43 protein-coding genes and 1 tRNA gene (1 of these 44 only partly in view) are annotated in these 45,321 nt (G+C 63.7%); 19 read left to right on the forward strand and 25 right to left on the reverse strand.

What is annotated here, in order from left to right:
* Positions 1-104, forward strand: partial view of a DUF3194 domain-containing protein gene (locus C441_RS14475; protein WP_007275750.1) — the 3' portion only. It extends 169 nt beyond the left edge of the window; the window shows 104 of its 273 coding nt (coding positions 170-273); its start codon lies off the left edge, out of view; the stop codon is at positions 102-104.
* 184 nt (positions 105-288) lie between these two features.
* Positions 289-495 (forward strand): HVO_0649 family zinc finger protein, encoded by a 207-nt coding sequence (locus C441_RS20010; protein ID WP_049920613.1) that lies wholly within the window; start codon positions 289-291, stop codon positions 493-495.
* 116 nt (positions 496-611) lie between these two features.
* Here the strand turns inward: C441_RS20010 and C441_RS14485 are convergent, their stop codons facing one another.
* The 3 genes from C441_RS14485 to C441_RS14495 form a co-directional block, all read right to left on the reverse strand.
* The gene (locus C441_RS14485) at positions 612-2,525 is read right to left on the reverse strand and encodes a DUF2070 family protein (RefSeq protein ID WP_007275751.1); all 1,914 of its coding nucleotides are present in this window, start codon (positions 2,523-2,525) and stop codon (positions 612-614) included.
* A 226-nt stretch (positions 2,526-2,751) separates the two neighbouring features.
* Positions 2,752-3,303: a GMP synthase subunit A gene (locus C441_RS14490; RefSeq protein ID WP_004970223.1), complete on the reverse strand. Its 552-nt coding sequence runs from the start codon at positions 3,301-3,303 to the stop codon at positions 2,752-2,754.
* A gap of 115 nt (positions 3,304-3,418) precedes the next feature.
* Complete coding sequence (locus tag C441_RS14495; protein ID WP_049920614.1) at positions 3,419-3,967, reverse strand: DUF7097 family protein; 549 nt, start codon at positions 3,965-3,967, stop codon at positions 3,419-3,421.
* A gap of 102 nt (positions 3,968-4,069) precedes the next feature.
* Here C441_RS14495 and C441_RS14500 point away from each other — a divergent pair, with 102 nt between their 5' ends.
* Together C441_RS14500 and C441_RS14505 are read left to right on the forward strand one after the other, a co-directional pair.
* Positions 4,070-4,417, forward strand: a complete 348-nt coding sequence (locus tag C441_RS14500) for a DUF192 domain-containing protein (protein ID WP_007275753.1) — start codon at positions 4,070-4,072, stop codon at positions 4,415-4,417.
* Between the two features lie 207 nt (positions 4,418-4,624).
* Positions 4,625-6,163: a (R)-citramalate synthase gene (locus tag C441_RS14505; RefSeq protein ID WP_007275754.1), complete on the forward strand. Its 1,539-nt coding sequence runs from the start codon at positions 4,625-4,627 to the stop codon at positions 6,161-6,163.
* A gap of 70 nt (positions 6,164-6,233) precedes the next feature.
* On the opposite strand, the gene C441_RS14510 is transcribed toward C441_RS14505, so the two are convergent.
* Both C441_RS14510 and C441_RS20015 read right to left on the reverse strand, forming a co-directional pair.
* The gene (locus tag C441_RS14510; RefSeq protein WP_004970228.1) at positions 6,234-6,413 is read right to left on the reverse strand and encodes a hypothetical protein; all 180 of its coding nucleotides are present in this window, start codon (positions 6,411-6,413) and stop codon (positions 6,234-6,236) included.
* Positions 6,414-6,517: 104 nt separating this feature from the next.
* On the reverse strand, positions 6,518-6,679 hold the full coding sequence (locus C441_RS20015) for a hypothetical protein (RefSeq protein ID WP_007275755.1): 162 nt from the start codon (positions 6,677-6,679) through the stop codon (positions 6,518-6,520).
* Between the two features lie 104 nt (positions 6,680-6,783).
* On the opposite strand from C441_RS20015, the gene bluB reads away from it, so the two are divergent.
* The gene (gene bluB / locus C441_RS14515) at positions 6,784-7,449 is read left to right on the forward strand and encodes a 5,6-dimethylbenzimidazole synthase (RefSeq protein WP_007275756.1); all 666 of its coding nucleotides are present in this window, start codon (positions 6,784-6,786) and stop codon (positions 7,447-7,449) included.
* A gap of 184 nt (positions 7,450-7,633) precedes the next feature.
* On the opposite strand, the gene C441_RS14520 is transcribed toward bluB, so the two are convergent.
* A tRNA-Ser gene (locus C441_RS14520) sits at positions 7,634-7,718 on the reverse strand.
* Between the two features lie 203 nt (positions 7,719-7,921).
* Here C441_RS14520 and C441_RS14525 point away from each other — a divergent pair.
* Entirely contained in the window at positions 7,922-8,872 is a 951-nt protein-coding gene (locus C441_RS14525; RefSeq protein ID WP_007275757.1) for an AAA family ATPase, read from the forward strand.
* Between the two features lie 24 nt (positions 8,873-8,896).
* Here the strand turns inward: C441_RS14525 and C441_RS14530 are convergent, their stop codons facing one another.
* The 4 genes from C441_RS14530 to C441_RS14545 are packed head-to-tail and all read right to left on the reverse strand — an operon-like array spanning position 8,897 to position 12,184.
* Positions 8,897-9,403, reverse strand: coding sequence for a DUF7519 family protein (locus C441_RS14530; protein WP_007275758.1), 507 nt, complete (start codon positions 9,401-9,403; stop codon positions 8,897-8,899).
* Positions 9,391-10,659: a DUF58 domain-containing protein gene (locus C441_RS14535; RefSeq protein ID WP_007275759.1), complete on the reverse strand. Its 1,269-nt coding sequence runs from the start codon at positions 10,657-10,659 to the stop codon at positions 9,391-9,393. The genes C441_RS14530 and C441_RS14535 overlap by 13 nt, the downstream gene beginning before the upstream one ends.
* Entirely contained in the window at positions 10,656-11,228 is a 573-nt protein-coding gene (locus tag C441_RS14540) for a DUF7269 family protein (RefSeq protein ID WP_007275760.1), read from the reverse strand. The genes C441_RS14535 and C441_RS14540 overlap by 4 nt, the downstream gene beginning before the upstream one ends.
* Positions 11,225-12,184, reverse strand: coding sequence for a DUF4129 domain-containing protein (locus C441_RS14545; protein ID WP_007275761.1), 960 nt, complete (start codon positions 12,182-12,184; stop codon positions 11,225-11,227). Before C441_RS14545 ends, C441_RS14540 begins: the two co-directional genes overlap by 4 nt.
* A 214-nt stretch (positions 12,185-12,398) precedes the next feature.
* On the opposite strand from C441_RS14545, the gene C441_RS14550 reads away from it, so the two are divergent.
* The 4 genes from C441_RS14550 to C441_RS14565 all read left to right on the forward strand — a co-directional run bounded on the left by C441_RS14550 (position 12,399) and on the right by C441_RS14565 (position 18,689).
* The gene (locus C441_RS14550; RefSeq protein WP_049920615.1) at positions 12,399-12,674 is read left to right on the forward strand and encodes a hypothetical protein; all 276 of its coding nucleotides are present in this window, start codon (positions 12,399-12,401) and stop codon (positions 12,672-12,674) included.
* A 610-nt stretch (positions 12,675-13,284) separates the two neighbouring features.
* The gene (locus tag C441_RS14555; protein WP_004065096.1) at positions 13,285-14,511 is read left to right on the forward strand and encodes an orc1/cdc6 family replication initiation protein; all 1,227 of its coding nucleotides are present in this window, start codon (positions 13,285-13,287) and stop codon (positions 14,509-14,511) included.
* Between the two features lie 150 nt (positions 14,512-14,661).
* Positions 14,662-16,116, forward strand: a complete 1,455-nt coding sequence (locus C441_RS14560; RefSeq protein ID WP_007275763.1) for an ATPase domain-containing protein — start codon at positions 14,662-14,664, stop codon at positions 16,114-16,116.
* The gene (locus tag C441_RS14565; RefSeq protein WP_007275764.1) at positions 16,113-18,689 is read left to right on the forward strand and encodes a PAS domain S-box protein; all 2,577 of its coding nucleotides are present in this window, start codon (positions 16,113-16,115) and stop codon (positions 18,687-18,689) included. The genes C441_RS14560 and C441_RS14565 overlap by 4 nt, the downstream gene beginning before the upstream one ends.
* Positions 18,690-18,712: 23 nt before the next feature.
* Here the strand turns inward: C441_RS14565 and C441_RS14570 are convergent, their stop codons facing one another.
* The 5 genes from C441_RS14570 to C441_RS14590 form a co-directional block, all read right to left on the reverse strand.
* Positions 18,713-19,111 (reverse strand): DUF7268 family protein, encoded by a 399-nt coding sequence (locus C441_RS14570; protein ID WP_007275765.1) that lies wholly within the window; start codon positions 19,109-19,111, stop codon positions 18,713-18,715.
* Positions 19,112-19,117: 6 nt separating this feature from the next.
* A complete protein-coding gene (locus tag C441_RS14575; RefSeq protein WP_007275766.1) occupies positions 19,118-20,053 on the reverse strand; it encodes an ABC transporter permease in 936 nt (311 codons plus the stop codon).
* On the reverse strand, positions 20,050-21,069 hold the full coding sequence (locus tag C441_RS14580; protein WP_007275767.1) for an ABC transporter permease: 1,020 nt from the start codon (positions 21,067-21,069) through the stop codon (positions 20,050-20,052). The genes C441_RS14575 and C441_RS14580 overlap by 4 nt, the downstream gene beginning before the upstream one ends.
* Positions 21,070-21,093: 24 nt before the next feature.
* The gene (locus tag C441_RS14585; protein ID WP_007275768.1) at positions 21,094-22,815 is read right to left on the reverse strand and encodes an ABC transporter substrate-binding protein; all 1,722 of its coding nucleotides are present in this window, start codon (positions 22,813-22,815) and stop codon (positions 21,094-21,096) included.
* Positions 22,816-22,963: 148 nt separating this feature from the next.
* Positions 22,964-25,666, reverse strand: a complete 2,703-nt coding sequence (locus tag C441_RS14590) for an ABC transporter ATP-binding protein (RefSeq protein WP_007275769.1) — start codon at positions 25,664-25,666, stop codon at positions 22,964-22,966.
* A gap of 169 nt (positions 25,667-25,835) precedes the next feature.
* Here C441_RS14590 and C441_RS14595 point away from each other — a divergent pair, with 169 nt between their 5' ends.
* Both C441_RS14595 and C441_RS14600 read left to right on the forward strand, forming a co-directional pair.
* The gene (locus tag C441_RS14595; protein WP_004970264.1) at positions 25,836-26,345 is read left to right on the forward strand and encodes a DUF7529 family protein; all 510 of its coding nucleotides are present in this window, start codon (positions 25,836-25,838) and stop codon (positions 26,343-26,345) included.
* Positions 26,346-26,448: 103 nt separating this feature from the next.
* On the forward strand, positions 26,449-26,874 hold the full coding sequence (locus C441_RS14600) for an EamA family transporter (RefSeq protein ID WP_007275770.1): 426 nt from the start codon (positions 26,449-26,451) through the stop codon (positions 26,872-26,874).
* A 106-nt stretch (positions 26,875-26,980) separates the two neighbouring features.
* Here C441_RS14600 and C441_RS14605 read toward each other — a convergent pair whose 3' ends face one another.
* A complete protein-coding gene (locus C441_RS14605) occupies positions 26,981-27,448 on the reverse strand; it encodes a hypothetical protein (protein WP_007275771.1) in 468 nt (155 codons plus the stop codon).
* 97 nt (positions 27,449-27,545) lie between these two features.
* A complete protein-coding gene (locus C441_RS14610) occupies positions 27,546-27,974 on the reverse strand; it encodes a MoaD/ThiS family protein (RefSeq protein WP_007275772.1) in 429 nt (142 codons plus the stop codon).
* Between the two features lie 150 nt (positions 27,975-28,124).
* Between C441_RS14610 and C441_RS14615 the strand changes: the two genes are divergently transcribed.
* Positions 28,125-29,018 (forward strand): UbiA family prenyltransferase, encoded by an 894-nt coding sequence (locus C441_RS14615; RefSeq protein WP_007275773.1) that lies wholly within the window; start codon positions 28,125-28,127, stop codon positions 29,016-29,018.
* A gap of 110 nt (positions 29,019-29,128) precedes the next feature.
* Positions 29,129-30,910, forward strand: a complete 1,782-nt coding sequence (locus C441_RS14620) for a histidine kinase N-terminal 7TM domain-containing protein (RefSeq protein ID WP_049920616.1) — start codon at positions 29,129-29,131, stop codon at positions 30,908-30,910.
* A 63-nt stretch (positions 30,911-30,973) separates the two neighbouring features.
* Here the strand turns inward: C441_RS14620 and C441_RS19110 are convergent, their stop codons facing one another.
* A complete protein-coding gene (locus C441_RS19110; protein ID WP_007275775.1) occupies positions 30,974-32,095 on the reverse strand; it encodes a tyrosine-type recombinase/integrase in 1,122 nt (373 codons plus the stop codon).
* Positions 32,096-32,723: 628 nt separating this feature from the next.
* Here C441_RS19110 and C441_RS19115 point away from each other — a divergent pair.
* A complete protein-coding gene (locus C441_RS19115) occupies positions 32,724-33,149 on the forward strand; it encodes an MBL fold metallo-hydrolase (protein WP_007275776.1) in 426 nt (141 codons plus the stop codon).
* A 141-nt stretch (positions 33,150-33,290) separates the two neighbouring features.
* Positions 33,291-33,575, forward strand: a complete 285-nt coding sequence (locus tag C441_RS19575) for a hypothetical protein (protein ID WP_152420735.1) — start codon at positions 33,291-33,293, stop codon at positions 33,573-33,575.
* 56 nt (positions 33,576-33,631) lie between these two features.
* On the opposite strand, the gene C441_RS14625 is transcribed toward C441_RS19575, so the two are convergent.
* Positions 33,632-34,453, reverse strand: coding sequence for an IS5 family transposase (locus tag C441_RS14625; protein ID WP_007275777.1), 822 nt, complete (start codon positions 34,451-34,453; stop codon positions 33,632-33,634).
* 88 nt (positions 34,454-34,541) lie between these two features.
* On the opposite strand from C441_RS14625, the gene C441_RS14630 reads away from it, so the two are divergent.
* The gene (locus tag C441_RS14630; protein WP_007275778.1) at positions 34,542-35,567 is read left to right on the forward strand and encodes a lamin tail domain-containing protein; all 1,026 of its coding nucleotides are present in this window, start codon (positions 34,542-34,544) and stop codon (positions 35,565-35,567) included.
* Positions 35,567-35,866: a DUF3006 domain-containing protein gene (locus C441_RS14635; RefSeq protein ID WP_007275779.1), complete on the forward strand. Its 300-nt coding sequence runs from the start codon at positions 35,567-35,569 to the stop codon at positions 35,864-35,866. Before C441_RS14630 ends, C441_RS14635 begins: the two co-directional genes overlap by 1 nt.
* Before the next feature lie 23 nt (positions 35,867-35,889).
* On the opposite strand, the gene C441_RS19120 is transcribed toward C441_RS14635, so the two are convergent.
* From C441_RS19120 to C441_RS14650, 4 genes are all read right to left on the reverse strand, one after another.
* Positions 35,890-36,819: a transcription initiation factor IIB gene (locus tag C441_RS19120; RefSeq protein ID WP_083874926.1), complete on the reverse strand. Its 930-nt coding sequence runs from the start codon at positions 36,817-36,819 to the stop codon at positions 35,890-35,892.
* A 386-nt stretch (positions 36,820-37,205) separates the two neighbouring features.
* Positions 37,206-37,754 carry an SWIM zinc finger family protein gene (locus C441_RS20600; protein WP_338041846.1) on the reverse strand — a complete coding sequence of 183 codons (549 nt, stop codon included), beginning with the start codon at positions 37,752-37,754 and terminating at the stop codon, positions 37,206-37,208.
* A 239-nt stretch (positions 37,755-37,993) separates the two neighbouring features.
* On the reverse strand, positions 37,994-38,260 hold the full coding sequence (locus C441_RS14645; RefSeq protein WP_007275782.1) for an AAA family ATPase: 267 nt from the start codon (positions 38,258-38,260) through the stop codon (positions 37,994-37,996).
* Between the two features lie 190 nt (positions 38,261-38,450).
* A complete protein-coding gene (locus C441_RS14650) occupies positions 38,451-39,335 on the reverse strand; it encodes a hypothetical protein (RefSeq protein WP_007275783.1) in 885 nt (294 codons plus the stop codon).
* A 169-nt stretch (positions 39,336-39,504) separates the two neighbouring features.
* Between C441_RS14650 and C441_RS20325 the strand changes: the two genes are divergently transcribed.
* Positions 39,505-40,119 (forward strand): winged helix-turn-helix domain-containing protein, encoded by a 615-nt coding sequence (locus C441_RS20325; RefSeq protein WP_007275784.1) that lies wholly within the window; start codon positions 39,505-39,507, stop codon positions 40,117-40,119.
* A gap of 323 nt (positions 40,120-40,442) precedes the next feature.
* On the opposite strand, the gene C441_RS19730 is transcribed toward C441_RS20325, so the two are convergent.
* Entirely contained in the window at positions 40,443-43,958 is a 3,516-nt protein-coding gene (locus tag C441_RS19730) for a tetratricopeptide repeat protein (protein WP_161618824.1), read from the reverse strand.
* 199 nt (positions 43,959-44,157) lie between these two features.
* Positions 44,158-45,009 carry a hypothetical protein gene (locus C441_RS14665; protein WP_007275786.1) on the reverse strand — a complete coding sequence of 284 codons (852 nt, stop codon included), beginning with the start codon at positions 45,007-45,009 and terminating at the stop codon, positions 44,158-44,160.
* Positions 45,010-45,321 lie beyond the last annotated feature (312 nt).

The raw sequence follows: 45,321 nt of genomic DNA on the forward strand, positions 1-45,321 counted from the left end.
ACGACGCGGAGGCGGTCGCCGAAGAGGCGGCGTTGACGGCGCAGGAGGCCGTGGACGAGCTGTTCGCGGCCGCCGACGCCGACGCCGACGCCGACGAGGAGTAAGGGACGTTCTCGCGGGCACCCCCCGCACTCGGTTTCTCCCGGCGAGCGGCCGCGCTGTCGCGGCCGTCGCGCGGAACGAACGCGAAGCGATTCGCTCACAGAAGTTTGGATTCCGCAAGAATCACCACTGGCCGGTGTGAAACCACCCGACACAATTAAACATGATAGTGATGTATGTTACCTCATGTCAATACGGAGAACCCCGAGAGGGACGACCGCGTTGGACCGGTTACGAGAGCGATACAGCGAGGCCGACCTCACCTGTTCGAAGTGCGGCTTCACCGACGACGACGGCGAGTGGTCGGCCAAGACGACCGGGTCGAGCGTGTTCTACCGGCGCGTCTGTCCGAGTTGCGGCGCTATCGAGACGCGAACGCTCTCGCTGAAGTAGTACGGCGGGCGGTCGCTCGTCGCTCGAATCGACCCGCGAGTGGCGACGCCGGAACCGCAGAGAACGAGAGGTGGGGGAGCGCCGGACGAAGACGAGCCGCCGGCCGCCGGCGTCATCTACGCGAGGAAGAACACGAGCAGGCTGACCGCCATCGCCGCGAGGATGAGCGCGATTGCGAGCGCCCCGCCCATCGAGACGACGACGTTGGCGTGGCTGGCGAGCGTCTCGGTGCGGTCGTTGCCGAAAATCGTCACCTCCGCGCGTTCGGTCGCCATGCCGGCGACGACCGGCTCGGCGTCCGCGAGCGCGTCGTCGACGAGGCGCTCGATGGTCTCGCGGAGTTCGTCGGGGTCGATGGCCGCGCCGACCTGATTTTCCGCCTCGACGGTGTTGACGATGTGGGTGTCCGTCGTCATCACCTCGGCCACGTCGGCTCTCGCGTCCGGGCCGGTCGTCAGCCCCTCGACGATGCGGTCGCGCAGGCCCGGTTCCATGTTGTTGCCGTCGATGAGGACGTACGCGGTCGTCTGGTCGCCGACGGTCGTCGCGGCCACGCGGATGCCCAGCGGGCCGATTCCCTCCCGCGTCGTCCAGTCGGTCGGGTCGAACGCCGTTCCCAGCGAGAGCGACCCGGACGGCGACGCCGAGAGCTCCTCGCCCGCGAGTCCGGCGGCGGTAATCATGTCGAACGACCGCTTGCTCCCCGGCGTGACGTGGCCGAGGTCGGGACCCTGAAGCCCGTTGTTGCAGTTGTGGGCGTCGACGAGAAGCACGTCGCGCAGTCCCGACGTTCGGGCCTCTGCGGACGCCGAGAGGCCGACCGCGTACTCGACGTCGTCCGCGAACTGCGGGGCGTACGTCGAGACGAGGAGCGCGTCGTCGCCGAAGCGCTGACCGAGCATCTTCGCGTCGCCGGACTGCACGCGGACGCTTTCTGTCACGTCGGAGCTGTACTCGATGCGCTCGTAGGCGTCGTCGGCCGCGTCGAGGACCACGTCCACCTCGCGTTCGGTCACGAGGTTGAAGTCGTGCCCCGCGGTCGCGTGGGGCGGGAACACGAGTCCCTCGCCCCGGCGGGCGACGCGCTCGGGGAAGTTGCCGCCGCCGATTTCGCCCATCGGCCCGGGGTGAATCATCGGCAGGACGAACCGCGCCTTCTCGGTGCCGTCCTCGCGCTCGAACGAGAGCACGGTGACGGGGACGATGGCCTCCTGTCCGAGCTGTTCGAAGAAGTCCTCCAGTTCGCGGGTGCCCTCGGCGATGTGGCCGATAAACCCGCGGATGAAGTCGAGGACCGACACGCCGAGCCCGCGACGCCACGGGCGGTCGACGATGCGGAGGAAGACGTAGACGCCGATGGCGTACATCACGCAGGTGATAGCGAGGAGTTGGAAGTGACTCAGCGCGATGGCCGACAGCTCCGGCGGGGCCCGGTCGGGGCGGGCGAGGTAGGGCATCAGATAGGCGTCGAGGATGGGGCCGCCGACCTCGAAGAAGCGGAGCGTCCCGCTGTAGACGAACAGGAGGGCGGCGGACGTGAGCGTCTGGATGCTCGCCGGGACCGCCGCGATGAGCAACGACGACCGCGAGACGGCCATCACGATGAGCAGGCGGAAGGCGAACACCGACGCGAGGGCGACCACGAGCGCGTCGAAGATGAACGTCTGGCCGAGGCCCGTAAAGACGGAGACGATGGCGGCTCCGGTGAGGAACGTGACGATGATTACCTCGCCGGCGAGCGCGAGGAGCGACGAGCGGTTGTGCGTCAGCTTCCCGCCGACGAACCGGTCGACGCCGGTGGTGCCGAACGCCGCGACGACGGTCGGAATCCCGATGAAGAAGATGCCTTCCCAAGCGTCTCTCCCGAGGAAGAAGATGCCCCGCCACGACCCGGCGAGGTCCCCGGAGTCGAACGCGCCGATACCCGCCATCGCGGCGACGAGCAGGGCGAACCCGAGACTCGTGTACCAGCTGGGCGCGCGGAAGATGAACCGCGAGAGCCCAGCGAGGTCGCTCTGGGTGGAGGTCATTTCCCGAACAGACAGAACGGAGGCCGGTAAATGTCTCGGCTTGCGTCCGAGAAACGACCGTGAGAGATTGCGTCGCGTCGCCGGGATGCGGTTTTCCGCGGCGGCGACAGGAGAAGTGAGTCGCGGCGACAGGAGAGAACGCGACGAGTCACCGCGGAGAACGCGGTCGCGGTCGCGTCGAAGACGGCCGACCGCTCAGCTCTCGATTACTGCTCGCAGACGCCGGCTATCGCTCGCAGATGTCGATGAAGTTCTCGAACACTTCCTCGCCCTCGTCGGTGTGGGCGACCTCGGGGTGCCACTGGACGCCGTAGAGGTCGCGGTCGGTGTCGCTCATGGCCTCGATGGTACACACGTCGCTCGTGGCGGTGTGCGTGAAGCCCTCGGGGACCTCCTTGACTTCGTCGGCGTGGCTGGCCCAGACGCGGGTCTCGGGGGCGAGCGAGCCGATAAGGGGGTCGTCCTCGTCGAGGATTTCCACGTCCACGTCGGCGTAGCCGCCGTAGTCGCCGGAGCCGACGCGACCGTCGAGTTCTTCCGCGAGAATCTGCATGCCGAGACAGATGCCCAAGACGGGCACGTCGAGGTCGAGGTAGTCGGGACAGCGGCCGATGCGGTCCATGTCGGGGCCGCCGGAGAGGACGATGCCGTCCGCGTCGATGTCCGCGGGGTCGGTGTCGTTGTCGACGAGTTCGGTGTCGACGCCGAGGTCGCGGAGCGCGCGCCGTTCGAGGTGGGTGAACTGCCCGTGGTTGTCGATGACGACGATGCGGGTCATGTCCCGGATTGGACCACCGTGCCTAAAAGTCAATCGAAGAGTGGTCGAGATACGCGTATCCGTGCATCAGATTGGCACGTCGAGGGCGGTTGGAGACGGGAGTCGCCACGGCGACTCACTCGTCGCCGGCGCGGTCCCGGGCCGTCTGGAACCCGAGTTCGTCGAGTTCCTTCGTCCGGCGGCCCTCCCGCTCGGCGAGCGCCTCGACGTCGGGTGAGGCGTCGTCGTCGATGCGGGCGAACGACTTGTGGACCTTCGTGTGGCACCACCGACACAGCGCGACCGTAATCTCGTGGGAGGGTTCGTCGCTATCGCCGTCACCAGCGCCGTCACCCCCGCGGCCGCCGTACGAGAGATGGTGTTCTTCGAGTAAGGGGCGAGCGGTCGAATCGTGGGCCATGCGGACCTCTTCGAGGCCGCACCGAACGCACTCGCGGCCGCTCGTCGTCGAGGCGTAGTGCGGGCAGTCGCGGAAGTCACAGCCCTCGGCGGCCGCGACGCAGTCGTAGTCCGCTCGGGCGCGCTCGCGGGCGAACGCCGGGTCGCGGTCGGCGTACTCGCGGGCGAGCCGGCACGCGCCGTCGCTCGTGAGGTGGTCGCAACGGCCGGCGTGGTCGTAGGGGTCGTCGACTCCCACGGGCGTCCCTGTCGGCGTCCGCTCCATGGCGCGCGTTCGGGGCGGGGCAAGCCTAAACGTTGCTCTCGGCGGCGGACGGCCCGCCGTCTCGGCGGTGGTTTCATCACGTCCGCCGTCGAAGCCGGCCCCGTGAGACTCGTTCACCGACAGAACGGAGACCAATCGACCCTCGCGTCGAACGTCGAGACGGCCGACTCGTTTCTCTCGCAGGCGCGCGGGCTGATGTTCCGCGGCTCCGTGCCGGACGACTACGCGCTCGTCTTCCGGTTCGACGACGCCGACCGCCACAGCCTCCACATGGTGTTCGTCCCCTTCGACATCGACGCGCTCTGGCTCGTCGGCGACGAGGTGACGAAGAAAAAGCGGCTGTCGGCGTGGACGGGCATCGGCTTCGGGATGGCCGACACCATCGTCGAACTCCCCGCGGGGGCGGCCGACAGCGTCGAACCGGGCGACTTGGTCGAGGTTTCGGAGTGACTCGCCGGTCTCGAATCAACGCCCGTCCAGCGCGGTCCCCGGAGAGACACCAATTTCTGTCGGAACCATCTCTTTTATCCCTTCATCGACAAATGTGTTCAACTACTATGTCGGAACCTACCACACCGACGGAGGATAGAGTAAGTCGTCGCGAGACGGCTGGCTGTGAAATTCGACGGTTCTAACCCACAAGGACACGATTCTACCGTGAACGAACGATTCGGGAAGACCCCCGAGCTACGCACTTCTGATTCAGTACAGCTCTTAGACACCACGCTCCGCGACGGCGAGCAGGCCCCCGGCGTCTCGCTGACGCCGGCCCAGAAGGCCGACATCGCCCAGGCGCTCGACCGCGCCGAAGTCGATTACATCGAGGCCGGAAGCGCCTGCACCGGCCCCGGCGAGCGCGAGACCATAAAGCGCGTCACGTCGCTCGGCCTCGACGCGACGGTGACGAGTTTCGCCCGCGGCGTCAAGAACGACGTCGACCTCGCGCTCGACTGCGACGTCGACGGCATCACGCTCGTCGTCCCGGCGAGCGACCGCCACGTCGAGTCGAAGGTCGGGACGACCCGCGAGGACGTCGTCGAGACGACCGACGAACTCGTCGCCTACGCCAAGGACCACGGCCTCTGGGTCGAGGTCATCGGCGAGGACGGCTCGCGGGCCGCCCCGGAGTTCCTCGAATCGCTCGCGCGCGCCAGCCACGACGCCGGCGCCGACCGCTTCTGTTTCGCCGACACGGTCGGCCACACGAGCCCCGAACACACCTACGAGGTCGTCTCCCGACTCGCCGAGTTGGGTCCGACCTCGACGCACACCCACGACGACCTCGGCCTCGCGATGGCGAACGTCCACGCCAGCCTCGCCGCGGGTGCCGACCTCGTCCACACCACGGTCAACGGCATCGGCGAGCGCGCCGGCAACGTCGCGCTCGAAGAGGTCGCCATCGCGCTCGACCACTGCTACGACGTCGAGACGGTGAAACTCGACGAACTGTACGCGCTCGCCCAGAAGGTCGCACAGGCCACGGGCGTCGCGCTCCCGCCGAACAAGGCGGTCGTCGGCCAGAACGCGTTCACGCACGAGAGCGGCATCCACACCGACGGGACGCTCAAGGACGACGCGATGTACGAGCCGTACCCGCCGGAGACGGTCGGCCGCGAGCGCCGCCTCGTCCTCGGGAAGCACGCCGGTCGCGCCGGCGTCAAGGCCGCGCTGGAGGAACACGGCGTCGACGCCACCGACGAGGAGGTCGCGGCCGTCGTCGAGCGCGTGAAGGAACTCGGCGACCGCGGCAAGCGCGTCACCGACGCCGACCTCCTCGCGTTCGCAGAGGACGTCCAGGGCCGCGAGCGCGCCCGACAGGTCGAACTGCTCGACCTCACGGCCGCCTCGGGCGGCGGCACCCCGACCGCGAGCGTCCGCCTCCGCGTCGAGGACGAGGAACGCGTCGCCTCGGGCACCGGGTCCGGCCCGGTCGACGCCGCGGTGAAGGCCGTCCGCGAGGCGCTCGGCCCCGACGCCGACGCCCAACTCGACGAGTACCACGTCGACGCCATCACCGGCGGCACCGACGCCGTCGTGACCGTCGAGGTGACGATGTCGCTCGGCGACCGGAGCGTCACCGTCGCCGCCTCGCACGCCGACATCACGCGAGCGAGCGTTCAGGCGATGGTAGACGCGCTCGACCGACTGCTCGCGCCGAACCACACGTCGCCGACGCCCGCGTCGGCAGACGACTGAGAAAACTAAACCGTCGCGTCCGCTCCCGCGTTTTTCTCCCTACTCCGGGACGACCGAGTCCGAACCCGGACTACTGCGTCTCTTTGGCGACGAGGTAGGTCCAGCCGCCGCGGCGCTCGAACCCGATAGCGTCGTCGCCGAGTTCGGTCTCCGCGAAGTCGGCGACGCGGCCGGTCCGGACCGTCGTCACGTCGATGCGTCGCGTCCCGCCCCGTTCGCTCGTGTCCGCGCTTGCTACGTTCGCACTCATACGTTGGCCGACGCGGGCAGGGGATATGTATCGCATCCTAGTAGAGTGAAAGTGAAATCGAGGGACTGCGCGGGGGGAGGCGCTCACGCGGGGGAGAGCGTGACTCAGGTCGAACTCGGCTTCGAGCCCAGTCCGAAGGTGATGAGAGTGGCCACGATGACGAACGCGACGCCGAAGTAGCCGGCAAGTCGGTAGACCTCGATGGTGAGCAACAGGAACAGGAGGGCGATGATGACTTCGAGTCTGTGTTCGAGTGTGGCGTCCATACGGTCCACCATTCGTGTCTGATTAGTAACTATTTCGGCAGGCGAAGCGTGAGCCGTCTGGCGTATCAGAACCGATTTGCAATCCAGTCTGGACTACCGAAACGATGGTTGGGTTCACGGAGCGCGAACGGTCGGGAGTGTACAAGTCGATTTACGCGCGGCGGGACATCCGGCGGTTCGGCGACGACCCGGTGTCCGAGGAGACGCTGGCGCGACTGCTCGACGCCGCCCATCACGCCCCGAGCGTCGGCTTCTCGCAACCGTGGGACTTCGTCGTCGTCGAGGACGACGAGACGAAAGCGGAAATCGCGTCCATCGCGGAGCGGGCGATTGCGGCGGCCCGCGAGGGCTATCGAGAGCCTCGAAAATCGGAGTTCGGCCGGCTGAAGTTGGAGGGCATCACCGACGCCCCGGTGAACATCTGCGTCACGTGCGACCCGACGCGGGACGCGCCGCACGTCCTCGGGCGCAACACGATGCAGGCGATGGACGCCTACTCGACGTGCCTCGCGGTGCAGAACCTCTGGCTGGCCGCGCGGGCCGAGGGCGTCGGCGTCGGCTGGGTGTCGTTTCTCTACCCGCACGAAGTCCGCGAGGTGCTGGGTATTCCGCACCACGTCGAGCCGATTGCGTATCTCTGCGTCGGCTACCCCGAAGACGGATTTCCCGAGGAGCCGGTGCTTCAGCGGGAGGGTTGGCGCGAGCGCATCGACACGAGCGAACTCGTCCATCGGGAGCGGTGGGAGTCGAGAGAAGATATCGAGGACTGAGACACGGTGGCGCGACGAGACGCGCCACTCAGAACGTTGTGGCCGCGAGAAGCGCCGAGGGAGAGATTTGAGCCTCACTCGCTCACTGCGTTCGCTCGCTGGTTCAAATTTCGGGTCGTCGCACATCCTCGTCACGCGGGGCGAGAGACATGAACGTCTCTCGCAGGGTGACGTTCGGAAGAAGCGCCGAGGGTGAGATTTGAACTCACGTGTCCGAATGGACAGTAGATTTCGAATCTACCGCCTTGGCCGGGCTAGGCTACCTCGGCTTCCATCGTTGTCTCTCTCGCGGATAGTTTAATCCGTTTCGATTTCCGAGGGCCGCGGCGGAGAGTCACACGGATGCGGTCGGCGGGTCTGCGCCGGCAGGAACCGGGAGCGGGCGAGGTCGGCGACGGACGACGGGCGACCGACCGGCCGACCCGACCCCACCGACCAACGGGAATAAGTCGCGCGCAGACCCGAGAGGTGTATGGACATCGACACGGCCAGCGAGACGTGCGACGAGGTGCTCGACGCCGTCTCGGAGGCCGTCATCGCCGACCGATCCTTCCTCGAAACCGTCCTGACGGGCGTCCTCGCCCGCGGCCACGTCCTCCTCGAAGACGTTCCGGGAACCGGGAAGACGCTCACCGCGCGGAGCGTCGCCACCGCGCTCGGGCTGTCGTTTTCCCGCGTGCAGTTCACCCCGGACCTGCTTCCCGCCGACGTGACCGGGACGAACATCTACGACGAGCGCGAGCGGACCTTCGAGTTCTCGCCGGGACCAATCTTCGCCAACGTCGTCCTCGCCGACGAGATCAACCGCGCGCCGCCGAAGACGCAGGCGGCCCTCCTCGAAGCGATGGAGGAAGGGCAGGTGACCGTCGACGGCGAGACGCACAAGCTTCCGAAACCGTTCTTCGTCATCGCCACGCAGAACCCCGTCGAACAGGAGGGGACGTTCACCCTGCCCGAGGCGCAGGTCGACCGGTTCGTCGTGAAATCGGCCATCGGCTATCCCGACCTCGACGGCGAGGTCGAACTTCTCCACCGGCGCGCGGGTCGGAGCGAACAGAGTCCGAGCGTCGAACGCGTCCTCGACCGCGACGCCGTCGCCGCCGTCCGCCGCGCGCCCGAGTCGGTCCGCGTCGAGGACGACCTGCTCGACTACATGGCGAAGCTGGCGCGGGAGACCCGCACCGACCGCCGGGTCCGCATCGGCGTCTCGCCCCGCGGGACCCAGCGGCTGTTCGAGGCCACCCGCGCCCGCGCCGTCATCGAGGGCCGCGAGTTCGTCACGCCCGACGACGTAAAGCGCGTCGCGCAGTCGGTCCTCGCCCATCGCCTCGTTCTGACGCCGGACGCGCGGGTCGAAGACGTGCGGAAATCGGACGTCGTCGACGACGTGCTCGGCCGGGTGACCGTGCCGACGCTGGAATAGCTGGAAACCAACGCGGACGGCCGCTCAGCGCGTGACGACCGCCACGAGCGCGACGACGCCGACCAGCAGTAAGACGACGGCCGTGATTGGCTGGCCGCCGGCGGCCGCCCGGTCAGCGCCGTAGACGACGGCCGCGCCGACCGCGAGCACGACGAGCGTCGCCGCCGCGTGGACGAGTTCGAGCCGGAGCGTGTCGGTCTCGCGGCCGAGGTGGTCGCCGACGGAGCGCGCGTTGTCGGCGAGGTCCCACGCGAGTATCGACCCGACCGCGGCGAGCAACAGCGCCTCCGTCCCGGCCCCGCTCGCGCCCGCAAAGAGGAGCGAGAGGAAGAACAGCCCGCCCGCGGCGTCGACGATGCGCCGCGAACCCCGGACCAGTCCGGCGGCGAGCGCGACCGTCGCGGCGAGGCCGCCGACCGCCGCCGTCGACGTGGTAAAGCCGAGCGCGAGGATGGCGAATCCGGCGGCCGACAGCGCCATCGCGGTCCCCGTCCGGGTCGGTTTGCGGGTGATTTCGCTCACCGCGACCACCCCGCTTCGGCCCGCGCGAGCGCGACGCCGAGCGGTTCGTCACTCCAGTCCACCACGCGGACGCCGCTCCGCCGGAGTTCGCGGAGCCGCAGGTCGCGCTCGATGCGCGCGAGTCGCGCGCCGACGGTCGCGGTCGTCGTCGGGTTCGGCGAGACGACCGTCACGGCGTGGCCGTAGGCCTCCAACCGACGGGCGACCGAGACCGCGTAGTCGTCCACGAGCGGCGAGCAGAAGACGACCTGCGCGTCGCTGGCGAGTCGACGACGGAGCCGTCTGAGAGCGACGGAGGCGAAGAACGCCCCGTCCGGCGGCGTCGGCGCGAACGCCGGATGCGTGGCGAACAACCGGCGGGCGCGGGCGCGGTGGTCGACGCCCGACGAGGGGGCGAGCCAGCACTCGTCGGGACCGAACGCCGCGACGCCGACGCTGTCGCCGCCGTCGAGGAGCGCCGAGAAGGCGACGCTCGCGGCGTCCACGGAGCGCTCGACCGCGGTCTCGGCCCCGTCGTCGGGGGCGACGTGCGCCTCCGCGCGGGTGTCGACGACGAGCACGACGGCCGCGGCGCGCTCCTCTCTGAACTCCACCGTGGCGAGTTCGCCAGTGCGGGCGCGGCGGTTCCAGTCGATGCGCCGAATCGGGTCGCCGTGGCGGTACTCGCGGATGGAGGCGAACTCCAGTCCCGACCCCGGCACGTCGGTCTCGACGCGCCCGGCGTACTTCGAGGTGAGGCCGCGGAGCGGCAGGTCGGCGGTCGCGGCGAGTTCCGGCTCACACCGGAGCGTCGTCTCGGCGTCGACCGTCTCGCGGGACTCGACGGCCCCGCTCGGGTCGCGGACGACGACGACCGTCTCGCCCCACGCGTGCTCGCCGCGGACGGCCGTGACGGTGTAGGTCGCGGTGGCGGTCGCCCCCGGCCGGAGCGCCGTCCCCAGTCGGGCGGAACCGTCGGCGACGCCGAGCGCCGGCGGCACGCCGTCGACGACGCGGAGGTCGAACAGCGTCCGTGGCCCCTCGTTGGTGACGCGGAGCGTGACTTCGACCTCGTCGTCGGGGTCGGGCGTCGCGTCCGAGAGGTCGCGCTCGACGCGGAGCGACACCTCGGGAATCGCCGCGACCCGGACGTAGGCGAGGACGACGACGCCGAGGCCGGCCGCGAGGAGGAGCGACGGCTCGCGGGTGAACACGCCGGCGGCGGCCGCGACGAGGACGAGACCGTCGAGGCCGGTCCAGCGGTCGGTGTCGAAGCCGCGACTCATCGGCGCTCACCCGCGGGGTCGTCGGCGGTGCCGACTCGCTCTATCGCGGCGACGGTCCGTTCGGCGCGGTCGGAAAGCGACGACTGACCGGACAGCAGGAGTCGGACGCGCTGTCGAAGCGGAACCGAGACAGACGCGCCGAGAAATCGCGCGGCGACCGGGTCGTCGGTCCACCCGCCGGTTTTGAGGAGCGCGGCCGCTTCCTCGGGAGCGTGACCGCCGCGGGCGACGAGCGCCCCCTTGGCCCGGGTTTCGAGGCGGTCGACGACCCGCTCGCGGGCGGCCCAGCGGGTTCGCCGACCCGCCGCCGACACGAGGTCGTCGTCGAAGTCGGAACCGGGAACCGGGACCGAAATCCGCGCTTCCGGGTCGCCGGTGACCGTGGTGTTCGGGGTCGTGTCGCGGCGGTGTTGGACGTACCGAAGGCCCTGCAACGCCGCGAGCGCCGCGACGAGGCCGAGGAAGACGTCCGTCAGTTCGAGGCCGAGCGAGACGCCGGCGATGACCGCGAACCCGGCGACCGTGGCGACGACGCCGACGAACACGAACAGCCGGCGTGCGAGCGTCATCGGTCGCCCTCCGCCGACTCGGCGTAGGCGTCTTCGATGTTCCTGAGCGCGTCGACCGCCCGGCGTTCTCGCTCCGGCGTCGCCTCGAAGCCGCCGTAGCGAACTTCCTCGAACAACGTCGTCAGGGCGCTCACGTCGTCGCGGTCCATGCCGGCGTCGACGGCCGAGTCGGCGAACTCGGCGGGCGTCGCGGCGCGGCGGTTCGGCACGTCGAGGAGCGCGGTCATCTCGCCCCACGCGCGGAACACCTCGTTTTCCACGTCCGCGTCGCCGTCCTCGATGCGCTGGGCCGCGGCCCCGGCGGCCCGCCCGACCGCGGCGACGTCCGGCCCTTCGTCCTCGTCGACGGGGGCGGCTTCGCCGTCGGCCTCGGGCGAGTCGCCGGTCCCCGTCACGAGCATGAAAACCGCGACGACGAGTGCGACCGCGAGGAGGAGGCCGAACAGCACCGTCGGCGGTGAAACGCTCTGGGCCGCGCCACCACCGCCGAGACTGCCACCGCCACCGGCGGGGAGAAACGAGACGTTCCGCGCGGCGGCCGCGGCGCGAGACGAAAACGAGGACTCGCGGCGACACGCCGTGAGGAGGGCGAAAAGCAGGACGACCGGCGGCCCGACCGCCGCGTAGATGGCGAGCGGCGGGAGCAGAGAACCGGTCTCGCGGTAGACGTACACGCCGAGGAGGGCGAAGACGAGGGCGACGGCCGCGAGGATTCCGGGCGAGAGCAACCACGGGAGACACGGCGTCGGGATGCTGAGACTGCCGGACGAACCGCCGGTCGGTTGGACGCCGGTCCGGTCTGTGTCTCCGGTGACTGCGCCGCCGGTCTCGCCGCCACCGAAGCCTATCGGGCCGCCGCTGGTGACGACGGTCGAGTCGATGGTGGCGGCGACGACCGAGAGGGCGACGACCGCGAGGAGGGCGAGTGCGAGTGCGCGGAGGGCGGAACGGTCCACGCTGATAGGTAACAGTATACGAGGTAAAGACATTTCGAGGGACGGAGCGGTCGTCGGTGGGCGAACGGCGTCACCTCGGTCTCCGACCGAACCGGATGGTGCTGTTGAACTCCTCAACCGCGGCTAGCTTGTTGAGGCCGTGCTGAATACAGCGCGCGCGTCGGTCACACACTCGGCCTCGCGATTTATGTTAATACTTCATCACTACTACCGCATGGAACGGTTTTACATATTTAACGCACTCCTGGCGATATATGGTGCAGTCTTCGCAATCGAATCGGTCTCCGCTCTCGCCGACGGGAGCACAAGCCTGCCAATCATTTTGGGTAGCATCGCTGGAATAGGACTGGTGAGTGCATCCGTATACGAGATGATTACTGGCTCTCCATCCGACTTCGAGGTCGGCGACATAGGATTCTGGGCTGTCGTTTTGGGCGTTGTGGCACTTCTCTCACTTCAGATCCTTGAAATCACTCAGATTGTGGGATAGTAACCACTCGAAGGAGACGAGACAGACCACCCATACAAGTGAACCGCCCGGAGGTACGCGGACGAAAGTCGAGGCTCGACACCCACACACCACGTTTACAAGTGAATCGACGGCGAGAACGAGGGGCGGAGAAGACACACAGACACCACCGTTGCACGTGAAGCGCGGTGACGCCGCGAGGGGGGGTGGCATCGGCAACCGCGTGGGGAGAGCACCGGTGCAAGTGAACCGCGAGCGCGACTCGTCCCTCGTCACCCACCACCGTTGCAGGTGATTCGGCACGTTTCAGGTCGTCTGCGCGTCGACCACAGCAGACACGGGCGAACGAGACTCGCCTCCTGAGCATTGATACATGTCAGCGCTTTAGTTGAACGCGTGCTCTGTTGTTCTACTAGTCACTCTCGCGTACTCTCGTTCACTTGTAACAGTGGTGTGTGTCTGTTCAAACGAGTTCACGTGAGCCACGGTATACGGTAGCAAGAGCCATCCGGAAGACACCGGTCCCGACCGAACACGCCGCCCATCACCCACCGATACCACCGCCGCAATTCACATGAATCAGATGAAATCGGGGTTTTAAATAAGGGGACGCTACAACGGACCGACGCTAATGCGCCGGTTCGAGCGAAAACAAAACGTCTTCACCAACAAGGACGCCCTCGGGGAGTCCTACAAGCCCGAGCGCATCGAGGAGCGCGACGACGAGATTTCGGAGTACATGGACGCGCTCCAACCGGTCGTCGACGGCTGGGAGCCGAACAACGTCTTCCTGTACGGCAACACCGGCGTGGGAAAGACCGCGGTCACCGAGTTCCTCCTCGAAATGCTCCTCGAAGACGTCTCGCAGTACGACGACGTGGACCTCAGCGTCATCTCCATCAACTGCAAGACGCTCAACTCCTCGTACCAGGTGGCGGTCGAACTCGTCAACGAGCTTCGACCGCCGGGCGCGGAGATTAGCTCGACCGGCTACCCCCAACAGACCGTCTTCAAGAAGCTGTTTCAGGAGCTGGACGACGTGGGCGGGACGGTGCTCATCGTCCTCGACGAAGTCGACTCCATCGGCGACCGCGACGAACTCCTCTACGAACTCCCGCGGGCGCGGTCGAACGGGAAACTCGAAGACGCCAAGGTCGGCCTCATCGGCATCTCGAACGACTTCAAGTTCCACGACCAGCTCGACCCGCGCGTGCAGGACACCCTCTGCGAGCGCGAACTCCACTTCCCGCCGTACCAAGCGCCCGAGCTCCAGAACATCCTCGAATCGCGCGCGGAGGTCGCCATCGCCGAGGACGCCTGCGAGGAGGGCGTGCTCAACCTCTGTGCGGCGCTCGCCGCCCGCGACAGCGGGAGCGCGCGACAGGCGCTGGACCTCCTGCGGCTGGCGGGCGAACACGCCGAGAACAAAGACGACGAGCGAATCACGCTCGACCACGTCGACATCGCCCGGCAGAAACTCGAACAGGAGCGCGTCGTCGAAGGGATGCGCGAACTCACCGAAAACGGCCACTTCGCGCTCCTCGCGGTCGTCTCGAAGGCCGCCCACGACGAGACGCCGTGTCGGATGCGCGACCTCTATCAGGAGTACCTCCGGCTGTGTAACTCCGCCGGCATCGACCCGCTCGCCCAGCGGTCGGTCCACAACCACCTCTCGGACCTCCGGATGCTCGGCATCCTCTCGGCCGAGGAGAACCGCACCGGTTCGCGCGGGAACTACTACAGCTACGCGCTCGACGTCCCCTTCTCCAGTGCGATGGAGGCGCTGTCCGACGTGCTCGCTCTCGACTCCGTCCTCGACGAGATTCGAAAGACCGCGACGCAGGCCGAGGCCGCCTGAGTTTCGTCGGACGTCACCACTCACCGGCCGAACACCACGGCTCCCCGAACGCACGCTCTCGTTCCGACGCCCCACTGAGGCGTGCTGTTCCGGGGCGTGGCAGTTCGAGACGGTGGTAGTTTCTTGGTCCGTCGGACAGATGTGTAGAGCATGACGAATTTCCCCCCGCGGCTCTCCACGGGAATATCCGGGCTCGACGCGGTACTGGACGGCGGGCTGGTGCCGAACCGGACGTACATGGTCCGCGGGGAATCGGGGGCGGGAAAGACCATCGTCGGCTACCACTTCCTGACCGCCGGACGCGAAAACGACGAGGACGTGCTTTTCATCTCCTTCGAGGAGTCGGACGCCGACCTCCGGGCGAACGCCGAGACGCTCGGATTCGACCTCTCGGAGGTTCCGATTCTCGACTTGGGGCCGTCGCCCGAGGCGTTCCTCGACGACGAGGCCTACACGATGCTGTCGCCGGGCGAGGTCGAAGGGAAGTCGACGGCGAACGAACTCCGGGAGGCAATCGAGGAACACGACCCCGACAGAGTCGTCATCGACCCGCTGAGCCAACTCGGTCGCCTCTCGTCGGACAGATACCAGTTCCGCCGGCTCGTCTCGTCGCTCCTGAGCTACCTCAAGCGGTCGGGTGCGACGACGCTGTTCACGAGCCAGCCGTCGAGCGGCGACACCGACGAGACGCTCGCGTACCTCTGTGACAGCTCGATATCGCTGTCTCGGTCCGATTCGGGGCGGTCGGTCCGCATCGAGAAGTTCCGCGGGTCGGACTCTCAGGCGGGGCCGCACGGCATGCGAATCGACGGCGGTCACGGGATGCGCGTCTTCCCGCGGCTCGTCCCCGACTCGCACCACCGCGAGTTCACTATCGAGCCGCTCTCGTCGGGCATCGACGACCTCGACGCCCTGCTCGGCGGCGGCATCGAGCGGGGGAGCATCACGCTCGTCAGCGGCCCGAGCGGCGTCGGCAAGTCCACCACCGGGGCCTCGTTCGCGCGGGCGACGGCCGAACGCGGCGAGCGCGCCGCAATCTACCTCTTCGAGGAAAGCAAACGGAGCTTCCGACACCGCTCTGAGTCCATCGGCATCCCGATAGACGACCTCGTCGAGGCGGGTGACCTCCGGGTCGACGCGGTCGAACCACTCTCGCTTTCGACCGACGAGTTCGCCCAGCGGGTTCGCGCCGAGGTCGAGGCCAACGACACGAAATTCGTGCTGATAGACGGCACCGCCGGCTACCAACTCAGCCTCACCGACGAGCGAAGCGACATCCGCCGCGAACTCCACGCGCTGGCGCGGTACCTCAAGAACATGGGCGTCACGGTCGTGTTGACCGAGGAGGTACAGCAGGTCACCGGCGCGTTCCACGCCTCGGACAACCACGTGAGCTACCTCGCGGACAACATCCTGTTCATTCGCTACATCGAGGTTCGCGGCGAGATTCGCAAGGCCGTCGGCGTCCTCAAAAAGCGGTTCGGGGGCTTCGAGCCGACGCTCCGGTCGTTCGAAATCGGGACGGACGGCATCACCGTCGGCGAACCGCTCGACGGGCTTCGAGGCATCCTCACGGGGACGCCGACGTGGAACGAGGCTGAGTGACCGTGAACGAAGACGCGTCCCGGAACGGAGCACGTTCCGCGCGTGACGCGTCCGGCGAGGAACGGATACTCCTCGCAGTTCGCGGCGCTCGCGACCGCGAGCTACTGGCGGACCTCCTCGACGCGTACGAGGTCGTCGTCTGGGAGCGCGGCCGCGAGGACGGACCCCCACTCCCGGAGTTCGACCTCTGTATCGTCGACATGGCGACCTACCCCGCCGTCACCGCCGACCTCGAAGCGCGCAAATCGGACGCGGGCGACCGCTTCGTGCCAGTCGTGTTGACGGTCGAACAAGACGAACAGCGCGTCGCCGCGCGACGCCTCAGCGACGTCCCAGACGACGTGCTCGCGGTGCCCGCGCCGAGCGCGGTCATCCGGTCGCGGGTCGAGTCGCTCCTCCAGACCCGACGGCAGTCGCTCCAACTCGCGCTGTACCGCCGCGCGATGGACGGCGCGACCGTCGGCATCACCATCACCGAGGCCGACGGCGACCAACCGCTCACGTACGTCAACGACGCCTTCGAGGAGATGACCGGCTACGACCGACAGGAGGCCATCGGCCGGAACTGCCGGTTCCTGCAGGGGGCCGAAACCGACTCCGAGCCGGTCGAGACGCTTCGCGAGGCGGTCGAAAGCGGTGAGAGCGCCACGGTCAGCCTCACCAACTACCGGAAGGACGGGACGCCGTTCTGGAACGAACTGAAGATATCGCCGGTGTACGACGACGGCGAACTCACCCACTTCGTCGGGTTCCAGACCGACGCGACCGTCCGCCACGCGCTCAGGAACCAACTCGTCCACGAGACGCAGACGCTCAAACAGCTCTTCGAGACGAGCCCGGTCGGCATCGCGGTCCTCAACGAAGACGAGGTCATCGTGCGCGCCAACGAGGCGGCCCAGGGGATTCTCGGTCTGCGGCGGTCGGTCGTACTCGGACAGCCGTACGACGCGCCCGAGTGGGACCTCGTCGACGAGCGGGGGGACCCGCTCGGCCGCGAGGACCTCCCCTTCGACCGGGTGAGAGAGACCGGCGAGATAGTCAGTGGCTACGAACACGGCATCGACGTCGCCGACGAGCGCCGATGGCTCGTCGTCAACGCCGCCCCCCTGACCGGAAGCGACGGGGAGCGAATCGGCGTGATCGCCGCCATCGAGGACGTGACAGCACAGAAGCAACAGGTGCGCGAGCGCGAGCGATTGCTCGACCTGTTCGACCAGAGCCAGAGAATCGCCTCGGTCGGTGCGTGGGAGGTCAACACACGGACCGGAGACGTCCTGTTCACGAGCGGGCTCGCCGAACTCGTCGGCGTCGACTCGGGCGAGACGTTCGACCTCGAAGAGGCGTTTTCGTTCTACCATTCCGAAGACGAACCCGAGGCTAGAGCGGCGTTCGAGCGCCTCGTTGCGACCGGCGAAGAGCAGTCGGTCGAGTGCCGGCTGGTGACGACGGACGGCGGGGTGCGTTGGGTGAACGTCCGCGGCGTCACGACGCCGGAAACCGACGGCCCCGTCTTCCGGGGAACCGTCCAAGACATCACCGAGCGGAAGGCCCGGTCGAGAGAACTCGAACGCTACGAGCGCATCGTCGAGACGACCGCGGACCCGATTTACACGCTGGACGACAACCTCCGGTTCGTCCTCGCGAACAGTGCGACCGCCGATCTGCTGGGCCGCGACCCCGACGACCTCGTCGGCGAACACGTCTCGACGGTGTTCGGCGAGCACCACTCGCAAGCGCTGTTGGAGTCCATCGCGTCGCTTCTCGCGGGCGACAGCGACAAAGAGACCATGGAGACGGTCGTCGTCGACCGAGACGGCGCGGAGCGACGGTTTCAGACGACTATCGCGGCGAAGTCTTCGGAGGACGAGTTCGAGGGCATCGTCTGCGTCGGCCGCGACGTGACCGAACTCCAAGAGCACGAACGCCGGCTCTCGGTCCTCGACCGCGTCATCAGACACAACCTCCGGAACAAGATGAACATCGCGCAGGCGCACGCGACGATGGTGCTGGAGCGGACCGACGACGGCGACGTGCGCGAGTCGGCGGCGGCGATCGAGCGGGCGACGAGCGAACTGCTCTCGCTCGCCGAGACGGCCCGGAAGTTCAGCTCCGCGCTCGACCCCGACGTGACAGAGCGAGTGCGACCGCAGAACGTCGCCGACTGCGTCCGCAACGTGGTCGAGGGCGCTCGGCTCAGCTACCCCGACGCGACCATCACCGTCGACTCGCCGGCGGACACGCGAGCGTGCGCCCACGAGACGTTCGAACTCGCGGTGAACGAACTCATCGACAACGCGGTCGTCTACGGCGGCGACGAGGTCCAAATCGAGCTCTCGGTCAGCGAGGACGACGGCCCGGAGCAGGTCGTCATCCGCGTCGCCGACGACGGACCGGGGATTCCGTCGCTCGAACGCGAATCGCTCAACTCCGGTCGGGAGTCGCCGCTTCGGCACACGAACGGGCTCGGGCTCTGGTTCGTCCGCTGGGCCGTGACGAACAGCAACGGCTCGATGGAAATCGTGGACAACGAGCCGCACGGGACGGTTATCGAGCTTCGACTGCCGAAGGCCTGACGCCGAGTCTTCGTTCGGCCGACTCAGGCGGCGGCGACGAACACAGCGACGGCGGAACCGACCGCCGTCGCCCCGAGCATCACGCCGAGTCCGAACCCGAGAATCCGGGCCATCGCCCGCCGAGCGTCCGCTTCCGTCCAGCCCGTTCCGGTGTCGAGGTGCGCCTGCATCGACTCGATGCCGCGGCCGAGTGCGACCGCCCCGGACCACCCGAGGAGGCCGAACCCGAACGCGAGCGAGCCGAGCGCGAACGTCGTCTCGACGCTCGCCGAGAAGTCACCGACGACCAGCCGAGCGGCCAGCCAGACGGCGGCGACGAGCGCGCCCGCGAGGGCCGCGGTGCCGACGAGGCGGAACCGAACCGCCGCCCGTTCGAGCGCGGGACGCGCGTCTGCGTCCCCCGGCTCCGGTGGCGCTGACACGGGCGGTCAGTCGACCGCTTCGCGCATTCGCGGGTCGAGCGCGTCGCGCATGCCGTCGCCGAGGAGATTGAACCCCAGCACGGTGAGCGCGAGGAAGAATCCGGGGAAGAACGACCACCACCAGACGCCGGTGAGCAGGCCCTGACTCACGCCGTTCGAGAGCATGAGGCCCCACGAGGGCGTGCCGGCCGCGGCACCGAAGCCGAGGAACGACAGCGCCGCGAGGTCGATGATGGCCAGCCCGAAGTTGAGCGTGCTCTGGACCGTGATGGGCGCGAGACAGTTCGGCAGGACGTGCCGAACCAGCACGCGCGGGTCGGCCGCGCCGAGCGCGACCGTCGCGTCGATGTACTCGTTTTCGAGCACGGTCAGCGCGGCCCCGCGGACGACGCGGGCGAACCGCGGCGTGTAGACGAGCGTCAGCGCGGCGACCGCCCGCCACAGCCCGAGGTCGTCGGGGAAGATGGCGACGAGCGCCAGCGCCAAGAGGAGCGACGGGAACGCGAGAAGCACGTCCATCGTCCGCATGATGACGTTGTCGGTCACGTCGCCGTAGTAGGCCGCGACGATGCCGAGGCCGACGCCGAGGACGGTCGAGGCGGCGACCGTGACAGTGCCGAACAGCATCGCGTACCACGCGCCGTACGCCACCCGCGGCAGGAGGCTCCGGGCCTGTCCGTCGGTCCCGAAGGGGAAGTCGAGACTCGGCGGCGCGCGGTTCGGGTTCGTCCCGAGTTGCGACTGCGTGATGACGTCGAGGTCCAAGAACAGCCGCGCGTACAGCGCGATGACCACCATCGCCACGATGATGGCGATGCCGGCGAGCGCGAGGCGGTTCGACAGCAGGCGGGAGACGAACGGCGACGCCGTGAGGCGGTCGACGAGCCCGCGCTGGTCGACCTCGGTCGACGTCTCGTTCGTGGTCGTGGTTTCCGTGCTCATTGTTCGATCCTCGGGTCAAGGACGGAGTAGGTGACGTCGACGCCGAGGTTGACCAGCGTGAACAGGAACGCGAACGTCAGGACCGTCCCCTGCACGATGGGGTAGTCGCCGACCTTGATGGCCTCGACCAGGAGCGTCCCGATGCCGCCGATGGCGAACACCGTCTCCGTGAGTACTGCGCCGCCGAGCAGGCCACCGAACTGGATGCCGATGACCGTGATGACGGGAATCATCGCGTTGCGGAAGCCGTGTTTCAGGACCGTTATCTTCGCGCCTTGGCCCTTCGCGCGGGCGGTCCGCATGTAGTCCTGCCGGATGACCTCCAGCATCGACGAGCGCATCATCCGGGAGATGAGCGCCATCGAGTAGACGCCGATGACCGACGCCGGGAGAATCATGTGGCGGACCGCGGAGACGAACATGTCCCAGTTGCCCGCGAGGAGCGTGTCAATCGTGACGAGCCCCGTCACCCGGATGGCCTCGACGTTGTAGAGGACCGAGATGCGGCCGCTCGTCGGGAGCCATCCGAGCATCTGCGCGAACAGCAGGATGAGAAGCGGACCGCTCCAGAAGATGGGCACGCTGATGCCGGCGAGCGCGCCGATGCGGGTCAGGTGGTCCGTGATGCTGTCCTGCTTGACGGCGCTCAGGATGCCGAGCGGGATGCCCAGCGAGATACCGATAAGCTGGCCGTAGAGAGCGAGTTCGAGCGTGACCGGCAGTTTGTTGGCGAGCACCTCGCGGACCGGGGTGTTCCGCTGGATGATGAAGGACTCGCCGAACTGGAACTGCGCGGCGTCGGCGAGGAAGCGCCCGTACTGCACCCAGATTGGGTCGTTCAGGCCGAGGCTCTCTTCGACCTGCCGGACGAACTCCTCGCTGGCGCGCTCGCCCGCGATGGTGAGCGCCGGGTCGCCCGGCGAGAGATGCAGGATGGAGAAGACGAGCGACGCCACTCCCACCAGTACGGGGACGAGCAACAGCAGCCGCTTGAGTACGAATCGTGTGGAAATCATGAAAGTCGAAGCGCGGTCAGTGCCTCAGTTCAGGCTGACGAGGTTGAGGTACGGACCGCTGATGGCGGCGACCTGGAACCCGCTGACACGGTTGGAGACGCCGCGAAGCTCGTCCGCGTAGTCGAGGTAGACCCACGGGGCCTCGTCGTGTGCGATCTGGTTCGCCTCGTTGTACAGCGACTCGCGCTCGGCCTCGTCGTAGGTGCTCTGACCCTGTTCGACGAGGTCCATGTACTCGCGGTTCGCCCACGCCGAGCGGTTACTGGTGTTGTAGCCTTCGGCGTCGAAGCTGACCCAGTCCTGTCCCTCCGTGAGTTCGCCCTCCTCTACCTGCGGGTGCAGGAGGACGTACATGAAGTTGTCCGGGTCGGCGTTGTCGGTGTACCAGCCGAGGAAACACGCGTCGTGGCGGCCCTGGGCGGTGTATTCGAGGAACGGACCGAACGACTGCTGGTTGATGTCGACCTCGATGCCGACGTCGCCGAGGTTGGACGCGACGGTCTCGGCGGTCTGGATCGGCGACGGGTTGTAGCCGCGGGGGTTCTGGAACGTCGCCAGTTCGAACGAGAAGCCGTCGCCGTAGCCGGCCTCTTCGAGGAGGCGCTGGGCCTCTTCGGGGTCGTACGGGTACGGGTCGATGTCGTCGTTGTGACCGAGGACGTTCGGCGGGAGCGGCTGGCTCGCCTGCGTCGCGAAGCCCGAGTAAATCTCGTTGACGATGGCCTCGGTGTTGATGGCGTGGCTGACGGCCTGCCGGACGCGGCGGTCGCGGAACTCCTCGCGGCTCGCCATGTTGAACGCCATGTAGCCGATGTTGATTCCCTCGGTGCGGACGAGGTTCGCGTTGCTGGCGTTCTCGACCTGAACGGACGACTGCGCGCCGAGCCCGTCGATGATGTCGAGTTCGCCCGACGCGAGCGACTGGGCGCGCGTCGAGTTCTGGCCGATGGTGACGAAGACGACCTCGTCCACGTTCGGCCCGTCGCCCCAGTAGTCGGGGTTGGCTTCGAGGCGGATGAGTTCGTTCGCGTCGTCGAGATTGCTCAGCTGGAACGGACCCGTGCCCACGGGGTTCGAACTGAGGTCGGTGCCGTACTCCTCGATTGCGGCGAGGGAGTGGACCGCCGCCGCGAACATCGCCAGGTTACGCAGGAACGGCGCGTACGACTGGGTCAGCTGAATCGTCATCGAGTAGTCGCCGTCGACCTGAATCTCGTCGATCCACGAGCCGAGGGTGAACGGCCCGTACGCCGAGACGTAGTCGTCGCCGGCGTAGTACTCGTAGTCGCTGTCGACGAAGCGGCGATACGTCGCCACGAAGTCCTCCGCCGTGAACTCCTCGCCGTTGTGGAACATCACGCCCTCGCGGAGCGTGATGGAGGCCGACTGGCCCTCGAGGGAGTACTCGGTGGCGAGCCCCTGCGTCAGCGTGGACTGCCCCGGCTCGAAGTTGATGAGCGTGTCGTAGAGCTGTTCGGTCACCTTGGCGACCTCGCCGCTCGTGCTGTTCTGGAAGTCGAGCGTCGGCGAGTGACTGCCGCGACCGTAGCGAAGGACCGACGCCGAACCGTCGTCTTCGGTCTGCTCGGTCTGGTCCGTCTCGCCCTCGCCGGTCGTCTCGCCCGACTCGGTGGTGGTGTCCTCGCCGCCGCCGCCGGAACAACCCGCGAGCGCGGCCGTCGCTGCAGCGGTCCCCGCGGCCGTCAGGAACCGACGCCGCGAGACGTTATTGCCATCTTGTGACATACGTGTACCTATCGATGTACCCCTATAAAAATAACGAAGGTCTATTCGCGGGAACGAGTGACACAACCGACCTGTTCCGGTAAAAATACGAGACAATCAAAAAACGTCTGACAGGTGACGAGACCCCGTATTGGGGCCGGCTCGCCGCCTATTCGTCGACGAGGTGACACGCCGCGGGATGCGTCTGTTCACCCAGCGTGGGCGCGTCCCGCTCGCAGACGCTCTCGAACCGCTCGCGGAGAATCTCGGCCGCTTCTTCCCAGTCGTCGGCGACGACGCGTTCGAGCGCGCGGTCGACGACGCCCCGGAGTTCGGGCGACAGCGAATGCGACAGATGCGACTCGCGGAGCTCGTCCACGACGGCGCCGGCGTCGGCGGTGCCGCCGTCGGCGCTCACCGTCGCCTCGGCGCTCGGGTCGCCCGCATCGAGCGCCGCGTCGCGGGCGCTCTCGACGTCCAGCGCCTCGCGTTCGACGCGCTGGCGGAGGTCCATCACCTCGCGGTAGGCCGCCTGCTCGATGTCGAGGTCCGCCGGCGGGATGACCTGCGGACACCGCGTCCGGAAGTGACAGCCCGACGGCGGGTTGATGGGGCTCGGCACGTCGCCTTCGAGGATGATGCGGTCGCCGGTCTCGGCGGCCGGGTCGGGCTCCGGAATCGCCGACAGCAACGCCTGCGTGTAGGGGTGTCTCGGGTCGTCGAACAGCTCGTCGGTCTCCGCAACCTCGACGATTTCGCCGAGGTACATCACGGCGACGCGGTCGGAGATGTGGCGAACCACGGAGAGGTCGTGAGCGATGAACAGGTACGTCAGCCCGAAGCGCTCCTGGAGGTCTTCGAGCAGGTTGAGAATCTGCGCCTGCACGGACACGTCGAGCGCGGAGACGGGCTCGTCGGCGACGATGAAGTCCGGGTCGACCGCGAGCGCGCGGGCGATGCCGACGCGCTGGCGCTGGCCGCCGGAGAGTTCGTGCGGGTAGCGGTCGTACTGGCCGACTTCGAGGCCGACCGCGTCGAGCAGTTGGTGGACCCGGCGACGGCGGCGCTCGCTCGTGGAGTCGCCCGGCGTGACGCGGACGGTGACGCCCGAGACGGCGTCTCCCTCGCGCTCGACTTCGACCTCGGCGCGGAGGCGCTCTTCGACGGCCACGTCGACCTCGCCGTCGGCGACGGCCACGGTCACGGTGGCGGTTGCGACGCCGTTCGAGGAGCCGACGATGGCGTCGATTTCGTCGCTCGCGGTGACCGAGACGCGCCCGGCGTCGATGCCGGTCACGGTCACGTCGACCTCGCCGCGCACGTCCGGGTCGGACACCGGGAGGTCGTGGACGTCGAGCGGCTCTCGGATGGTCTGGCCGACGGTCATCCGGGGGTCGAGCGACGACATCGGGTCCTGGAAAATCATCTGCATGTCGCGGCGCATCGCCCGGAGTTCGTCGCTGTCGAGGTCCGAGAGGTCAGTCCCCGAGAAGACGACGCGGCCGCCGGTCGGCGGCGTCAGATGCAGGAGGCTCCGCCCGGCGGTGGACTTCCCACAGCCCGACTCGCCGACCAGTCCGAGCGTCTCGCCCTCGTAGACGGTGAAGTCGATGCCGTCGACCGCCTTCACGCTCCGGTCGTCGGCCCCGAGGAACCGGTCGAGGATGCCGTCGGCCTGCTCGTAGTACTTCTGCATGCCGTCGACTTCGAGAAGCGGCCTGTCGGTCGGCTCGGTGCCCGTCGACGACTCGATGGCGTCGCCGCCGTACTCGCTGGTGTCGAAGTCGTCGAGGACGCACTTCGAACGGTGGTCGACCGCGTCGCCGCCGTGTTGCTTGTACGGTATCTCACCGGAGGTACACTCCGGCTTGGCCCACGGGCATCGGGGCGCGAAGTGACAGCCCTCGGGCATGTCGATGAGGTCCGGCACGTTGCCCTCGATGGGCGTCAGACGCTCTTTTTCCTCGCTCGGGAGCGATTCGAGGAGCGTGTACGTGTAGGGGTGCGAGGGGTTGTGGAAAATCTCCTCGACCGGCCCCTCCTCGACGATTTCGCCGGCGTACATGACCGCGACCCGGTCGCAGGTCTCGGCGACGACGCCGAGGTCGTGGGTGATCATGAGCACCGACATGCCGAGGTCCTCCTGCAGGTCGTCGATGAGGTCGAGAATCTGCGCCTGAATAGTCACGTCGAGCGCCGTCGTGGGTTCGTCGGCGACGAGCACGCGCGGTTGGCAGGCGAGCGCGATGGCGATGAGGACGCGCTGGCGCATTCCGCCGGAGAACTCGTGGGGGAACTCGTCGACCCGCGCGCCGGGTTCGGGAATGCCGACCGATTCGAGCACCTCGATGGTCCGCTCGACGATTTCGTCGTCGATGTCGCGGCTGATGCGGGGGAGCAGTTCGCGGACCGCGTTGAACCACGAGTCCTTGCGGCGGCCGCCGTACTGGTGGAGTCGGAGGCTCTCTGCGACCTGCTCGCCGACCGTCAGCGAGGGGTTCAGCGAGGTCATCGGGTCCTGGAAAATCATCCCGAGTTCGCGCCCGCGGACGGCGCGAAGCGCCTCTTCGGGCGCGTCGACGAGGTTGACCACGTCGCCGTCGACGAAGGCGGGGTTGTTGTACTCCGCGCGGAACTCGTCTGCGAGCCGGGCGCTTTCGAGTTCGACCGAGCCCGAGACGATTTCGCCGGGGTCGTCGACGAGCCCCATCGCCGACAGCGCCGTCACGCTCTTTCCGGACCCCGACTCGCCGACCAGTCCGACCGTCTCGCCCTCGCCGACCGTGAGGTCGAGACCGTCGACGGCCTTGACTCGACCCCGGCCGGTCGAGAACTGTGTTCGGAGGTCCGAAAGAGAGAGTAGATTCCTCATTGAATGGGAATGACCTGCATGGAGTGAAATACCTTTTCAATTTTTGCCAGTTGATGGGCGGTTGTTGACAAGTCGCAGGAGAACCGCGATCTCCCGCGTGACGCGCGAACGCGAGCGACAGCGGCGAGAGAAGCCAAAGTTTAGGTAGCGGACTCCGACACCATGCCGCATGGAAGAACATCCGCTCTCGGACGAGTCGGGCACGTGGGAGACGGTGGTCGCAGAGTGCGAGTCGCTCGCCGACGACTATCGGGAGCGAGACTGGACCGTCGTCGTCGCCCTCCCGGGGGACGTGGTTCCGGTCCCCGGCACGGGTGACGAAGTGGTCGAACACGTCGGTCTCGACGTGGTCGTCGGCGACGACGTCTACCCCGACCTCGAAGCCGCCGTCGAGGGCGCGACGTTCGACGAGTACGAGGCGTTCCGCGCGGTCTCCGGCGGTCTCGTCTACCTCGCGCTCGTCGTCCGCGCCACCGACGACGAAGTCGCCGTCTGTCTCCCCTTGTACTACCGGCTCGCGGAGTCCGAACGCATGTTCTCGCTCCTCGACGCGGGCGAGACGATGCGGACGAAGGTCCACCCGCTCGACCCCGACAAGGGCGTCGAGTTCGTCCACGAGGACCCCGACCCGCTCCTCCCGCCGGACTGGGACGCCGACCTCTCGGACGAGTTCGCGTAGTCGGCTCGCCGAACCGAGTCCCACACGCAGGTAGCCGCCCCGTATATACACCGATGGTAATTGAGGTCCGGTTTCTTTTGAATAGCGACGCGAGGCGTCACCGATGGGATTCGCTGAGGTGGACTCGGCCGTCTTGTTCGGCCTGATTACGATGGTGACGTGGGGGATTTGGATAGTCGTGGGCAACGCCGCCTCCGAGTCCATGGACCCGCGGACCGCCGCCGCCATCTCGTATCTCGTCGCGGCGCTTCTCGCGTTCGGCTTCATCGTCGTTTCGGACGCGTCGCTCGCAGTGACGGCGAGGGGCGGACTGCTCGCCGGGGTGGCCGGGCTGTTCACCGGAATCGGCCTCATCTCGATGTACATCGGGTTCACCCACGGCTCGACGACCGTCGTCTCGACCCTCGGAGCCATGTACTTCGTCGTCGCGGCCGTCATCGGAATCGTCGTTCTCGGCGAGAACCTCACACTGACGAAACTCACGGGCATCGCGTTCGCGGTTCTCGGTATCGTCTTAGTTACCCGCTGAGCGGCATCTCAGCCGGTGACACTGCGACTTCATCGCGTCCAACCGTCGCCGCAGAACGCTCGAAACCGATACCTCGACGGCGACGGGCTCGACAGCGGTCCCGCGTCTACTCCTCGCGCTCGTCGTTCGCCGCCTCGCTCACCGAAATCTCCGTCTCGCGGTCCCCCTCCGACTCCTGCCGCAACTCCTCGGCCCGGAGTTCGGCCCGCGTGTAGGCGTCGTACACCGCGTAGAGCCACACCGCGGGCGCGAGGAGGAAGCCGATGAGGACCATCACCGAGACGGACGCGACGATAAAGCCGACCGCGAAGACGAGGCCGCGTTCGAGCTCGCGGTTGTACAGCTGTCCGAGGCCGGGGAATATCGCCGACAGCACCGCCGCGACGAAGGGGTTGCCGCCGTCGAACAGGTCGTCGAGCGCCGAGTCGACCGACGACTTCGGCGGGTCGCGCTGGCGGACCCCGCACTCGGGGCAGATTTCGGCGCGCGCGTCGATGACCGCGCCGCAGTCGCGGCAGAACGCCTCGTCCGGGCCGCGTTCGCGAGTCGAGTCGTCCGTGGAGGGCGATGACATACCGGCTATCTGTCGGCCGGGGACGTCAGTCCTGCGGCTGTCAAGCGTCGCGGACGACTCGCGGCCGCGCCCGAGTTGACCCCCTCCGCGACCCCGCTCACAGGCAGAACAGAAACGGCTTCATCAGCGCGACGCGGTCGCCGTCTTCGAGTCGCGTGTCGAAGCCGTCGAGGTTCTCGTTGAACACGCCGTTGACGAGCACGCGAGCGTAGGGCCGCGTCTGCTCCCCTTCGGGGTTCTTCCGCCACGTCCCCGGCGGGCGCTCCACTCGCGCCCACCCCCGCGTCGTCGCGTCCGCCTCGCGCTCGGCGATGACGAGGTCGCGCACGTCGTACGCCGCGAAGAACGCCTCGAGGAACGACCGGAGCGTCTCGCCCTCGAAGGTGAACTCCGTCCGGTGGGTGCCCGCGGCCGACCTGACGTGGCCGGTCAGTTTGACCTCGACGGTCGTCTCCACTCGCTCGGCTGTCGCCGCCGTCTCTCCCGTCGCCGTCGTCTCCGCCCGCCCGGCTGTCGGCGTCTTCATGCGTCCTCGTACGCGCCGAGGGGGAATGAGCGCGGCCCCGAACACGTTCGTCCGCGAGCGCGAAGCGGACAACTGGAGAAAACTGTTCGACCGGGAAGAACTGTTGTCCGCCTCACAACTAATTTGCCGGCGATACGATTCGAAGGTGTGATGCAAATCGTTCCACCCCGCCTGTACGGTGCGGTCGTCCACAGTTCAGTGTTCCTCGGCGCGTCGACCATCGCCGAAGTGTTCGTCGCGTCCTCGCTCGCCGGTATCGGACCGAACGTCGCCCTCGCCGTCGGCTTTCTCATCACCGTCGGCATCTACAACTTCGACAAGCTCGCGGACCTCGACGCCGACGAGGAGAACTACGCGGAGCGGACCGCGTTCGTCGCCGCCCACCCGCGGCTGTACGCCGGCTTCTCCGCGCTCGCAATCGTCGGCGCGCTCTGGCTCGCCGTCCGGCACGGCGGCGTCTACGGCCTCGGGCTGACGCTGTTCCCGGGCGTCGTCGCGGTGTTCTACAGCGCCCCGCTCGTCCCGCTTCCGTCCGTCGACCGGCTCAAAGACATCTTCCTCGTCAACACCGCCTCGGTGTCGCTCGCGTGGGCGGTCCTCGTCGGGTTCGCCCCGCTCGCGGTCGCCGCGACGACGTCCGAATACGCCGCCGGCGCGACTGTCGCGGCGGTCTGGTTCTTCCTTCGCTCGGCCATCTCGGTCGAGGTGCACAACGTCCGTGACGTGTCGGGCGACGCGCGAAACGGCGTCGAAACCCTGCCGACGGTCATCGGCGTCCGCCGCACGCAACTGAGCCTCTACGCACTGGAACTGGTCTCCGTCGGACTCGTGTGGGCCGCGGCGCGCGCCGGCGTGGTTCCCGCGTGGGCCCCGGTCGCGCTCTTGCCCGCGGTCGCCTACTCGACGTGGATCACCTACGCGCTCACCGGGACGGACCGGTCGGTCGAGCGGCTCTGTACGCTCCGCGACGCCGAGGGCGTGCTGATGGCCGTCGGCATCGCGGTCGTCGCCGCGGTCGCCGGAACCGGCGGGACGCTCGGGTGACGCGTCGACCAGAGCCGAGACGCTGGACCGACGCGGCGCCGGTCCGCGTCGAGACAGCCACCGCAGATTCTCGAATACTCTTTTGTTACACCGTGTGAATTACCACTGTAGTGACTCCGAACCACGAGTGGGGAACCATCGGCCAGTTGGTGTTCGGGGGAACGGTGAGTTCCCAACTCCTCACACAGCCGACCCCCCTCGTGGTCGTCGTCGTCGGGTTGATGGTCACCACCGGGGTCGTAAGTGGCTACGTCGCCTTGTTCGCGTGGCGGCGGCGGGCGATGCCCGGAGCCAGCGGGTTGGCCGTCCTCGCGCTCGCCAGCGGCTGGTGGTCGTCGGGCTATCTCCTCGAACTCGTCGTCTCGGACGTGGCGCTCAAGCTCACGCTCGCCGACCTGCAGTGGGTCGGCGTCCTCGCGGCCCCCATCGCCTGGTTCTTCTTCGCGTTCTCCTACGCCGGCCGAGACCGCTTTACCTCGCCGCCGTCGCTTTGCGTCCTCTCGTTGCTCCCGGCGGTCGGCCTCCTCGCCGTCTGGACCAACTCCGCACACCACATGATGTGGACCTCGGTCAGCGTCGTTCCCGCCGTGGGACGGACCATCACCGTCCTCCAGACGGAGTGGGGGCCGCTGTACTGGATCGTACTGGGATACAGCTACCTGCTGTGGCTCGCCGGCGCAATCGTCATCTTCCGGACGGCGCTCGACATGCCGAACATCTACCGCTTGCAGGCGACGACCCTCATCCTCGGGACGCTGATGCCCGTGCTCGGGAACTTCGCGACGACCCTCCTCGAACTCTACGGCGCGGCGATCGACATGACTCCCGCGGCGTTCGCGTTCGCGGGGCTCGCCTGCACCGTCGCAATCAGCCGCTACGAACTCCTCGAATCCCGGCCGGTCCCGCGGTGGGTCGCCCGCGACCGCGTCGTCGAGACGATGGCCGACGCGGTGGTCGTCACCGACACCAAATGGCGCGTCACCGACGTCAACCGGGCGGCCGCGCAGGTTCTGAACGATACCCCCGCCGAGCTCAAGGGCCGTCCCGTCGGGGACGTCGTCGAGGAGTTCTCGCCCGACCAGCGGGACACAGACCAAGTCACGGTCAGACTCGGGTCGAGCCAGCGGTACTTCGAACTCCGGACGAGCTCCTTCTGCGACCATCACGGCCGCGATATCGGCCACGCGCTCGTCTTCCGCGACGTGACCGACCGCCGGCTGAACCTCCAGCAACTCGAAGTGATGAACCGCGTCCTCCGCCACAACCTCCGGACCGAGGCGAACCTCCTCGAAGGCTACGCCAACCTCGTCTTGGACGACATCGACGGCGGCGAGTTCGACGACGCGCGGGACCACGCGCAGACGCTCCAAGACCACGCGCAGACGCTCGTCAACATCAGCCAGAAGGCGCGAAAACTCGGCGCGACCCGCGGCAGTGACGGGAACGGCGACGCTCGACTCCACCCCGCCGCCGTCCAGATACGCGCCGCCGCGGACGCCGTCCGCACCGACTTCGCCTGCGCGAACGTCCGGCTCCTCGAACTCCCCGACAACGACGTGGTCTGTGCGCCCACGCTCGAACCCATCGTCCGGGAACTCGTCGAAAACGGCGTCGAGCACAACGGGTCGTCGACGCCGGTCGTCTCCGTGACGGCGAGCTGGGAGGACGACGAACTCGTGATTCGAATCGAGGACAACGGGCCCGGCATCAACGCGAGCGAACTCGCCGCCATCAACGCCCACGGCGAGACGCAACTCAGACACGCGAGCGGTCTCGGCCTCTGGCTGGTGAAGTGGGGTATCGACCAGCTCGGCGGCACAGTCGTGTACCACCGCCGCGAGGTGGGCGGGACCGAGGTGGTGCTTCGGATTCAGGCGGTGCGAGGCGAATGAGAAGGGTTCAGTGACCCGGTGAGATAATTGTAGGATAGACCATCGTTCCTAAGAGGGACAGTACTACGCTTCCTCGATTAATTTGTAGATATCCGCTCGGTATGTTGCTTCAATATCTTCGTAGTAGGCGTGAAGATATGCATCGATCCCACTACTGTTCGTAAAGCTACCAGTCCGGTCGCCTCGGAGATATTTCACGAGTTGCCGGTTCAGGTTTTGTTCGACACGCCAATACGTGGTGAACCGATGCCGACCGAAATGACTTGTAATCGGTCGATGCGCGTCCGTTTCTGCATACTTCGGGTGGAAGTTCATCTTCCATACCTTGTTCACACCTTTCACAGTTATCTGGGTGTGGCTTTTTTTCGACAGAAACAACCATGGCTCACCGTTCTTGGGTCGTGCGTATAGGTAGCGGTCCAGAAGCGACCGTAGTTCTGTATCTAACGGGAGGAGCCGCGGTCGAACCGATTTATTCCCGTCCCGCTCATCTCGCGACGGGATGTACACGAGGTTTGTCCTCGTGCCTAATGCTTCATGCGACCCCAGCGTTGGATATGCTTCATTTGTAAGCGACGCTGTTAGCCGGAAGTCGTCGAGACGAAGGTTCGAAACTTCACCAGCGCGCAGGCCAAGCTTCAACTGAAGCATAATGAGTGTCCTCTCCCGGAGATTGGTTACTGAGACAATCATATCCCGGAGCTCTGAAATCGTGACCTTTCGATGTTCCTTAGTCTTCTTGACACGCAACGAAACCCGTTTCTTGGCTAGCTCGAATGGATTGTAACCGTCTTTATGTGGGAACACGGGGTCTGCCTGCCAGTACTGATACGCCCGGTTGAGCTTGCGCAGTTTTTCTTTAACCGTTCGTGCCGTGTTTCCGCGGCCACCCTCTTTTTTTGGTGTACGCTGTATCTCAATGTAGGCCTCGACGTGTTCGAGAGCAGGACAAGCCGGGTGTCGTCCTATCTCACACATATGTGAGCGCCACTCGTCGAAGACATACGCAAAGTATCCTCGAGTTGCTGATGAGAGATCTCGTGTGTTTAGCACTTCCTCGGAGAACACCTCGAATGGGTCGACGGTCGTTTTGTTGAACGTTGGTTCAAGCGCGGCAAGTGGGTCGGTCGACTGACTAAACTCCTCTGCTAACGTCTCACGAGGTGTTGGCGGCTGTTCAGTCACGCAGAATCACCTCCCTTGTGCCGTGGGCGAACAGTCTCCCATTTCTGAATTTTCACATCCCAGATGTCAGCAGCACCACCGGCGACGACAGCAAGCATTACTGGAGAATACCGATGTGGGTGGTTGGTATGCCACAACAACCAATCGTAGAAGCGCCTGATACGAACCCAGTAATTGTACGCGGTTGCAGCTGACTTATCATCCAGAAGGCGTCGACACCAACGCTCAACGTGTGTTGGCGTCGCAAGGGCATGATGACGCTGCAATTCGTCCATATGTTCGAGCCAATGTGATCCAACTCGATCGACTGCCTCGTTGTACCGTAGACCAGAGCCACGCCCGTACTCGTATTCCTCACAAAATTCGGACCACGTGTCTCGGCCCTGGTACGTCGGCTGATGCCGTGACAGCAGGTGAATCTCAGGAACGTCGCCAATACGAGCGTATATCCCAACACGATCTATCGCGTCTCTTGATTTCGTTCGTCTCATACGGAATCGTCGACTGAATACAGCCGACACCCCTGTCGGCTGTTATAAAATTACTCACGACTCCAGCGTACACGACCAAGTAGGAAGCCCACTCGGCGACGACTAAAGCATAAACCACCTGCAGCCGATGTCGTCGTATGACTCTCCAGGTTCGGACGATTGCAGTCGTCCTCCTTGTCTTCATCGCCGGCTGTACCGGTGCCAGTGGCCCCACATCTGAGACGGGGGCAGGCGCATCGTCGACAGCAACACCGACACCGACTGCGACAACACAGGCAACCCAGACTGTCGCGTCGGTCAATGGATCACTCGACGTCCACTTCATCAACGTCGGCCAGTCAGTCAGTACGCTCCTCGTCGCACCCAATGGTGAGACAATGCTGATCGATACCGGCGATTTCCGAGACGACGGTGAACACGTGCTTTCGTACCTCCAAGCACACGAGATCGACCGCATCGACCATCTCGTAACCTCCCATTCCGATGCGGACCATATTGGTGGGAACGCGGCTGTTATCGACTACTTGGCTCTGTTGAAATCCTATTTTTCAAATATATTCTGATCTGGAACAATTGTGTGATGCGTATGCAGATCGGTCGCTGTTCCGACTCTATGGGTCTTGCTCAGGGAGTTGGGAGTCTGTCATTCGGCCACAACTGATGCGCTACAAAAAACATATGAGCCGGAGAGCAGACTTCTAAGTATGCCCTCCAAGCGTGATCTTCTCGGAAAAGAATATTCACCTAATGGGCCAAACTGGTCAGAGTTTCAGTGGAGCCGTATTTTCGCTTTTATTAGCGGAGTAAGTATTACTGTGCTCTACCTCTGGATGAATCCATTTCAGTATATTCCAGACTGGACTGCTGCGGCTATCGGAGCGGTTCCTGTTGGATTCCTCCTCTATAGCTTCAGCTCGCAGTCTTGGCAAACCTGTGCGAAAATCGCCGCCGGTGTTGCAATCGGAATTGGTCTTGGAACCTATTTTTGAGTCGCTTGGTACGATCAGTGTAGGTAGGCTTTCCGATTCTACTCTACATCTAACGTTCAGAGCGTCTTGTCGATGTTGTGCGTGAGACAGGCGATAGTGAGTTCACGGAACTGCTTCCACCACAGTCGTGAGCGAACGAACGCACCGTACTTCCGCTTGAGCGTTGAGTTGACCGTCTCTGATTGACTCCGCTGGCCGTAGAGATCAGCGTTCAACCGTGCGTTCCATGCCTTGTGGAGCGATGTGAACTCACGATGCTTGATCAGTGGACGAACCTCGTGTTGCCGGGCAAGCCGTCTGATCTTCTGGTCGTCGTAGCCCTTGTCACCGAGCAGAATGCCAATATTTTCGCGGTTGCGCTTGATCAACGACGGCGCAATCTGGCTATCGTGTTTTCGTGTCGTCGTCACATGTAGATCGAGGATTGCGTTCACTTTCGTATCGACCAGCAGCGTCACTTTGAGCTGCTGAATCGTGAGTTCAGTTCGTTTCGTGTAGTGTTTCGAGGCGTGGCTGCGGTCGAACCCCGAAGCATCGACTCCAACGATACCGTTTGTCGGAAGTAGCGTCGCTGAGAGAGCCAACAAAACACGCCATACGGCCATATCAAGTCGGTTGAACGCCTTACAGAGCGTTGATGACGTAGGAAGCTCAGCTAATCCAAGAACTCGACGAATGCGTGGCATCTCGATCAGTTCGTCAAGCAGACCACGATAGGTCGTGTTCTTCCGAACTTTGAGACAGAGCAGAACAACGTGCTGCGGAAGTGTATAGCGGTGTTTAGAGAATTTCGAGGAGTACCGAGAGACCGCCCGGCGTGCCAGATGGATCGCCTTCTCAGTAAACCGGAGAATCTGCGACTTCGGGAGGGCCTTCATCCCGTCGAATTACGGGACGAACATGTAACTCTCTGAGGATTTCAACAGAGCCGACTACTTCGAAACGCAGGCGGACGGCATTGGTGCGGTGTACGACCCCGGGATTACCTCTACATCAAATACGTACGACACATATCTCGACGCCGTCGAACAACACGACGTGCCGCTCTATCGAACACAGGCCGGTGATGAAATCCAAATGGGTGCGGTGACCTCACAGGTCCTATCGCCACCCGAAGGCTACCTGGCAAACGAAGACCGCAACGAGAACAGCATCGTCCTCATGACTCAGTTCGGGTCGACGGGCTTCCTGTTTACCGGCGACGCAGAACACGAAGCCGAAGAGTATCTCGTCGACACGTACGGCTCGCAGTTGCACGCGACGGTGCTCAAAACGGGCCACCACGGTTCGGGTGGAAGTACGACGGCCCCGTTCTTGGCGGCGGTCCAACCGAACGTCGCCGTCATCTCGAGCGCATACGACTCTCAATACGGACATCCAAACGAAGAGACGCTGTCCCACCTGGCAGCGCAGTCCATCCCAACGTACTGGACGGCAACGCACGGGACGATTGTCTTCGAAAGCGACGGCCAACAAGTCACCGTTCGCACCCAACGCGATGCACCGACCGACCCGACACAACTCCGCGAGGGGACGGCTATCGAACCGGAAATGACTGGGGAGGTGACGGCGCGGACGACCATCACGACCGACGGGACGGTCGCGACGCTCACGCCGGTCGCAACCGACGGGGGGACTGAGACCGAGACCGGGGTGGCATCTGCGTCGCTTGCCGTCGCCGACGTACACGCCGACGCGTCGGGGACAGATACGGACAATCTGAACGACGAGTACATCGTCTTCGAGAACACCGGAAGCGAGACGCTCGATATCTCCGGATGGACTGTCTCCGATGCCGCAGGTCGGACGTACACCTTCCCATCGGGGACGACACTTGACGCAGGTGCGACGGTCAACCTCCACACCGGGACTGGGACGGATACGTCGACAGACTACTACTGGGGTTCAGGGTCGGCCATTTGGAACAACGGTGGCGACACCATCACCGTGGTAGATAATACCGGCGCGGTCGTAGTTGAGGAGACATATTGATGATTCCAGACGGGACGTACACGGCGACAGTCGACCGATTCGAGGATGACCACGCGGTATTGCTCGTCGAATCTGACGGTCGGGATATCGACCAACTCGTCGTCGACCGCGATGCGTTACCGTGGCGAGCAAGAACCCAAAATGCAGTCGTGACGATTTCGGTCGTCGACGGCGAATATGACGGTGGCCAGTACGAACCCGACAAAACCGAGGCGCGAGCCGAGGCCGCTCAATCACGCTTCGACCGACTCTCGCGACGCCCGCCGTCTGCTGACAACGCGGACGACGAAGATGCCTAAGTAGACGGCTGTCGTCGTGTTCCTCACGCCAGTGCTGTCAGTTCGACGTAGCGCGCTCTGAGTGTTGGCACCGAAACATCCGCGAGTGCGGCGAGTGCAGTCTGTGTGGGTCCCACATCGAACTCACTTCCCGCGAGGTACAGACACGCTGCCGCGACACCAGCCGGGTTTCGTCCGTTTGTAATCCCTTCCTCATCCGCACTCGTTGCGAGTTCGTACGCCCGCGACTGCACCTGTGAGGAGAGTCCGCTGTCCGATCCGAGCCGAGTGACGTACGTCCGCGCGGTGACCACCTGTGCATCGATTCCTAACTCGCTGTTGAGCGCCCGATAGCCCGTCTGAACCTGGGCACACGAACAGCGCGCGACGCTCGCGATTTCATCACGTGGGCGTGGAAGGCCACGACGACGACACGTCGCATACAGGCTCCCCGCAGCAATCATCTCGACTGACCGTCCTCGAATGAGGTCTGCGTCTTGGGCGCGCCGGTAGAGCTGACTGGCTTCTTCGATGAGATTCCACGGGAGGTCGAGTGCGCTCCCCATCCGGCTAATCTCACTGAGCGCCGTCGCGAGATTCCGCTCCGCTTTCGTCTCGAAGCGTGCTCGACGGTGTTCGCGCCGAAGTCGGTGGAGTTGTCGCCGCTTCTTGGCAGACACCGTCTGGCCGTTCGCATCACGGTTGTAGCCGATTTCTGCGGAGACGCCTCTGTCATGTCGCGCTGGGGTGATTTGGCCACCCGTTCGCGGAACTGAGTGTGGGTCCTCGTCGAACACACGCGGACCGTGCGTGTGGTCGAAATAGTACTGGTCAACGATGAGGCCGCATCCCTCACAGGCCGTTTCACCGCCGTCTGTCGTGAGTCGTCCGTCACATTCGGGACACTCGCTAGCGTCGATGGATTTTCCGCACGATTCGTCGAAGGATCGCTCGTAGATTTCTCTCAGAGACATGGTTGTCGGTCGTGAGATGGCCTGATTCGCCACCCCGCACCCCTCAGGGGGAGATACAATTGGCTGGCGGTGCGCTCCGGGTTGCAGCGTGTCGTCGTCGCGCCGACACGACCTACACCGACTGGGACGGACAGTCCTGTTCGAACCCAGACGGCTCATTCCGTTCTTCGCTGCATTGGACACAGCGCCAGACGCGCCGCCGGCTCTGGTCGAACTGCGCGAGTGTTTCGAGCGACGATGTGACGTCATCATCCCACTCGGTGACGACGAGAATCTCGTGTCCGGTCGGTGTTTGTTCGGCGATACCACTGTCGTGTTCGGTGTGTTTCGTTGCCATCGGAAGTGCGAGGTGAGTGTCCCCGCACCCCCCAGGGGGGAGATAAAATTCACCGCGATTGCCGAATCGTCTTCGTCTCTCGTCGCGACTCTCGTGCACATCGTGCGAAGCGGCCGTCCGGCTGAGGCAGGATGCGCGTCCGGAGTTCGAACAACACCCGTCTGAGGTGCTTGCACTCGACGCCGCGTTTCTGGTGGTCTGGGCAGGTACACGTGCCCGCCGCGATATCTACCTCGTAAGTGTTCCCGCTCGACGACTCGACATCGTAGCGCGGACCGACGGTCCCGAATCGGGCGGTCATCGATTCGGTGAGTGCTTTCCACGTCCGCGGATCCTCAACTGCGTAGCCGCCGTCGCTTACGAGCGGGCGATCGGGTGTCGCGCAACACGACTCGCGGAACTCGTCGCGCCGATTCCGCTCGTGACCACAGTTCCGACAGCGCCAAAAGCGCGTTCGATAGCCGTCGCCGTCGGACAGTTCGATATCGTAGTTAGTTGGCTTGCTTCCTGGCAGCCACTCAGTCACACGAACGAGGTCGTGGCCACGGTGAGTGGCTGACGCTGCGGACTGTCTGGTGGGTGGTCGATTCGTAGTCATTGGAACGGCGAGCGCTTGTGGTGAGCCCCCGCACCCTGTGTGGGGGCGATAAAATTGCTCGGCGGTCGCTCACGCCCATCGGGCCAGCGATGTCTCAGTCGTGTCCGCGAGCGCTCGTTCGATGCGTGCCTGGTTCCACCCACACAGAGCCAACACGCCCGTTGCCGCCCCGAATCAGCGCCGTCGCGTAGAACCCGGCATCGTATGTCGACGGCGCTTCTTCGCGGAGCGCAACGCATTCACGAGCGCTTGTCGTACGCTTCGAGTCGCGAAATGAGTTCGTCGTGCAGTGTCGACCCGCGGTGGATGTCTGTCGCCAACCCGAAGTTGTCGAGGATCAGATAGAGCGCACGGAACTGTGTATGACTCCACCAGCAGTTGAGATGGATCGCCTGCACCGTTGGGACGGCCTCTGTGAGCTGGTTTCTGACGTATTTTGCTGTTACCGTCTTCCCAGCACCCGTCAAGCCGGTGATGATAACCGACTGGCCAGACGCCCCGTCCACAAACGGCCGGAGGACGGACTCAAAGTGCGTGAGTTCCGCATCCCGATGTTAGGTCGTTGGACAAACCCCTCGTCGAGCACCTCAGCGTCCCGAATCATGTGTCATGGTTGGCTGGGGCAGTTATGGGCGCCAGGTACAGAGTGAAACTGGAGCCAGTGCGGTTCTTCGGGAGGCTACCCGCGTCTCCACACTACCGGCCTCGTTGGTTCCCTCTGACTGCACCATTAACCGCCCCGAGTATCGACACCGTCACCGACCGAATCCGATTGAGCCGTTCGAGAACCGAATCGGCGTCCTCACCCGCCCACGCAGCGAGGTAGAACGCCGAATTACACACATCTAATCCGAACTGGCGACCGACGAGATACGCGACTGCTTCGGCTTCAACTTCGCGCAGCGACTGCTCTGGCAGGCTCGTCCGGTCTGCATGCAACAATCCATGAGCGAACTCGTGGACGAGCGTCGTAGCCATGTCCGCCTCATTCGGCTGCTGTCTGACTGCGACGCTCGGTCGCTGTCCGTGCGGGAACTCACACACACCGCGCGCAGCGCCGTGGAACCATTCACTCGGGGAGACGACCGACACATCCAACCTAAGCGACTCCGCCGCAGCACAGAGCACGGGGACGAGGCCGTTCGCATCACCATACGTGGCAGTCTCCAACGACGGAAGCGACTCGCCGGTTGTCTGTGATACGTCGAACACGGGGACTGGCTTGAACGAGCGCAGTTGACTTGACCACTCAGAGTACGGCACACCGTCGCTCTCACAGTCGTCGTCGTGGCTGGACTTCGGTTCGCCACAGGCCGGACACACTTTGGCCGTGATCGGAGCCCAGATCCAAATCGCCGACTCACCTTCCGAGACCTGTCTGTCGAACTCGGTTTGCCAGGTTCGGTAGCCCGCGACGTGCGTCGCGTCCGGACATTGCAACGAGATGAGCAGGCTGTTCCGCGCCGAGTAGCCGTGAAACCGGCTCTGGGCGTCAAGCCACCGCTGGAACGCCTCGCTTGCGCGTGCGGTAGTCGTCTCGGAGAGGAGATCGGTAATCCAGTCATCGAGTGCGTCATGCATCTCGTCGGCACGAGTGGGTGCGTCGCTGAACGTCGCTGTCTGTGGAGCTGTGTCTGGCTGTGACATTTCGAATCAGCAGGGCGAGTTGCCGCCCCGCACCCGAAGGGGGCAGATAAAATCAGCAAACTCCAGCAAAGCCATTTTACTTACTGCGCTCGTACGACGACCAATGACCGGAGTAGACTCCTCCACAACACCGTGGCAAGGTGACGTCAACGAGGCAGTCATTGCTGACTGGAAAGCAGACACCACGACGTTCGAGCGGATTCGACAGGTAATCGACGTTACAACCAACCCGCAAACTGCCAGCGAAGTTGCTGAACGCGCCCACGTGAGTGAACCAACTGCACGGAAGCACCTCTCAGCGCTCGCTGAGACTGGGCGTGTCAAGGTGATCGCAGCGGACGATGCCACTCGCTACATGCGCGCACCGCAGATGTTGGCGATGCGGCGGATTGCCGACATTCATCGCGAGCACACGAAAGACGAGATTCGACAGGCGATTCGAGACCTAAAAGATGAACGGCAAGCGATCCAAGAACAGTACGACGCGACGACTGTCGACGAGCTGACCTTGGAATTGGAGTCCGGTGCTGACGGGTGGGCAGACCTCACTCGGTGGCAGCAAATTGAGCAGAACCTTGAGATCGCCCAGGCTGCGCTGACGCTCTACGACTTCGACCCAGATGATAGCCGATCTGCAGCGGCTCGGCTCTCTGATCGTGGAAACACGATCCGCGGCCGCGGTGCACTACAGGACGACGCTTCTCATACCACAGCGTAAATGGTAGGCGAGACGGACATTGAGAATATCGAGTTAGTAATTCGGCTGCCACGGCTGGTTGCAATTTGGGCACCGATCTGGGGCCGTTGCAATGTTGTTGTATGACTGGACGTTTCCGCAAGAACTGCACTTCATTTCTCGTGCCATGGCCGCTTCTAATGTCAGCAATTGACTAAATTCTAGGGTGATTGGGCAGCTGGATTTAGTGATGATGCGAGTGCACCCGATCAGTTGTTGAAACAAGTGCGACCAGTCTGCAATAGGAGAGCAGTCCACAACTGGAGTCAAAACGTCACCACGTTCACTTTCCGTACCGACCGCCATCAGTCATGACTGTCATCTTCAGTAGTTTCTACATCCGAATCAGTAACATCTGCCCCACCAGATTGGATGCCCTCAATCTCAACTAGATTACCGTAGCCATCTTCCTGCCGAGGAAGTGACCTAATTGGGTCAACTACTGAAGCACCGTAAATGAGCGCTGTACAAAGATATCTTGCCGCCACAGCAGCAATCTCTGAAGACGAATTAGGGTGTATACCCGAACTCCTCTCTAATAACGTGCTGTACTGGTTTGGCTCAAGATGTTGAGTAATTGTATCGTATAGAATCTCTTCAATTGAATAGAGTCGGCTTTGCTCAACCAGGTCTAAATCTTGTAGTGAAGCTTCTGTTTTCCCGTCTATGAGAATTACAATTGCAGTTTTGAAAACTCTCGCTCGGTGTCCGATGTCATACTGCGTACAGCGAGGCTCATGAGTCTCTGCATGTTCAATCGCTTTCACGAATTTCTTGAGTGCTTGCTCAAGCGTTGTTGTCTTACTATCCTGTACCTCACCACTCTCAAAGGCGGCCCGAACACAGACTAGTCCCGAAAGAAAGGGCTCACGTGCTGGGAGATGGTTATCAGGTGGACTTAGTGCTCGCTGGAATTCATCGAGGTCAATATACTCATCCCCCTCTGGAATCTGTTCAATACGCTCAACATATGGTTTTATATTTTCAAACTCATGTTGTGATTCGTAAATACTCCCAAGGGTATGGAGTACAGTTTGAAGATCTCGATAGTACCCTGCGTCTTGGAACGTGTCGAATGCTTGGCTGAGTAACTGTTCAGCACGTTTCAAATCGCCGTTCAGTTCGCCGTCTCCGTTTTTATATTGTGAGTGAAGTGCATTCGCAATATTCTGCTTACTCCGAGCAACTTCAATTTGATCACCTCGCTCTTGATAGAGCTTTATAGCCCGCTCAGCAGCACGAATCGCATCCGAGTATGCTTCTTTCTCAATGTGCAACAATGCTTGATTACCAGCTAATGTACTGTCTACAGAGCCACCAATAGCATTTTCATCTAATTGTGATTCAGCGATGTCAAGCCACTCGTCAGCAGTATCAATGTGTCCAGCCTCAAGACACGCGAGTGCAACCTGGTTTGCTGTGGCGAAGGCAAACCATTTCAGTTCATTTTCTACTGCTAGCTCGAAAGCACGTCGATGAAGCTCAATCGCTTTCTGGCTTTCACCAATTTCTTGATGGACAAACCCTGAATTATCAAGAACCAATATTTCCAACCAGGGTTCGTTAACCGAATCTAACAGACTGTGTGCTGTTAGATATGCGTCCATTGCTTCGTCGAACTCACCCCTTTGAGTAGCCAAATCACCTTTGTGTAGATGGGCTTTTGAGCGCTGCTCTATCAAAAAATCAGTATCCGAAATGATCGCTTCAAGATCTGCTACTGCGTCTGTCAGGCAACCTGCTCCAATCGCTGCTGCTGCGCGGGTGAGTCGAATAGTGCCTTCGATATCGTTTGGTAAATCTCCGATTGGAACGAGTGGTTGTCTAGGAGAATCAAATAGTTGAACAAGAGATGGATAGTCAACACCAACCTTGTAGAGGACAGTAATGAACACTCCAACAGAACTGTCTGGTGTTGCATCAACTGAATCAAGGAATTTTGAATCGGGGAAACTCGTCCGCAGAGTCTTGAGATGAGTTTCGTCTCTGAGGTCTAAGATCCCCCCGATTAGCTGGCAGACACGTGGCATAACCGACAAGCCCCGTTCATCAATGACGGTTTCAAGATAAATTCGCGACCAGAGTTCATGGCGTAGGCTGTATGACTCTTCAGCACGAAATAGGATTTCATCTTCAAGGATGCTAAGGGCCCGATCGGTTCGCCGCCGATCATACCCAAGTGTAAACAGAAACTCTGGAGAGAACTTTAGTGAGCTCACATTGAGCACATTTACTGCGAGTGCAGCGTCTGCGACGACATCTCGAAGGTCACGCTCAATCGGGTTTGAAGTGACAAAGTTACTACATTCGAATCGAAGCGCCGTTGCCCGGGCATGCTCTGTAAGGGGGTCATGACTATCTTCCGAGCCGTGAATGAGCAAGTAGGTCAGTAAAAGAAGACCACCCTTGGTGTCTTTCTGCTCCTCTACTCGAGTGCACAACTCGTCAGCGGTATAGATAACATCGTCTCCAGTAGCCCTCTGATAACAGTCTATTAGTACACGACAGTCGTCAAGACTTGGATCTGGGAGAGGGTGGTGACTGAATTGAGGAATAAGATGACGAACACGTCGGCTGTGAGATGTCTGCTGAGCAGTCATACGCTTAGTAGCAGTCTCAATATCTGCGTCACGGGCGTCGCAGAGGAAAGCCACTTCTTCATCTTGTTGGTACCGCTCAATTGAGTTCAGTACGTCACTTTGTTCCTCTCTAAGTACATCTTCGACAACAACTAAGACCCGTCCTTCGGATTTCAAGTTCGAAATCTGTGCCTCAAGCTTTCCACGCTGACTAAATTCCGTTTTTTGTGCCTCCCGATAGAGAACTGCCCCGAGTCCACGGTCGTGCCACTTCGTTGCAACTTGCTTACAGACCGTACTTTTACCACTTCCGCTTGAACCGGTGAGTAGCTGAGGGGCACCGGTTTTGAGTTCCATCAATAGTTTCTCAGAGAGGGTCTCTGTTGGTGCTGTCTCTGGTAACTGGCGTTCAATCGCATAGCCCTCAGAAACCTCTGAGAGGCGAAAAGGGCGATTATAACATTGTTTAGGAATTGGAGGGTATTGACGGTAATAGACCGGTGTGAGACGAACAAAGCCGGCATCTCGCAAATCAGACTGCAAGCGCTGTTGAAACTCTTCTTCGACCGTCTCGTGTAATGTTTTCAGTTCGTCACTAATTGCGTTGACTGCAAGTTGTACTTCGGTGACCTCATCAACTGCTTCAATCGACTTCTTTGCTGTTAATGCTTTACTGAATTCAAAAAATAGAGACAGCGATTTCTCAGTTGAATCAACCCCGAAAAGAGTCTGTAGCTCAGAGACTTGCAACTCACCATCTTTCCCGAAAAGACGGGTAACCGAGGCTTCTAGTTCCGCTTGGAGTTCAGGTTCTCGTTGGTAATCTTCGAGTAGCCCTGCAAGTTCCTGGTATTGTCCCCCACCCGCCTGGAGAGCCGCTTTTGCATACTTATCGCCGTTTGGCAAGAATGACGTGAGCTGGCTAGCAACCACGGCACCAATCCGCTGATGGCGTTTGTCCGCGTTTTGCATCTCCTCGGCAAAGTCTCGTAACTTAGTGTCTAATTTTTTAGTTTTGTTTGTTGCAAAGTTTTTTGCTAAAAACCCCGCAGCGCCGCTTTTCAACAGGTATCCAGTTAATCCACCCAACGCAGCACCCGTTACTGGAGAGCCGCTCGTGATCGCACCTAGTCCAGCACCAATCGCATGGGCAGCCTCATCATCAAGCCCTGTCAAACCTTGATGAATCGCTTCAGCGATGAATTCAGAAGAGAACTCCGTGACTGAATCATCGTTTTCCATTGACATCCTAATTCATGTTACCAGTAATAGTTCTGGTGCACAACACAAGGAAACTGGTCACAAGATAGAGAGCAACCAAAACCGTGCGGAGAGGTCGTGGCTGCGCGCGCAGCACCGCAGGTGCGAGCACGGAGCGGTGGGTGGGGAGGTGGGGTCTGGGCTGGTGGAGACGTAAAAAAGAACACACCGCCGGCGACACCTACTCAGCCCACCACGCCTTGCGTTCTGGGAATCTGACGTCCGACCACCCCGTCACAGCCACCGACACGCGCCCTCCGTACCAGCTCTTTGCGACGTTCCGCAGCGTCACCCGCTCGCCTTCTCTCACAACCGATTTTCTCGACTTAGCCCAAATAGTGAATTTTGTCGTTCCAGTCTCATCCTCTATGAGTCCCACTTGTTGAATCGCGCTACTCATAGGCTCCCAAAGTGTCTTCACACGACCTTCAATCGACACCTCTCGACGGCTGACCTCGCTGACCGCCGCAATCGGAATCACCGTCCCGGGTGCCTGTTGGAACTCTTCGAACACACCCACGACCGCACTCATCATCGACTGCCCGTCTGCGATTACCTCGGCCAGTCGCCGACTGATCGCCGCCCGCGACCACCCATCGAGTTTCGACTGCATTCGTCCTGCCTCTCTGTTCACGACGCCCAACTGTTCAGCCGTCAGTTGCTCACGTGGGTCCGGTTCTTCTGGGTCAGCCCACCGATTGACACACCCCGCGCGTTTCTTGAACGCTCTCGTTGCCTCGATACTTTGTTGCTCCACCGCCGTCGCCGTCCGCGCCTCCCGACTCGACGTCTGTCTCCGGTCCCACCGGTCACGCGTCTGTTCGATCTCCCACTCACGTGCAGCCATTCGCTCTTCTTCCGCGAGGGTCAGCCCCCGACCAACCGCGTCCGGATTGTTCAGGTCAACTTTGGCCTGGATTTCGAGTTCAACTGTGGGATGGAGCGCTGGCGTCTCATCGACCACGTCGTCGTCGACCGCTCGATGGTGGTTGGTGTGCGAAACTTCATTATGGAACTGCTTCTTACTACTCATTGTTGATCTCTGAAAGGCGCTCACTCGGCGTCTTCTTCCGACACTACGACTCTCCAGCCGCAGTCTTCTCACAGACTGACCGACACCAATCGTCTCACGGCGACGCCGCCGCGCCTTCGCCGGCTTGTCCGGCGCGGCGCGTCGCCAACAGGTGTCCCTCACAGACGAGCGCGGGGGTGAACCTCGAGGTGAGCGCGCGGTCAGGGCAGTCAATCCACCGACCCGCGGGTCGTCGATCCCGTGCAGGCCGTCCGTCGTAGACGCAACGGCTGAACCGGGACGACGAGACGGTAAGCGGGGGGTTGACAGTCC

The sequence above is a fragment of the Haloferax sulfurifontis ATCC BAA-897 genome (assembly GCF_000337835.1).
In the GTDB taxonomy this organism is placed as follows: domain Archaea; phylum Halobacteriota; class Halobacteria; order Halobacteriales; family Haloferacaceae; genus Haloferax; species Haloferax denitrificans.

Excerpts from the sequence above, each read along its gene's own strand:
- C441_RS20010 (WP_049920613.1), top strand. The coding sequence starts at position 289 with ATGTCAATACGGAGAACCCCGAGAGGGACGACCGCGTTGGACCGGTTA.
- C441_RS14485 (WP_007275751.1), bottom strand. The coding sequence starts at position 2,525 with ATGACCTCCACCCAGAGCGACCTCGCTGGGCTCTCGCGGTTCATCTTC.
- C441_RS14490 (WP_004970223.1), bottom strand. The coding sequence starts at position 3,303 with ATGACCCGCATCGTCGTCATCGACAACCACGGGCAGTTCACCCACCTC.
- C441_RS14495 (WP_049920614.1), bottom strand. The coding sequence starts at position 3,967 with ATGGAGCGGACGCCGACAGGGACGCCCGTGGGAGTCGACGACCCCTAC.
- C441_RS14510 (WP_004970228.1), bottom strand. The coding sequence starts at position 6,413 with ATGAGTGCGAACGTAGCAAGCGCGGACACGAGCGAACGGGGCGGGACG.
- C441_RS20015 (WP_007275755.1), bottom strand. The coding sequence starts at position 6,679 with ATGGACGCCACACTCGAACACAGACTCGAAGTCATCATCGCCCTCCTG.
- bluB (WP_007275756.1), top strand. The coding sequence starts at position 6,784 with ATGGTTGGGTTCACGGAGCGCGAACGGTCGGGAGTGTACAAGTCGATT.
- C441_RS14525 (WP_007275757.1), top strand. The coding sequence starts at position 7,922 with ATGGACATCGACACGGCCAGCGAGACGTGCGACGAGGTGCTCGACGCC.
- C441_RS14535 (WP_007275759.1), bottom strand. The coding sequence starts at position 10,659 with ATGAGTCGCGGCTTCGACACCGACCGCTGGACCGGCCTCGACGGTCTC.
- C441_RS14540 (WP_007275760.1), bottom strand. The coding sequence starts at position 11,228 with ATGACGCTCGCACGCCGGCTGTTCGTGTTCGTCGGCGTCGTCGCCACG.
- C441_RS14550 (WP_049920615.1), top strand. The coding sequence starts at position 12,399 with ATGGAACGGTTTTACATATTTAACGCACTCCTGGCGATATATGGTGCA.
- C441_RS14555 (WP_004065096.1), top strand. The coding sequence starts at position 13,285 with ATGCGCCGGTTCGAGCGAAAACAAAACGTCTTCACCAACAAGGACGCC.
- C441_RS14560 (WP_007275763.1), top strand. The coding sequence starts at position 14,662 with ATGACGAATTTCCCCCCGCGGCTCTCCACGGGAATATCCGGGCTCGAC.
- C441_RS14575 (WP_007275766.1), bottom strand. The coding sequence starts at position 20,053 with ATGAGCACGGAAACCACGACCACGAACGAGACGTCGACCGAGGTCGAC.
- C441_RS14580 (WP_007275767.1), bottom strand. The coding sequence starts at position 21,069 with ATGATTTCCACACGATTCGTACTCAAGCGGCTGCTGTTGCTCGTCCCC.
- C441_RS14585 (WP_007275768.1), bottom strand. The coding sequence starts at position 22,815 with ATGTCACAAGATGGCAATAACGTCTCGCGGCGTCGGTTCCTGACGGCC.
- C441_RS14590 (WP_007275769.1), bottom strand. The coding sequence starts at position 25,666 with ATGAGGAATCTACTCTCTCTTTCGGACCTCCGAACACAGTTCTCGACC.
- C441_RS14595 (WP_004970264.1), top strand. The coding sequence starts at position 25,836 with ATGGAAGAACATCCGCTCTCGGACGAGTCGGGCACGTGGGAGACGGTG.
- C441_RS14600 (WP_007275770.1), top strand. The coding sequence starts at position 26,449 with ATGGGATTCGCTGAGGTGGACTCGGCCGTCTTGTTCGGCCTGATTACG.
- C441_RS14605 (WP_007275771.1), bottom strand. The coding sequence starts at position 27,448 with ATGTCATCGCCCTCCACGGACGACTCGACTCGCGAACGCGGCCCGGAC.
- C441_RS14610 (WP_007275772.1), bottom strand. The coding sequence starts at position 27,974 with ATGAAGACGCCGACAGCCGGGCGGGCGGAGACGACGGCGACGGGAGAG.
- C441_RS14615 (WP_007275773.1), top strand. The coding sequence starts at position 28,125 with ATGCAAATCGTTCCACCCCGCCTGTACGGTGCGGTCGTCCACAGTTCA.
- C441_RS19115 (WP_007275776.1), top strand. The coding sequence starts at position 32,724 with ATGACTCTCCAGGTTCGGACGATTGCAGTCGTCCTCCTTGTCTTCATC.
- C441_RS19575 (WP_152420735.1), top strand. The coding sequence starts at position 33,291 with ATGCCCTCCAAGCGTGATCTTCTCGGAAAAGAATATTCACCTAATGGG.
- C441_RS14625 (WP_007275777.1), bottom strand. The coding sequence starts at position 34,453 with ATGAAGGCCCTCCCGAAGTCGCAGATTCTCCGGTTTACTGAGAAGGCG.
- C441_RS14635 (WP_007275779.1), top strand. The coding sequence starts at position 35,567 with ATGATTCCAGACGGGACGTACACGGCGACAGTCGACCGATTCGAGGAT.
- C441_RS19120 (WP_083874926.1), bottom strand. The coding sequence starts at position 36,819 with ATGTCTCTGAGAGAAATCTACGAGCGATCCTTCGACGAATCGTGCGGA.
- C441_RS20600 (WP_338041846.1), bottom strand. The coding sequence starts at position 37,754 with ATGACTACGAATCGACCACCCACCAGACAGTCCGCAGCGTCAGCCACT.
- C441_RS14650 (WP_007275783.1), bottom strand. The coding sequence starts at position 39,335 with ATGCATGACGCACTCGATGACTGGATTACCGATCTCCTCTCCGAGACG.
- C441_RS20325 (WP_007275784.1), top strand. The coding sequence starts at position 39,505 with ATGACCGGAGTAGACTCCTCCACAACACCGTGGCAAGGTGACGTCAAC.
- C441_RS19730 (WP_161618824.1), bottom strand. The coding sequence starts at position 43,958 with ATGGAAAACGATGATTCAGTCACGGAGTTCTCTTCTGAATTCATCGCT.
- C441_RS14665 (WP_007275786.1), bottom strand. The coding sequence starts at position 45,009 with ATGAGTAGTAAGAAGCAGTTCCATAATGAAGTTTCGCACACCAACCAC.